Raw genomic sequence first — 57,671 nt, 5'->3', positions numbered from 1 at the left:
TGGACCGCCCGATGGCCAGGTAGGGGATGCGGAACATGGTGTAGGCGGTGGAGAACAGCAGCAGGCTGAAGCCCATGAAGACGATCATGCCCGTGCCGTGCAGCGCCTGCGGCACATTGAACAGCAGCACCAGGGACAGGGCGGACAGCAGGCCACCCGCCAGCAGGAAGGGGCGGTAGCGGCCGAAGCGGGTATGCGTGCGGCTGCTGATCACCCCCATGACCGGGTCGATGGCGGCGTCGTACACCTTGGACACCACCACCAGCATGCCGGCCAGGCCCATGGCGATGCCGAGGCTGTCGGTCATGAAGCGCAGGTGCAGCAGGCCCACCGCCCCCACCAGCGAGGCCGAGGTGAATGAGCCGATGCCCCAGCCGATCAGCGCCCGCATTTTCATGTATCTACCCCTGCCGGATGTTCGTTTTATTGGAAGGAACTATGAAGACCGAGGCGGCGCCTAGTCCCGCCAAATCTTGGAAATATCCGAACTGCCCGTGGCCGGACAGCCGGCCTTGGGCAACTGCACCGATACCATCAGCGACCCGTCGGGGCCGGAGCGGGAGATGTGGCCCTTGCCGCTGCAATCCTCGGCATAGGCCAGGTCGCCGTGGCGCAGTTCGTAGCGCGTGCCATTGTGCAGTTCGATGATCATGGTGCCGAACAGCGGGATCAGCAGGGTGGGTTGGTTGGCGACGTGGAAGTCGAACCCCGCCCCACCGGCCGTGCCACCGATGCTGACCCGCTCCGCCGTGCGGCGCAGCAACTGGGCGATCTGCGCGCCCTGGGGCGCCTCCACCGGCAGCTGCTCCGCCCGGGTCAGGCCGTCGGGGCCGGTGTACAGGTGGAAGACGCGCTGGATCCAGGGGATGGGCCCGGTGCCGGGGAAATCCAGCGGCACGCCGTTGCGGTGCGGATCGGCCGGCGGTGCCTCCGCCGCCTGCGCGCCCAGGGGCAGGGCCGTGGCGGCCCCGACGCCGGCCATCAGCAGCGCCGCCTTGGCCAGGATGTCTCTTTTGCTGAAGCCGATCTCGTCCATGGGGGCATCCATCCTCAAGCGCGCGGCTGGAAGGCGCGGGGCTCGTCGGCCGGGCGGCGCCAGATCACCGGCAGCTGGTCGCTGGCCGGCGGGTGCACGCCTTCCGGCTGGCTCAGCAGGTCCACGCCGGGGACGTTGGTCAGGCCCTCGCGCGGGCACCAATAGGCATCGTCGCCGATGACGCGCACGGCCAGGCCGGTGCGGTCCAGGTCCACGCTGTCATTGCCCTTGGAGAAGTGCGGGATATCGACGTGGAACAGCACGGCGTCGCCCGGTTCCAGATCCCAGGTGACGAAGCGGAAGGGAAAGTCGGGGTTGCCCCGCTCCTGCTCAAAATTGGGGAAGCGGAAGGTGCCGTCGCCGGCCGGCCCGAAGCGCGATCCGGTGTCGATGCAGTGGTGATGATAACCCGCCACGAACTCGATGCGGCCGTTCTCGGCCGTGACCGGCGACAGGGCGACCCACAGGTTCGGGATCATGGTGCCGGTGAAGGGCCAAAGATGGTCGGCGTGCCACTGCATGATCTGGGGGGAGCCGGCAGGCTTGTGGAACAGGTGGTCGTGGAAGATCTGGATGGTGTCGGCGCCGATGACGCGGCCGATGACCTCACCCGCCGGGGAATTCATCACGAAGTTCCGGAAGGCGCCGGACTTGCGCCACAGATAGGCGACCGAGGTCATGGAGCCGTGCGACGGCCCGGTCATGCCGAAGGCCTGGGGATCCTTCACCACCGCGGCCGCCGCCTGGCGCAGGGTGTCGATCCACTCGGCATCGAACATCTGGCGCAGGCAGACCACGCCGTCGCGGCGGTAATCCTCCACATGCTGGGTGGTGATGGGGTTGAGCGGGTGCTTGTTCATCAGGCTGCTCCACGGGATTTGGATGGCTCACAGGCGGCGGGCCAGCCAGGTGGGCAGGATGCACGGCATCGTGTTCCGGAAACGGCGCCGACATCGGCGCCCCGCCCAAAACAGCCAAATCCCCATCACGCCCGTCCCCCACCCGATGTCGGCCGGGGGCCTTTCCCTGTGGCGGCGACCGCGCCGCAAATTCATTGGGGAAAACTATGGGCAGATGAACGGGTCGGAAGAAGTACCGAATTCTATTACAGCGATAGAGGTTTTCTGTAACTGGCCGCTCACGCCCGCTTGGCCAGCTGGGACGTGCGGCGGTGGGATTGGCGCAGCAGCGATTTGAAGCGCCGTGTGGTCACGGTCTCATAGCTGCCGGTCAGCGTCACCAAGCCGACGGAAGAGGCGCTGATCTGTGATCCCGGCACCCGCCTCAGGGTGCGCGCGGCTACTTCCTCCGCCACGAACTCGTCCGCGATCATGGCCAGCAGGCCGCCTTCCTGGACCAGCAGCTTCAGCAGGCCCATGGAGGAGGAGAAGACCGTCTGCGTGGCGCTGGTGTAGCCGAAACGCGCCAGCAACTCGTCGATCTCGCTGGCGTTGCGGTCGGCGGCCACCAGGTTGGGCACGTCCACCCGCGCCCAGACATGGTCGCCGATCGGTTTCTTGGCTGACAGTTCCTCGAAGATCGGGTGGGTGGGGGCGGCGACGATGGAATATTCCTGGGTGGCCACCGGCTCGAAATCGAAGCCTTCCTTGGCCAGCGCCTTTTCGGTGAAGGCGCAATAGGCGAAGTCGATCTCCCCCCGTTGCAGGCTTTCCAACAGTTGTGAGCTGTAGCCTTCCTTGATCTTGAGGGTGACGTCCTTTTCCTGCTGGCTGAAGCGGGCCGCACAGCGCGCGAAATCGCCGTTCAGCATGATGGGGTGCACCCCCACCTCGATCACCTGCGCCCGGTTGCCGGCCGCGATCTCCGTCACCAGGCGGTGGTGTTCGGACACGATCAGCTTGGCCCGCACCATCAGGCGTTCGCACATCGGCGTGGGGCGGATGCCGCGGGGGCCGCGTTCGAACAGCCGGGTGTTCAGGCTGTCCTCCAGCTGCTTGATGCTCCACGTCAATGCCGGCTGCGACATGCCCAGGCCCTGGGATGCCTTGCGGAAGCTGCCGGCCTCGAAGACGGCGATCAGCCTTTCAAGCTTGCTGATGTTCATGCGGGGGCACCCCTTGGTCCGGCGCGTCAAAAGCGCGTTTGGGGGCATGGTTGATCAAGTTATTCTTCAGCAGGAACAAATTATTTGAATTATCCACTGTGTGGTGAGCTGGCAGGGATCCCCATTCCAACGGCCAGGACCCGGTGTCTTAACGGTTCGCCAAACGGGCGGCGAGCCTGGGGCTTGGCGTTGCGTCACATGTGGAATGGGGGATGGCATGAGCATCGAAATCCTGGGCGTCCTGGTTCACCGCAACGGGTCGGAGATCAGCCCGCCCACCGGTCCCTTGTTCGACCGCGCGATGATCGGGGAACTGGCGCGGCGCTATGACGCCAACGGTTACGACCGCGTGCTGATCCTGCAGAACTCCTTCGCGCCCGACCCCTTCGCCATCGCGGCCCACGCCGCGGCCCTGACCAGCAAGCTGGCGTTCATGGTCGCGCACCGGCCGGGTTTCATCGCCCCCACCATGGCGGCCCGCATGTTCGCCACGCTGGATCATCTGAGCGATGGCCGCGCCGGCGTGCATGTCATCACCGGCGCCAACGATGTCGAACTGCAATGCGACGGCGATTTCCTGAACAAGGAACAGCGCTATCACCGCAGCGCCGAATATGTGCGGGTGATGCGGGCGATGTGGTCGGCGACCAAGCCGGCGGACTTCGCCGGCGATTATTACCGTTTCAACAAGGCCTTGTCCGAACTGCGGCCGGTGCGGGACCAGTCCATTCCCATCTATTGGGGCGGGGCATCGCCGCTGGCCATCGAAAAGGCGGCGGAATGCGCCGATGTCTACGCCTTCGGCGGCCTGAAGCCGCTGGACGACATGCGTCGGGACGTGGCGGTGGTGCAGGATGCCGCGACCAAGACCGGCCGACCCTTGCGCCTGCAAACCTCCGTCCGCGTCATCCTGGGCGATACGGAGGCGGCGGCCTGGGCCGAGGCGCGGCGCATCGTGGATCGCCTGGGCGAGGTGGCGCTGGAACAGCAGCGGGCGCTGGAGGGTGACGGCGGTGCCGTGCGTACCGCCATGCGCCTGGACAAGGCGCTGGCCACCACCAAGGGCGGGGCGGGGCGTAGTGAGCTGGAGCGCATCGCCGACGGGCCGGAGCTGCTGGACAAGCGCCTGTGGACCGGCATCACCAAGGCGTCCATCGATTTCGCCACCCCGACCTTGCCGCCGGCCCTGGTGGGCACGGCGGAGCAGGTGGCCGACGCCATCATGGATTATCACGCCATGGGCATCACCGGTTTCCTCATCCGCGGCTTCGATCTGCTGGGCGATATCGAGGTCTTCGGCCGCGATCTGATCCCGCGCCTGCGCCGGCTGGCGGCGGGGGATTGAGGTGCCGGCCGGGTGCTAAAGATTCCTGATCACTCACAAGATTATTGAAATTGCCAAAAAAAATGCAGGCTGACATCCTTTGCCTGGGCGAATTAAGCGGAGAAAATGATGGGGCGCATTGCGGGCGGCGTTGCGATTTTCTGTCTACTCTTGGGTGGAATGCCCGCCCATGCAAAGGATAGCGATCCCGTCTCCCCCCTATCCCCCACCGGTGATGCGTTCAGAATTCTGCGCATGACGGGTGGTGATGATGGTGAATCGCATCTCGACATCACGACATTGCCGAAGACGGGCGGCGTGCCAGGTCACAGTGTCCAGTCGCGGCTTTTTGCTACGGATGTCGAGATCGGCGATAGCCTTCCCGGTGATTTTGTTGACTGGCATGGCGTATCGACGCCACGTCTACTTGTGGTCCTTTCCGGTGAACTTGAAGTCGGGCTGGGTGACGGCTCGAAACATATCCTGAGGAAAGGGGATATCGTTCTGGCGTCGGATATCACGGGGCGGGGGCACACCTCTCGGACCATTGGGTCCGAGCCCGTGCGTATCATGACGGTGCGTCTTCCCAAGGAGGACAGCCTGGCGCCGAAACTCAATCCTTGCCCGCCCGGTGTCGCCGACGCTCAGTGTGTCAGCGCGCGCCTGGACAAGGCCAAGGACAAATAATTCTAGGGCTCTGAACAGGGGCTGATCTGGGGGCGGCCGGCTTTGCCGCGCATGCCGACAGTATTGCGGTGGTTTCGGTGTGGATGGGACGGCCCATCCGCCGTCTTGCAGGTTTTTGTCAGTTCGCCGCACGCGCGCGCCTTGCGGGCCATGGGCCTCGCGGGCGTGCTGTCGCGGTTCATCCATGTCCCGGGGGCAGGGAGCGTCCCTTGGGCATACGCCCGGAATCCGTCTAAATGCGGGTTCAAGGCTGCAAATAGAAGTGAGGAGTGCTTGGTTGTCCAGCAGGTGGATAGGTCGTCGAATTCGATGGATTTTAATCCTTCTTCTGACAGCTTATGAGCGCTCCCCAAACAACAGTAATTTTTCGGCCTCCATTTATTGGAGAAAGGCTGAATTATCGATCTGTTAATCTTGATGCAGTCATGCTTCAGGAAACGGGCGGCTGTACCAAAAACACAAACAATATCATCCGATTCTCGAACAGGGGGAATGATGGCTTTGGACAGTAAAAATCTCTCGTCGGTCCTGCGAAGCGGCACTTGTCTTGCCGCCGCACTGACGCTTTTCACCGGCGTGATGGCCGCCGGCACCGCTTTCGCCCAGCAGAGCGCGCCCGCCGCGGATGCCGCCGCCCCGGCCGAGGACGGCCTGGAGGAAATCGTCGTCACGGCCCGCCGCAAGAACGAGGACATGCAGAAGACCCCGGTCGCGATCACCGCGCTGACCGGCGGCGATATCGAGGCGCGCGGCATCACCTCCACCCAGGACCTGGCGCAGTTCGTGCCGGGCGCCAACGTGGTGGGCCAGGCCAGCAACGGCGGCCGCGCCGACCGGTCGTTCCAGGCCATCGTGCTGCGCGGCATGGCGCCGTCGACCTCGCAGTTGCAGACCGCGTCGCTGTTCATCGACGGTGCGCCGGTCAGCAACCCGGCCGCCATCCAGACCATCACCGATCCTGAGCGCGTCGAAGTGCTGAAGGGCCCGCAGTCGGCCTATTTCGGCCGCCAGACCTTCGCCGGCGCCATCAACATCGTCACCAAGGACCCGACCGAGGAATACAGCGGTTCCATCGACGGCATGGTGGGCACGCGCCACAACCAGGATTTCTCGGCCGAGATCGCCGGCCCCATCATCCCCGACAAGCTGGGCTTCCGCCTGAGCGCCCGTGAGTTCGGCAAGGACGGTTCCTACGAGAATGCCGGCGTGCCTGGCCAGACCCTGGGCGACCAGGACACCAAGAACGCCTCGCTGGCCATCGTGCTGAAGCCGAACGACGATCTGAAGATCAAGCTGTTCGGCATGTTCACCGACCTGGACGACGGCCCGCCCGCGCAGGGGCTGATCGGCGCCTACGGCGTCACCAACAGCGCCGGCCAGACCCTGGTCGCCAACCAGTCGAACTGCACCCTGCCCACCGGCAACCGCTTCATCTGCGGTGTCACGCCCGGCCTGTCCGGCCTGACCCCGTCGGCCAACACCACCAACAGCGCCTATATCAAGAACTTCCTGGCCAACGGTTCCGGCCGCGTCATCAACCCCGATGACGGCACCCAGGGCTACGGCCTGGTGGCCCGTGACTACCACGCCCATTTGTCGGCCGATTGGACCATCGGCGACACCGGCATCACCCTTTCCTCGCTGAGCGCCTACAATAGCGTGTTCAGCAGCGAACTGGCCGACCTGGACAATTTCTACAGCACGTCCATCAAGTCCAGCAGCGGCGAAGGTTTCTACAACTACCCCTACCTGGTTGAGGGCCGCTCGCACGACTGGTCGCAGGAAGTGCGCGCATCCTATGAAGACGGCCCCCTGCACCTGACGGGTGGTCTCAGCTGGATGGACACCTGGTCGCAGTCCAGCAGCGGCGGCGGCACCACCACGCTGAAGTCGGCGATCAGCGGCGCCACCTCCGACACGACGTGGAGCGCCTTCTACGGCATCGGTTACGACTTCACGCCGTGGTTCACGCTGAACTTCGACGGCCGTTACCAGGTGGATGACATGGCGGCCTACGCGGCGCCGGCGGGCACGACGGCGACCAACAGCGCCTTCATTCCGGCCGGTTTCTATCCGGGTGGCACCGTGTTACTGGAGAAATACTACCATAACTTCATGCCGCGCGTGATCGCCCAGTTCAACGTGGACGACGCCACGATGATCTACACTTCGTACTCCGAAGGCGTGAACCCCGGCATCTTCAACACCTCGTTCCTGACCGCCGCGGCCTCGGCCGTGGCCGTGGCCGAGAAGAACAACCTGAAGGTCGCCGTCGATCCGGAAACGCTGAAGAATTACGAAATCGGCATGAAGGGCAAGCTGTTCGGCAACCGCCTGCGCTACGACCTGGCCGCCTACTACGCCGACTGGTCCAACCAGATCAACCAGCAGGCCTACAGCTACGTCGATCCGGTGCTGGGCGCCCAGCAGGTGCTGGCCTCCACCAACGCCGGTGAGGTCCACATCAAGGGCCTGGAGGCGGAAATCAATGCCGTCCTCACCAAGGAATGGGAACTGGACCTGAGCGGCGCCTACATCGACAGCAAGATCGTAAAGACCTCGAACTCGCAGGTCACGGCGCTGACCGGCATCACCGACTTCTCCGGCAACCAGGCGCCGTTCGTGTCGAAGTGGTCGGGCACGGCGTCGCTGTCCTACACCACGCCGCTGCCCAGCCTGCCCATCCTGGGCGATGTCGAGGGCTTCAGCCGGGTGGACTTCACCTACAAGTCGGGTGCGTATTCCGACGTGGCCAACCTGGTGCGCACGCCGGCCACCAACCAGGTCAACCTGCATATCGGCGTGAAGACCGACAGCTATTCCATCGAAGGTTTCGCGACCAACCTGTTCAACGACAAGTCCTACTACAGCGCGGTGGACGGCTACGTCATCGACCCGACGTTCGCCCATCTCTCGACCAGCTTCCGCGGTCATCGTCCAGCTGCGCGAACTGCGCACCTGGGGCATCCGCGGCAGCTATCGCTTCTAGTGCCAGTCCCGCCCGGGCCCGAGAAATCGGCCCGGGCGTTTTCTTTTGGGCGAATGGCGGCCGGTGGGGGGCCGCCATTGGCAGTGAGGGGCATTATGCCAGCGGCACGGAAATTTGTTTCGTGCCGCTGGAGGCCGGCGACGGCCGGCCCCGGAGTGAGCACCGCAGGGCGCAACGAGGAAGCCAAGCCGGTGGATACCGGCGCCCGGCGATTGAGGGGGTCTTTGATCGTTCACGATCAAAGACCACGCGCATTATAAGAGAACGGGGGACTTCATGCTCACGCGACGGACATTCGTCGCGGCGACGGCGGCTGTGGCCGCCCTGCCGAAATCAAGTTTCGCCGCCACCCCGACGGTGGACGTCATCATCCTGGGTGCCGGCCTTTCCGGCCTGAACGCGGCCCAGACCCTGACGGACAACGGCCTGCGCGTCCTGGTGCTGGACGCCGCCGACCAGGTGGGCGGCCGCGTCAAGACGGTGCGGACGGCCGAAGGGCCGATCGATGTCGGCGCCAGCCAGGTGGGGCGCAGCTACGCCCGCGTCATCAACGCCTGCCACACCCTGGGGCTTAAGCTGATCCCGGAAGACCGCGACCTGCTGACCTTCGGCGCGCACTTCATGGACAGCTGGATCGATCCCAAGACCTGGGGCGCCAACCCGCTGAACCGTTGCGTGGGCGACGAACGGGCCATCCCGCCCATGCTGATGGGCCAGGCGGTGGCCGCCAAGTACAACCCGCTGAAGGAACTGGACGACTGGCTGAACCCCAAGTTCAGTGAATTCGACATCAGCCTGCGCCAGTTGATGCAATCAAAGGGCTATAGCGAGCAAGCCATCCGGCTGGCCGCCGTATCGGCCCCCGGCATCGGCATCGATGAGACCTCGCTGCTGCGCATGTGGCAGGAGGATACGCGCACCGCCCTGGACAAATCCTTCGGCGGCCCCACCGCCCAAGGGCAAAGCCATCGCGACCATCCCTTCGGCGAAGGCAACAACCGCAATGAGATCAACGGCCTGGCCCAGATCTCCAACATCGAGGGCGGCGCCCAGCGCCTGCCGTTGGCCATGGCGGCCAAGCTGGGCGATGCCATCCGCCTGAACAAGAAGGTGGCGGGGGTCGAGATGACCGACAAGGCCGCCACCGTCACCTGCACGGACGGCAGCAGCTATAAGGCCCGCTTCGTCATCTCCGCCCTGCCGTTCTCCATGCTGCGCGGCGTGACGATCAAGGCCAAGGCCAACCCCCTGATGCGCGACGCCATCGACCACATGCCCTACGCCAACACGGCGCGCATGTATCTGACGGTGGAAAAGCCCTTCTGGAAGGAGGACGGCCTGCCGCCGTCATTCTCCACCGACGGACCCATGGGCATGTTCTGGGCCATCGACAACCACACGGGCGAGGGGGCGCACCGCGCCATGATCGTCATGGTGGGCAACGTCGCCCAGGCGGTGTCGCGCATGGACGGCCCCGCCGCCCAGGCCTTCCTGCTGGCGGAGATGGAACGGCTGCGCCCGGCCTCCAAGGGCCTGCTCAAGGTCGCCACCTACAAGGACTGGCTGGCCGATCCCTTGCAGCGTGGCTGCGGCTTCAGCCTGGCGCCCGGCCAGGTCAACGCCTTCGCCCGTGAGATGATCGCCCCCTGGCAGGTCATGCATTTCGCCGGCGAGCACACCCGCCGGACGGACTTCGGCATGGAATCCGCCTTCGAAAGCGGCGAGCGCGCGGCGATCGAAGTTCTGTCACGCGCCTGATGTCCGCTAATATATTGCTGTGAGAATAAGGGGGTACCAGTGCCAGTTCAGATCAAACATGCTCTTCGGTCCTTGGCGCTGGTTGCCACCCTGGCGGCCGGCGTTCCGGCCATGGCCCAGGAACAACCGGCGTTCGAGACGCAAGTGCCGTCGGCCGCACCCGATTACAGCCTGGCCACCTCCTGGGCCGCCGGCCCGTTCGGCCCCGGCGCCAGCGCGGCGGTGCCCAAGGGCGCCAGCGCGGCCGCCAGGAACCCGCCGGCGGATGTCTTTTTCATCCACCCCACCACGTACAAAAGCACCACGCGCTGGAACCAGGGTGTGGCGGATGGTGAGACCAACGCCTGGACGGACGTCAGCACCATCGCCCGGCAGGCCAGCGTCTTCAACGCCTGCTGCCGCGTGTTCGCGCCGCGCTACCGCCAGGCCTCATTCATGAACGACAAGCAGAATGGGCGCGAAAAGGCGCTGCTGCTGGCCTATACGGATATCGAGCGCGCCTTCGACTATTACCTGCAACATGAGAACCACGGCCGGCCCTTCATCCTGGCGGGGCACAGCCAGGGCGGCTGGCTGGTGGCGCAGCTGCTGGAAAAACGCATCGACGGCACGCCCCTGGCCCGGCAGCTGGTGGCCGCCTACAGCATCGGCATGAACGTGGCGGAGGGCGAATTCGGCTTGCGCTACAAGCACCTGTCGGTGTGCGACACGCCCACCCAGACGGGCTGCGTCCTGCAATGGAACGCCGTCCTGCCGTCCGCCGACCTGAATGCCGCCATCGCGCGGTCGGAGAAGTCCTTCACCGACAAATACGGCGATGTGCCCGGCGCCACCGGCGTCTGCGTCAACCCGCTGACCTTCGACCGCACCAGGCCCGCCGCCCCTGAAAGCGCATCCAAAGGCGCCGTTCCGGGCGAACCGGGGGCGGGCGGCCTGAACCCCATCGTGCGCGGCGCCGTGGCGGCGAAGTGTGAGCAGGGCTTCCTGGTGGTGCAGCCGCGCGCGGAGCTGGACCTGAAGCCGCTGCCCGGCACCGGCGTCATGCACTATCACGATTACGGCCTGTTCTATGAGGACGTCCGGGAGAACGCCAAGGTGCGCGTCGCCGCTTTCCTCAAGAAAGCGGCACAGCCTTGAGCGGGGATGAGGATGCCACCGTCCCGGCCGTCTGCGTCTTCGCCACGGCTGACGGCACCTCCCGCCTGGCCGACATCCGCCTGCCGACCTTGCGGGTAATCCCCAACGACAGCGGCCCCAGCACCTTCCTGGGCACCTATGCCGCCACCCTGTTCGGGGTGGTCAAGGGTGGGGCTGCAACGGCCAAGGATTGGCACATCTCCGCCACGGCCGGCCTGTCCATCGTGCTGAACGGCGCGTGGGAGATCGAGGCGGGCAGCGGCCAGCGGCGGCGGCTGGGCCCCGGCTCCATCCTGGTGATGCTGGACACGCACGGCCAGGGCCACCGCGCCCATTACGATCCGGCGGGCCCCTGCGACGTCATTGGCGTGGGCATCGGCGAGGCCGCGCGGGCCGAGTATGAGGCCCTGGTGGCCGGCCTTGTGTGAAAGGAAACGGGCCGGATGGTGATGCCGTCCGGCCCGTTCCGGATCAGCTCTTGACCCGCGTGATGGCCTGCAGGCGCATGGTGCCCTTGATGCCGTGGTCGGCGTAGTCGGTGCCCATGCCCGACTGCTTGATCATCGGGAAAGGCACCTTGGGGTCGAACGGGGCGTGGCGGTTGACGGCCGCCATGCCGACGGCGATGCGGCCAAGGATTTCCTCACCCCGGTCCAGGTCTTTGGTCCAGACCGATGCCGTCAGGCCGTAGGGGCCGGCATTGATGCGCTCGACCACCGCGTCAACGTCATCATAGATGACGACGGGGATGACAGGCCCGAACTGTTCCTCATCCACCAGGCGCGTGCCGTCCTTCAGGCCAGCCACGATGGTGGGGCGGAAGAAATATCCCGGGCCGTCCACGGGGCCGCCACCGGCGGCCATGCGCCCGCCGGCGGCCTTGGCGTCTTTGACAATCGCGCAGACCTTGTCGAACTGGGCCTTGTTCTGGATGGGCCCCATGGTCACGCCGGGTTCGAAGCCGTTGCCCAGGACATGGGCGTCGGCGATGGCCGCCAGCTTGGTCGTGACCTCTTCCGCCAGGTGGGGCGGGACATAGGCGCGCTTCACCGCGGCGCAGAACTGGCCGTTGTTGCCGAAGCCGATCATCGCCACCGCAGCCACGAAGTCGTCCACTGAACCGTCGGGCAGCAGGATGGCGGCGTCGTTGCCCCCCAGCTCCAGGATGGCCGGGCGCAGGAAGACGGCGGATTGCTTGGCGATGGCGATGCCGGTGGGGGTCGATCCGGTGAACGACACCTTGTCGAAGCCGGGATGCGACACCAGGGCCGCCCCCGTCTCCCGCCCGCCGCTGACGATGTTCAGCACCCCCTTGGGCAGGATGTCCAGGCTGATGCGGCCCAGTTCCAGCGTGCTCAGCGGCGTCAGTTCCGACGGCTTCAGCACGATGGTGTTGCCGGCGATCAGGGCGGTGACCACCTTGATCATGCCCAGCAGCAGGGGCCCGTTCCAGGGCGCGATAGCGGCGACCACCCCCAGGGGGTGCCAGCGCTCGGTCACCCGCTTGTCGTCATTGTCGATCAGCACGCGGTCCGGTACCCGGAATTCCGCCATGATGCGGATGCGCTGGGTCATGGCCTTCGCGAACATCATGGATTGGGAAAAGGGCATGCCCTGTTCCATGGTGTGCAGCGTGGCGATCCACTCGATCTCCCGGTCGATGGCATCGGCGAAGGCGACCAGCAGACGCTCGCGTTCGTCCCAACCCAGGGCGGCCCAGGCGGGCTGTGCCGCCCGCGCCGCCGCCGCCGCGCGGTCCAGTTCCTCCGCCGTGGCGACGGGATATTGCTGGAACGCCGCCCCGGTCGAGGGATCGATCACATCCTCGAACCGGGTGCCGACCTGTTCGCCGGCTATGGTCTGGTAAATGCGGACCTGCCGCGCCCGCTCAATGTGCTGCTCCACCATGATGCCCCTGTTTTTTGACTCATACACGCGGCCCTTGATCGTGACCGATCAAGGGCCCCCTCAAGCGCCGGGCGCCAGCATCCGCTGGCTTGGGCTATCCTCGTTCCGCCCTGCGGTGCTCACTCCGGGGCCGGCCGTCGCCGGCCTCCAGCGGCATGAGTCGAAATTTCGTGCCGCTGGGGTCATGTTTCGTTCAGGAACTTTCGCAGCACGGCCGCCGTGGCCGGCGGATTGTCCTGCATGACGAAGGCGCCGGCGTCGGGGATGACCTCCGTCCGGCTGCTCTTCAGCGCCTTTTCGGCATCCGTCCGGAACTTGACGTAGGCCTTGTCGAACTGGCCGTAGACCAGCAGCGTCGGCGCCTGGATGCGGGGCAGGGTGCCCATGATGTCGGCGAAGGCGACGCCGCGTTCCGACGGCTGGATCCAGCGGCCGGCCGCCTTGCGGCTTTCGATGCCGTCGGCGTTGATGGGGCCGGTGTTCACGATGCCGAAAATCTGGGTCAGCAGTTCCGGCGGGGTCGGCACGGGATAGCCGTTCCGGTCGTAAAGATCCTTCTGCTTGGCATCCACGTTGTCGCGGATTTCCTGCAGTGTGCGGTGCTTGCCCAGGGCGCAGGATACCAGCGCCAGCCGGCGCACCTTCTCCGGCCACATGGCCGCCAGCGGCACGGACAGACAGCCGCCCAACGAAGTCCCGACCAGGTCAACTTGGTCGAAGCCCATCTCGTCGAAGGCGCCGACCAGGGTGGCCGCCGTTTCACCCAGGGTTTGCAGATAGGGCGGCTCCCCCGACCAGCGCGAGCCGCCGTGGCCCGGCAGGTCGAAGGCGATGACCCGGCGGCCCTCGGCGAGCGCCGGCGCCACGAAGCGCCAGTCGGACAGCCAGCCGCCCAGCTTGTGCAGCAGGACGATGGGCGGCTTGGCCCCACCGTCATCCGGGCCCAGCACGGCGTAGTGCAGCACGCCGCCGGACCGCTGAAGCGCCCCGGTGCGCGACCAGGGGCCCTTCGGCGGGACGGGGATGGCGGGGGATGCGGCCTTGGCGGCCGCACTCGTCATGGTGACGGCGGCGACGGAAAGCCCCAGGCCCTTGGCGAAATCACGGCGGTTGACGGTCAATGGAATGCCCTTTCCCTGCTGATGCTTGGCCATTGGTTCTGATCGATCAGGCCGTCAGGCCCACATCGACGGTTCGCTGCCCAGTGATGGGTTGGCGACAAAGGCGTTTTCGGGCCGCGGCAGGCCCAGGTTCTCGCGTAGCGTGGCACCCTCATAGTCCGTCCGGAACAGACCACGCTTCTGCAAGATCGGGATGACTTGGTCCACGAAATCTTCCAGTCCGTCCGGCAGGTAGTTAGGCGACAGCGAAAAGCCGTCGGCACCGCCCTCGCGGAACCATAGCTCGCACATGTCGGCGATCTGCTCCGGCGTGCCGGCCTGGGAATAGCTGGCGCGGGAAACCACCACGCGGCGGGCCAACTGGCCGATGGTCAGATCCTCATCCCGCGCCATCTTGATGATCTGCTGCTGCACCCATTGGCCACCGTTGGTCAGCGCCAGGTCCGGCAGCTTGTCGTTGGGGCCGTAGTCCGACAGGTCGGCGCCCAGCTGCATTTGCAGGGTGCGCAGCGCCAGGGCGGTCGGCACCATGTCCAGCAGTTCCTCCGCCGCCTGCTTGGCCTCCGCCTCGGTGGAGCGGACCATCAATTGGACGGAGGGGATGACCAGCACATGGTCCGGGTTGCGGCCGAAGCCGGCGGCCCGCTGCTTCATGTCGGCGTAGAAGTCCTTGGCGGCCTTCAGGGAATTGGCGGCGGTGAAGATCATGTCGGCGGTGCGGGCCGACAGGGCGCGGCCGGCACCGGACCCGCCGGCCTGCACGATGATGGGGTGGCCCTGGGGCGGGCGGCCCACGTTCAGCGGCCCGGCCACGTCGAAATGCGTGCCCTTGTGGTTCAGCTGGTGCACGCGGTCGGGGTCGAAATAGCGGCCGGCGGCGCGGTCGCGGATGTGCGAGCCGTCTTCCCAGCTGTCCCACAGGTGCTTGACCACGTCGACGAACTCCTCCGCCCGGGCGTACCGGGCGTCGTGGTCCATCAGCGGGTTGCGGCCGAAATTGCGCGCCTCACCCTCGGCGGCGGAGGTGACGACGTTCCAGCCCGCCCGCCCGCCGGAGATGTGGTCCAGCGAGGCGTAGCGGCGGGCGATGGAATAGGGCTCGTTATAGGTGGTGGTGGCGGTGGCGATCAGGCCGATGTGTTTGGTCAGCACGGCCAGGGCCGCCAGCAGGGTGGTGGGTTCCAGCTTGCCGGCATAGTCGGTGGCGGCGAAGGCGTCCCGGCCCTTCAGGTGGGGATAACCCTGGCTATCGCCGGAGAAGTAGCAATGCATCTTGCCGCGCTCGGCCGTCTGGGCCAGGTGGGCGTAGGTGCGGAAATCATGCTGGTCGGGGGTCTTCTCCGGATAGCGCCAGCCGCCGGGATGGGCCCCGCTGTTATGAATGAAGGTGGCGAGGATCATCTTCCGGGACGGGGCGGCCATGGGTTTGACTCCGGCTTATATTGGTTGATTAGGTTCTGGCGGATTGAAGGGCGGCGCCACGGTAGGCACGCCGGGCCCGCACGAAACAAAGCGACGCCAGCAGCAGGCAGGGCAGGGCGACGATCAGGAAGGACGTCGCGATGCGGGCGGGGTCGCCCAGCACGGTCTGCGAGACGTAGGCGATCAGGAAGGGCCCACCAGCACCGGCCGGCAGGGCGGTCACCACCGTCAGCAGGGCGTGCGAGAACCCCCGCATGTCGTTGGGCACGATCTCCTGGATGGTGGCGTTCATGGCCACGTTCAGCATGGGCGTCGCCAGGCTGATGGTGGCCAGCAGGGCGATGGCGGATCCGACACCGGGGGCGTAGCCGCCGATGGCGCAGGGCAGGGCCAGGATGGGCAGGATGGCCATGATCAGCATGCGCCCGCCCCGATGCCTGGCGGCGGCACCGGAGTCCGCGGCCAGGCCGCCCAGCAGGTAACCGGCGACACCGGCCACCAGCATGCCCAGGCCCATGACGTTGGCGATCGCCGCCAGCGTGACGCCGTAGGTGCGCATCAGCAGCGGCGTGGTCCAGGCGGTGACGCCGATGAAGGCGACGTAATAGAGGGCGAAGCCGCCGAACAGCGGGACCACCACCCCCCGCATGCGCCACAGGTAGGCCAGCTTGGCCGCCACCTTGGTGGGGCCCTTCTGCGCCGCGCTGATCCCCCGCCGGGGCGGTTCCTTCACAGTGAAGAACAGCAGGCCGACGATGGGCCCGACGATGCCGCACAGCAGGAAGGCGGTGCGCCACGGCACGATGCGTCCGAAGCCGGGCACGCTGAGATGCAGGTCGGCGCCCACGATCCAGCCGGGGATGACGGACGACAGGGCGGTGCCGATGGTGGCGCCGATCAGATAGGTGCTGAGCGCCCGGCCGCGCCGGCTGGGTGGGAACATGTCGGCGATCAGCGACAGCGCCGCCGGGGCCACGGCGGCCTCGCCCAATCCCACCAGGGCGCGGAAGACGAAGAAGGTGCTGAAATCGGGGGCGAAGGCGCCGGCGGCGGTGGACAGGCTCCACAGGATGACGGCGCCGCCCAGCACGGTGCGGCGCTTGCCGCTGTCGACCAGGGTACCCAGCCACAGGCCGCACAGCCCGCTCAGCAGGGCGTAGGCCAGGCCCATCAGCAGGCCCATCTGGACATCGGTGATGCCTAAATCGGCCTTGATGGGTTCAGCCAGCACCCCGATGATGGCCTTGTCGATGCTGTAGAAGTTGGCCGCCAGGAACAGCAGCAACATGGGCCACAGGGCGCGGCGGAGGGGCGGGTACGGGGCCAGTTCGGCGGACATGGCGTCAGTCGACACGGACGGTCCGCCCGTCGATGCAGGCCAGCAGGCGGCCGTCGGCGTCGTTCATGATCTCCACCCCGTCCCCGTTCAGATAGATGATGTCCTCGAAATGGAACTTGCCGATGGCCGGCCCGATCCAGGGCAGGTCGCAGCTCAGCACCATGCCGTCCACCAGGTCGAAGCTGTGCATGCCGCCGCCGGGGTGGGGGTGGTCGGTATGCTCCAACCCCACCGAATGCAGGCCGGCGGCGCGGAATTCCGGGTTGCCGGCCGCCTGGATGCAGGCGACCACCGCCTGTTCCACATCGGTCGACAGGGCGCCGGCGCGGAAATGGGGCAGGGACTGGCGCCAGCCCAGGCGGGTGGCGTTGTAGCGCTTCAGCTGTTCGGCCGACGGCTCACCGATGATGGCGGTGCGGCCGATGTCGCTGGTGTAGTGCGCAAATTCGGTGGTGGCGTCGAAGGTCACCGTGTCGCCCGGCCTCAGGTCGGCGTTTTTCGCCAGCCGGCCGTGGTTGGCGCGGTAGGGGGTGATCAGCAGGAACACGGGCCGGCCGCCGGCCAGGGCCGCCGCCGACCAGAACACGCGCTCCGCCTCGGCGCAGGTGGCGCCGGCGGCGATGGCCTCGGCCGAGATCTGCAAGGCCAGTTCCGTCTTGCGGGCGGCGGCGCGCATGTGGGCCATTTCGGCCGGCGTCTTGACCATGCGGATGTCGCGCAGCAGGTCGCGGGCCTGTACCACGTCCAGCGTGCCGCCCAGGATGGCGTTCACGTCCTGGCCCAGGCCGCGATCCTCGAACGCCACCCGGCCCTTATGCAGGCCCAGTTCGCGCAGGTATTGGGCCACCGCCTCCTGGTGGTTCTGGGGCAGGCCCTCGGCCGTCATGACGCCCTGCACGCCGCCGGCGCCGATGCCGGGCTTGCGGGCGTAGCCGCGCACGATCTTCATCCAGGTGCCCTGGCCCTGCTGCGGCTGGCCCATGTCCACCTCCACCGTCAGCACGGCGGCGTCGCGGTCATGATCGCGCGGCAGGATGGCCAGGGCCAGGTCGCCGAAGCCCCAGCTGGCGTCGGTCGCCCAGCTGCTGAGGTAATAGGTGTTGATGGGGGTGGAGGCGACGACGGCATCGATCCCGCCCCTGTCCATCAGGGCGTCGGCCCGTTCGCGGTTGATCAGCATGGGATTGAGGCTCCGATGGGATAGGGGATCAGGCGGGCCGGCCACGGCGGCCGCGCACCAGGCGGCCGGGCAGGTCGCCGGTGGCGACGTCGTCGCGCGCGGTGACCACGCCGGAGACGACGGTGGCGCTGTAGCCCCTGGCCCCCTGGGTCAGGCGGCGGCCGCCGGCCGGCAGGTCGAAGCTGGCGCGTGGCGGATACAGATCCAGGCGGTCGTAATCGATGATGTTGAGGTCGCCCTTGTAGCGGGGGGCGATGATGCCGCGGTCGCCGAAGCCGCCGATGCCGGCGGTGTGGCCGGTCATCAGATGCACGGCCTCGGGGATGGACAGGCGCGCACCCTGGCGGTCGCGCGTCCAATAGCTCAGCATGAAGGTCTGCATGCTGCCGTCGCAGATGGCGCCGACATGGGCGCCGCCATCGCCCAGGCCCAGCACCGTGCCTTCACGCCGCAGCATGTCGTGCACGATGTCCAGGTTGTAATAGGTGAAGTTGCGGGCCGGGAAATACAGGATGCCCAGGCCATCCTCGGCGATCAGGGCATCATAGGCCACCTCCGCCACCGTGCAGCCGCGCCGCTTGGCGATGTTGTCGAAGCGGTCGGCCTCGGCGGGGGAGTACACCGCCTCCGCCCCCATGGCGTAACACAGCGAAATCTCGCGCATGAACAGCGGATACTTGCGGGTATCCAGCGGCAGCTCCATCTCCGCCAGGATGGCGGCGCGCACTTCCGGCTTCCGCATCTCGGCGGCGCGCTGTGACACCGGCAGGGGATCGATACGGTCATAGGTGGGGCAGCCGCGGAAGGGATGCAGCGTCAGTTGCAGGCCGTACAGCACGCCCACCGGCCGGCCCACCACCTGGCCGTAGATGTCGATGCCCTTGGCGCGCTCGGCGGCACAGGCGTCGGCGATCTCGCGCCAGCGGTCCGGCGCCTCATTATATTGCAGCAGGGGGAAGGTGACGGTCTGGCCCGACGCCTCCGCGATGCGTGACAGCATGCGGAATTCGGAGGAGAAGCCGTTGGCCGTGTCGAATTCCGACGCCGACATGAAGAGATTCTTGCCCAATCCCTTCATCGCCAGGGCGATGGTCAGCAACTCATCCTCGCTGGCCGTCGTCACCGGCAACTGGTCGCCGCTGGCGGTGCGATGGCCGATGACGCGGGTGGTGGAAAAGCCGAAGGCGCCGGCCTGGATGCCCTCGCGCACCAGGGCCGCCATGGCCTTCATGTCGGCGCCGGTGGCGGGTTCGCGGTCGATGGCGCGCTGGCCCATGACGAAGACGCGGACGGGGATGTGCGGCACGGCGACAGCGAAATCCGCATCCATCGGGCGCTTTTCGATGGCGTCCAGGTAATCGGGGAAGGTCTCCCAGTTCCACGGCAGGCCCTCGGCCATGACGATGCCGGGAATGTCCTCCACCCCCTCCATCACGTCGATCATCTGGGCGCGCTGTTCCGGCCGGCAGGGGGCGAACCCCACGCCGCAATTGCCCAGCAGCACGGTGGTCACGCCGTGGTTGGTGGAGGGGGAGAACTGGGTGTCCCAGGTCACCTGGGCATCGTAATGGGTGTGGATATCGACATAACCGGGGGTGACCAGCTTGCCCCGGGCGTCGATCTCTTCCTTGCCCGATCCGGTGACCTTGCCGGTGGCGACGATCTTGCCGTCGGCAATGGCGACGTCACCCTCCCACAGGCTGTCACCGGTGCCGTCCGCGACGGTGCCACCACGTACCACAAGATCGAAGTCGGCCATTTTCATATCCACTGCCTGGGGGCAGCCGACAGGACGTCATGATCCAGGGCGTTGCCGGACGCGAAGCGCGGTCCGGCGCGAAGAAAGCAGGGATCCGGCGGACCCCATGTTCCTTTTTTGAAGATGCTGCCCTGATTGGTCGCCCGAACCTCCGCCATGTCGCGGAGTGTTGTCGCCAGCCCCTGATATTTAGTTTTAAGACGTGGGCGATTATTTGGAAAAAATCCAAATTCAAATCGCTTCATCTTGCTATTTGCCGGTCGGCCTCAAATCATGCGGCCAATCAACTAATGCCACCCTAACACTGAATTATTCGATCGCGGAAATAAGTTCGCCTTATCACCCGACAGAAATTCCTCAATGGCGCCGGGCGCCAAGTCATGCTGAATGAAGGACGGGCACTGCCGGCCATTTTCGAAATCCCCCTTTGCAAGACCCTTCAGGGACCCTCCGTCAAGACGGGGCGGGGCCGGCGGCAGGGGGCACGACAGCCACAGGGACGGGAGCTTAACACGATGAAATTGCTTGCTTTCATGATGCAGACCGGCGGGCACATCGCGGGCTGGCGCCATCCGCGCGCCGCCGACAGCGCCCTGTGCGACATCGATTATTTCCGTAAATTGGGCCAGACGGCGGAACGCGGCCTGTTCGATGGCGTCTTCCTGGCCGATTACGTCGGTTACCACCCGGTGAAGGGGGAGGCGATCTTCAGCGGCCTGGAAACGCCCAAGCTGGATCCGGCCCTGGTGCTCAGCGTCATCGCCGCCTGCACTACGCACCTGGGCCTGGTCGGCACGGCATCGACCACCTACAGCCAGCCCTATGACCTGGCCCGGCGTTTCGCCAGCCTGGATCACCTCAGCCGGGGGCGGGCGGGGTGGAACATCGTCACCTCCACCATGGAGAACGAGGCGCACAATTATGGCCGCGTCGCCCATCTGGGGCATACCGAACGCTACGCCCTGGCGGAGGAGTTCGTGGCGGTGGCGCGCAAGCTGTGGGACAGCTGGCAGGATGGCGCCGTGCCGGCCGACAAGGCCAGCGGCCGCTACACCGATCCGTCACGCATCTCCGCCGTCAACCATGCCGGTGCCAACTTCCAGGTGGCGGGGCCGCTGACCGTGCCGCGTTCGCCCCAGGGGCACCCGGTGCTGGTGCAGGCGGGGGCGTCGGCCACCGGCCAGCGTTTCGCCGCCAGCTGTGCCGAGGTCATCTTCACCTCCCATCCCGGGATCGGGACGGCCCGTGCCTTCCGTACCGCCATGCACGCCCAGCTGGCGGAATTCGGCCGCACGCCGGACAGCCTGAAGATCATGCCGGCGGTGACACCGGTGATCGGCCGCACCCGGGCGGAGGCGCAGGATCTGCAACGTGAGCTGGACGGCCTGATCCCGGCCGACATCGCCATCAGCAAACTGGAAGCCCTGCTGGGCAACATCGACCTGTCGGGCCATGACCGCGACGGCCCGCTGCCGCCCCTGCCGGCCGACGCGCTGGCCGGCCAGAACTCCACCCGCGACCGGGTGTTGGAACTGGCGGCACGCGAACGCCTGCCCATCACCGAACTGGCCCGCCGCGTGGCGGCCGGCCGCACCAGCCGCACCATCGTCGGCACGGCAGAGGATGTGGCCGATGAACTGGCGGCGTGGGAGGGGCAGGGGGCGGCCGACGGCTTCGTCGTCGCGGCCCCCTTCCTGCCCGGCGGGCTGGAGGATTTCGTCGATCAGGTGGTGCCCATCCTGCAGGAGCGCGGCCATTTCCGCACGGCGTACGAGGGCCGGACCCTGCGCGAGAACTTAGGATTGCAACGGCCGCGCAACGTGTTCGACGTGGATCCCGGCATGAAGGCCAAACCGGAAATCTGGTGACGGCCTTTTGTTCAGCAGTGAAAGAAACTGTTTATCACCCGAAGAAATTACTGGAATTGCTGGGCCCCGGTCCGCCGTGACAGTCTTTCCGTCAGGAAGTGGGCCGTATGTCCGGTTCACCTGAAGGACTTGATGCCCTTGTCCCTCTTTTCCTGAAGAACTTATCGCCTTGACCGGAAGGAGCGCCGGTCAAAGCGGCGCAAGAGCAGCCGCTCCCTAAGCCCGGGCGGCTGCTCCTTTTTTTTGGGTTTCGGCGCGCGGCGCCGCGATAAAAAATGAACAGGGACTGACTGTGGCGATAAGCATCGACCCGTTTCGCGCGGTGGCGTTTTTGCATGTGGTTCTGTTCGCCTATTGGCTGGGCACGGATTTGGGCGTCCTGATCACCGGGACGGCGGCGAACAAGGCCGACCTGACCGGCAACGCGCGGGAGCGATTGCGGCGGGCCAACGGCTGGATCGACATGGGCCCGCGCACGTCCATGGTGCTGATGATCCCGGTGGGCCTGACCTTGGCCAGCAATTGGGGCCTGCCGCTGGATGGCACGGCGCTGGCGGCCATCTGGGTGGCGGCCTTGGCCTGGGTCTGGCTGGTGTGGATGATCTACCTGCGCCAGGGCACCGCCATCGGCAAACTCTACTGGAAGGTCGATCTGGGCCTGCGCGTCGTGGCCATGGTCTGTTTCATGGGTTTGGGGCTGACCAGCCTTGCCACCGGCGCCCCCTTCGACAGCCGCTGGCTGGCGACCAAGGCCGTGCTGTTCGGCGTGCTGCTGCTGCTGGGCGTGGTCATCCGCATCCTCCTGCTGCTGAAGCCGCCCGTGCGCCCCGAGCCGGGTGCGCCCTTCGTGCCCGCCCCCTTCTGGAACCCCTTGCGCATCACCGTCTTCGCCATCTGGGGCCTGGTCCTGGTCATGGCCTTCCTGGGCGTCACCAAGCCGTTCTGATCAATTCGCAAAGGCTATCGTCATGAGCGAGCGCATCCTTCCCCGCGTGACCAAGGGCCGGCGTTCCACCTTCTTCGACGACCCGGCCGTCGACCAGGTCATGACCTTCTTCCTGGAACTGATGACCGAGGTCATGGTCCTGCGCGACCGCCAGGACACCCTGGAACGCCTGCTGGAGACCAAGGGCACAGTCAGCCGCGCCGACCTGCGCGACCTGCCGGTGGCGCCGGAGGTCGAGGCCGAACGCACCGCCGAGCGCGCCGCCTTCGTCGAGCGGATCCTGCGCATCCATCTCAGCCCCAACGGTGAACAAGGAGACAGGTGATGGTGAACACGGTGCCGGACATCGACAGCCTGCTGACGCCGACGGCGGAGGAGTATTCGCGCCAGCGGGCGGTGGGCGCCATCCACACCCACGCCATGCTGAGGCTGCGCTTCGACTGCCGCACCGCCTTTGAGCAGAACGTGCTACCGGGCTATGTGGCGGAACACGGCCGGGCGCCGCAGACCGGGGCGGAGATCGCCGAGGCGATGAAGACCGACCATTTCTACCGCTTCTACAGCAGCATCCGCTACAACGCCCAGGAGATGGGACCCCTGGCCCGCCAGGCCGCGGTGGAGCGGGCCCTGCCGCAGATGATCGAGGTCGCCCGCTCCGCCGCCCAGAGCAACGCCGCCGGCGGCTCCCTGCGCCTCAACCCCGACCTTGAGATCCCCCATTACGTCAGTGAGGGCGACGTCCATCTGGCGCCGGGCGGCTACCACAGCGAGTTCGGGGCCGACGACGTGGCCCAGGGCGTGCTGCTGGGCCGGGGCCTGTCGCCCACCGCCGGCGCCGGCCGCATCACCAAAACCCGCAACTTCGCCGGCGTCGGCCAGTCCATCGCCTATTGGCTCAAGGCCACCCGCCCGGACTTCCGCCCTGCCCGCGTGCTGGACATGGCGACGCAATCGGGCGCCAACCTGACCGCCTACTCCAAGGCCTTCCCCGGCATCGAGGCCCACGGCATCGACGTGGCGGCACCCGGCCTGCGCTACGGCCACGCCAAGGCCGAGTTCGAGGACGTGGCCATCCATTTCAGCCAGCAGGACGCGGCCGCCACCGATTTCCCCGACGGCCATTTCGACCTGATCGTCTCCAGCTTTTTCCTGCATGAGGTGCCGGTGCCGGTGACCCGGCAGATCCTGAAGGAGGTTCATCGCCTGCTGGCGCCGGGCGGCATCCTGGCCTTCATGGAACTGCCGCCGCACAAGGCCTGCGACGCCTTCATGAACTTCGCCTACGACTGGGACACCGAGAACAACGCCGAGCCCTATTACGCCTCATACCGGTCCCAGGACCCCACCGAACTGGCGGTCGAGGCGGGTTTCCCCCGGGCCGACACCTTCGAGGTCACCATCCCCGACGTAACCAGCTTCGACCTGGACCAGTACCCGGCCTTCGTGGCGGGTGCGGTCGAGAGCCCGCCGCATGGCCGGGGCGGCTGGTACCTCTTCGGCGGCCGCAAGGCGGGCTGATCCTTAATGCCGTTGGATGATCCCTCATCAGGGGCGGAGACCCGTTATCCGCACCTGTTCTCCCCCCTGACCCTGGGCCGGCGCACCTTGCGCAACCGGGTGGTGCACGCCTCCACCTCCACCCGGTTCCAGGATCGGGGCCGGGTGACCGACAGGCTGATCGCCTATCACGTCAACCGGGCGCGCGGCGGGGCGGCCCTGACGGTGACCGAGCCGCTGGCGGTGCTGTCCCGCCAGTTGAACGGCACCAAGGTCGATGTGCTGACTGGCCTCAACACCGACGCGCTCGCCCGCTGGGCGGCGGCCGTCGAGCATGAGGGCTGCGGCTTGATCGGCCAGGTGCAGGACCCCGGCCGGGGGCGCCATGAGGAGGGCCGCGTCGGCCGCCTGATCAGCGCCTCGGCCCTGCCCGACGATCTGTCCGGCACGGTGGCCCATGCGCTGACCACGGCCGAGGTCGAGGGTCTGATCGAGGAGTTCGCGACATCCGCCGTCAACCTGGCCCGGGCCGGCTTCGCCGGGGTGGAGCTGTCGGCCGGCCATGGGCATCTGTTCCACCAGTTCCTGTCCCAGGCATCCAACCACCGCGACGACCGCTATGGCGGTGATCTCGCCGGCCGGGCCCGGCTGCTGACCGACCTGATCCGGGAACTGCGCCGCCGCTGTGGGCCGGACTTCCTCATCGGGGTCAAGCTGCCGGGGGAGGATGGCGTGCCCGGCGGGGTGGATCTGGTCCAGGCGGCCGCCATCACCGCCCTGGTGCACGCCACCGGCGTGGTGGATTACCTGACCTACTGCTGGGGGTCCCACGCCGATACCCTGGACTGGCATTTGCCGGACAACCACGGGCGCCGGGTGCCCTATGCCGACAGGATCGCCACCCTGGGCCGACACGCCCCCGGCACGGCCATCGGCGCCCTGGGCCTGATCACCGATCCCAACGAGGGCGAGCGCCTGGTGCGCGACGGCCTGGCCGATTTGGTGATGCTGGCCCGTCCCCTGGTGACCGACCCCGCCTGGCCCAACAAGGCCAAGTCGGGCCAGGAGGCCAGCATCCGCTACTGCGTGTCGTGCAACACCTGCTGGCACCTGATCGCCACCCATGGCGTGCTTCAGTGCGACAACAACCCCCGCGTCGGGGCGGAGGATGAGGCCGACTGGACGCCGCCGCGGACGGACAATCCCGGCACCATCGTGGTGGTGGGGGCCGGCCCCGCCGGGCTGGAGGCCGCCTGGACCGCCGCCGCCCGGGGCCATGCCGTCACCGTGCTGGGCTCAAGCGATGAGGTCGGCGGCAAGGCCCGGCTGCATGCGCCCTTGCCCGGGGGCGAGGGCATCAGCAGCGTCTATGATTACCAGAAGCTGGCGGCCGACCGGCACGGCGTGCGTTTCGTGCTGGGCAGTGCCGCCACCTTGGACGACGTGCTGGCGCTCAGGCCGAATGCCGTGGTGTTGGCCACCGGCGCCACCCCGGCCTGGCCGGCCCATCTGCCGGTGGAATACCGGGGCGAGGGCTTCTTCCCCGACATCCGGGAGGCCATGGCCCAACTGGCCCGGGTGACCGCCCGGCAAGCGGGCATGGCCCTGCTGTGGGACCAGGACGGCACCGCCTTCACCTACGCCGCCACGGAGTTCCTGGCGGCCCGGTTCGAGGCGGTGGTGCTGGTCAGTCCGCGTGAGCGCATCGCCGGGGCTGAGCCCCTGGTCAACCGCCAGGGCATCCAGCGCCGCCTGGCGGCCCTGGGCGTCGAGGTGCTGATCCAGCACACCATCGATCCGAACTCGGCCTTCGAGGACGGGGCGGTCACCCTGGTGCATGCCCTGACCGGGCGGCCCCGCACCGTCACCGACGTGGCCCTGCTGTGCCATGCCACGCCCCGGGTGCCCAACGTCGACCTGCTGGCGCCCTTGCAGGCCGCCGGCGTGTCCGTCCACCTGGCCGGCGACGCCTACGCCCCCCGTTTCCTGCTGAACGCCACGCTGGAAGGCCATGCCGCCGGCATGGCCGTGTGAATGAGGACTGCCCCATGCCCTACCTGATCGTCCTGTTCAACCTGAAGGCCGATGCCGATCCCGCTGCCTACGAGACTTGGGCGCGGACCACCGACATCCCCACCGTGCGGGCGTTGCCCTCCGCCGGCGGCTTCGACCTCTATCGCCTGAACGCCGTGAAGGGATCGGATGCCGCCCCGCCCTTCCAGTACCTGGAGGTCATCCACATCGCGGATGCCGAGGGCTTCAAGGGGGAGGTGGCCACCGACACCATGCGCCAGGTGGCGGCCCAGTTCCGCACCTTCGCCGACAACCCGATGTTCATCGCCAGCGACAAGATCGAACCATGAGCGCCAGCTATCCCGACCTCACGGGCAAGGTGGCGCTCATCACCGGCGCCGGGCGTCTACGCGGCCTGGGTGCCGCCATCGCCCAACGCCTGGCCCGCGAGGGCTGCCGCATCGTCATTCACGATGTCATCGACACCGCCAGCCAAGCCAAGGGCCTGCCGATGGCGGATGAGATGGCGCAGGTGAAGGCGGCCATCGAGGCCACGGGCGCTGAATGCACGACCTTCGCTGGCGATCTGCGGGACGAGGCCCAGGTGCGGGGCATGGTGGAGCACGCCACCGGCACTTTCGGTCAGCTGGACATCCTGGTGAACAACGCCGGCATCGGTTTCCTGGTGGGCGCCGTCACCGAGATGCCGGTGGCCGATTGGGACGCGGTCATGGGCGTGAACCTGCGCGGCGCCTTCCTGGCCATGAAGTACGCCGCATCCGCCATGGTCGAGCGCGGCCAGGGCGGGCGCATCATCTCCATCGCCTCGCAGGCCGCCAAGTCCGGCGTCGGGCTGATGTCGGCCTACAGCGCCTCCAAGCATGGCCTCATCGGCCTCACCCGGTCGGCGGCCATCGAGCTGGGGCGCCACGCCATCACCGTCAACGCGGTCTGTCCCAACCATGTGCCCACCGACCTGGGCGACTGGCAGCGCGAGACCCTGTCCCGCCGCCGGGGGGTGGACATGGACACGTATTGGCAGCGCCTGCGCGACCGCGTGCCGCTGGGCCGGCCGGGCAGTGTGGACGACACCGCCAACGCGTGCGCCTTCCTGGCCTCTTCCGGTGCCCAGTACATCACCGGCGAGGCCATGAACGTCAGCGGCGGTGAGGAATATCACTGATCCTGTATTATACCGCCGCTGAGGCTGTATCCGATCCCGGGTGCGGCATCGATGGCAGGAGGTGGCGATGGATCGCCGGGAGATGTTGAAGGTGTCGGCCGCTGCCCTGGCAAGCGGTCCGTTCCTGAACAGAACGGCCAAGGCCGCCGATGTCATCCGCATCGAATTCACCCTGTTCTCGGCCTTCTACTCCCCGCTGGTGGCGGCCATCGCCGGCGGTTTCCTGGCGGCGGAGGGCCTGACGCCGGTCTACACGGTGTCCGCACCCGGGCGGTCGGCCCTGGCCAGCCTGGACGATGGCGGCGCCCATGTGGTGCAGACGGCACCCAGCCAGGCCTTCAACGCCCTGGAGAAGGGCCAGATTCCCTCGGCCGTCCATTTCGCCCAAATCAATGAGAAGGACGGCTTCTTCCTGGCGGCCCGGGATGCCGATCCGGACTTCTCCTGGCGGAAGCTGACGGGGAAAAAGGTGCTGGTCACGCCGGGCGTACAGCCGACCACCATGTTCAAGTACGCCTGCTTCAAGGCCGGCATCGATATCGGGGACGTCCAAATCGTCGACGCCGGTCCGGCCGAGGCCATGGTGGCCGCGTTCCGGCGGGGGGAGGGCGACTACATCCATCTGCAGGGCCCCGGGCCGCAGCAGTTGGAGCATGACGGCGTCGGCCACATCGTGACGGCCCTGGCCGATGTCGTCGGCCCCTGCGCCTTTTCCAGCCTGGCCGCCAAGCGCGACTGGCTGGAGACCGACCGGGCGCGGGCGTTCATGCGCGCCTACCGCAAGGCCCGGGCGTGGCTGATCGCGACGGACGCCGCCGATGTCGCCAGGACCGAGGCGGACTTCTTCAAAGGCACCGACCCGGCGGTGCTGACCCGGACCATCGCGGCCTACCAGGGCCTGGGCACCTGGAGCCCGCATGTCGAGATCACCCGGCCGGCGTTCGAGGCCACGCTGGACATCTTCCAGCACGCCGGCCTGATCAGCCGGCGATACGCCTATGAGGACGTGGTGGCGCCGCCGCCTGCCTGAAAAAGGGTCGCGGACTAACGCACTGGCGCTTTCCCCCGGAGTTGGGTCATCATCCGCCGCCGTTCCGTTGCAAGCGGAACAAAAAACGAGGGATGGGAGCGTTCCGGCATGAAGTCCATTGTTGCGTTGTCGTTGGCGGCGGTTCTGCTGGCGGGTGTGGCGCGGGCCCAGGCCCCCTTGCAGGTCCAGCCGGTCGATGCCCTGCCCAAGGATGCCGCGACCTTGCCCATCCATGTCGGCGGCCGGGTCCTGCATCAGCAGGCGGCCCTCTGGCGGCAGTGGCCGGGCACCTATTTCGAGACCGCGTTCCGGGGGACGGAGGCGCTGTTCCGCGTCGGCACCGGCGACGTCATCCTGAAGGTCAGTGTCGATGGCGGCGCACCGGTGGCCCTGGTGAAGCCGGCGCCCGGTGTTTATCGCGTCGGTGGCTTGGCGGCAGGCGACCACCAGCTGCGCATCGACATCGCCAGCGAAAGCCAGGCCGCACCCACCGGTTTCGAAGGGTTCTACGCGCCGGACGGCACTACCGGCCGGGCATTGACGCCCCGCGCGCACCAGATCGAATTCATCGGCGATTCCCACACCGTGGGTTATGGCAACACCTCGCCCACCCGCAAGTGCACCGATGCCGAGATCTGGTCCACCACCGATACGTCCCAGGGGCTTCCGCCCCGGTTGGCCCGCCGTTTCGATGCCGACTACGCGGTCAACGCCATCTCCGGCCGGGGGATCGTGCGCAATTACAACGGCTTCGCCGCCGACACCCTGCCGCAAGGCCTATCCCTTCACCCTGTTCGACCACGCAACCCCGCACACCGATGCCGACTGGCATCCGCAGGTGATCGTCATCGCCCTGGGCACCAACGACTTTACCACCCCCCTGAACCCGGGGGAGAAGTGGAAGACCCGCGACGCCCTGCACGCGGACTATGAGGCGACCTACGCCAGCTTCATCGGCGGCCTGCGCGCCCGCAACCCGCAGGCCTATTTCCTGCTGTGGGCGACCGACATGGCCGATGGCGAGATCGAGGCCGAGGTCGCCAAGGTGGCGGAGCACCTGAAGGCCGCGGGCGAGCGCCGGGTGGCCTACCTGCCCATGAACGGCCTGGCCTTCAGCGCCTGCAACGCCCATCCCGACCTGAAGGATGACGAACAGATCGCCACCGCGCTGGGCGACTACATCCAGGCGCATCCGGAGGTGTGGGCCGGGCGCTGACGGCCCTACGTACAATGGTAGTCCGTCCACCAGTTGGACAGGAAAGCGCGCGCGGCCAACGCGGCACCCCTTAATGGATAATCCTAACAAGGGCATCAAGGGATGGGGCGACGGCAAACGGCGCCTCTGATTCAGGAACAGGGACCGGGGACCGCGACCGACGCGGCATTCCCCTGAAAGGGCATTATGGCCACGATGATTTCCGAAGAGACGCTCACGTCCGCGTCGGCCGATCCGGCGGGCTATCCCGGCTGGCGGACGGCGTGGTGGAGCGTCCTGATCCTGTTCCTGGCCGCCATCGTTTCCATCATCGACCGCGGCATCCTGAACATCGTCGTCGATCCCGTCCGCCACGACCTGGGGCTGGCCGACGTGCAGATCAGCCTGTTGCAGGGCCTGGCCTTCGGCCTGTTCTATGCCACCGTCGGCATCCCGCTGGGCCTGGTGGCCGACAGCGTGTCGCGCCGCCTGCTGGTGGCGGTCGGTGTGCTGGTGTGGAGCCTGGCCACCATGGGCGGCGGTCTGGCCGACAGTTTCGGGGAATTCTTCCTGTCCCGCCTGCTGGTGGGTTTGGGCGAGGCGGCACTGGGCCCGGCGGCCGTGTCGCTGATCGCCGATCTGTTCCCGCCCCACCGCCGGGGCAAGCCGCTGAGCCTGTTCCTCACCGGCCAGGCGGTGGCCAACGGCCTGGCCATTTCGCTGACCAGCTTCATCATCAAGGCGGCGGCCGACGGGCGCCTGCAAGGCATCCCCTTCCTGGAGAGTGCGGCCCCCTGGCGTGTCGCCTTCTTTGGCTGCGGCGCCATCGGCCTGCTGGTCAGCGCCCTGATGCTGACCACCAAGGAACCACCGCGCGGCAACGGCAAGGGTGGGTTCGCCCAAACCACGCCCCTGTCGGAAAAACTGGCCTATTTGCGCCGCAACGCCGGCATCTTCGTGCCCTTCTATGCGGGCTTCGCCGTCTGTTTCCTGGCGGTCTACGCCTCCGCCGCCTGGGCGCCCGCCATGCTGACGCGCGGGTTCCACGTCGGGCCGGTGGAAATCGGCACCTGGCTGGGGCCGTTCTCCATGGCCTTTTCGCTGCTGGGGCCGGTCACCGGCGGCATCCTGATCGACTATTTCGCGCGCCGGTCCTATCCCATGGCCAAGTTCGGCATCCTGCTGGTGGCGCCCCTGCTGGCCATGCCGTCGGCCCTGGCGGTGTTCACCACCAATTCCATCCTGGCCATGTTCCTGGTCGCGTCCAGCAGCGCCATCTACGCCGTGGTGGGTGCGACCACCTTCGCCACCTTGCAGAACATCGTGCCGCCCAGCATGCGGGGCAGCGCCATCGCCCTCTGCGGCCTGGCCAACACCATCATCGGCGCCACCCTGGGGCCGCTGATGGTGGCGACGCTGACGGAAAAGGTGTTCAAGGACCCGACCCAGGTCGGTTACTCCATCGCCGTGGTGGTGATCCCGGCGCTCGTCATTGCCGTGGCCCTGTTCGCCGTGGCCCGGCGCGCCCTGCTGCGCCAGCGCGCCAACGGGGGCGAGGCCGCCGCGCTGATGCAGGCGGCCGAGGGACAGCCGACCTTCCCCTATCGGTAAGCAGGCCCTTTTCGCAACCGCGTCCGGCGTGTCAGGATAGCGCCAGCAATCCGGCTTTCCCCCTGGGGGAGGACAGCGCGCACGATGACCGCCGCCGGCGCCCTGGCGCCCAGTTTCGAATACCAGCTTCAGCGGGCGCCCGTCGGCGTCATTCTGCTGGATGATCAGCGCCGCGTCCTGGCGGTGAACGAACAGGTGCGGCGCCTGATGGCCGTGCGGGCCAATGACGCCATTGGCCGCGACATCCTGGAATTCCACCCGGCCGCCGCGCGGACCAAGGTGCGGTGGCTGATCGACACCGCGGCGGCGGCGAACGACGGCACGGCGTCGATGATGGTCACCACGCCCATGGGCAGCCTGGTGGCCAAGGTCACGCGCTTCGTCAGCGGGCAGGGATTCTGCATGATGTTCTACATCCAGGGCGATCATGCCATGGGCACTGAACAGCCGGCCGGGCAGCCGCACCTGCTGAAATTGCCCGTCCTGCGCGGCAAGGGCACGGTCCTGATCGACATCGCCGACATCGTCTGCCTGACCGCCCAGGGGCATTATTCCCAGGCGGTGACGCCGGGGGCATCATCCCTGTGCCCCCTGCCGCTGGCGGAGCTGGAGCGCAGGGTCGACCCCGGGCTGTTTGTGCGCGTGCACCGCAAGCATCTGGTCAATTTGCGCCATGTCCTGGCCGCCGACCGGGTGGACGGACGCTGGGGCCTGCATCTGGCGGGCGATCCCGGTTTGCGCATCCCCATCGGGCGCGACAAGGTCAAGCTGGTTCGCCAGTTGCTGGCGGTTTGACGGTACGAGAGGGTGTCTCGTACCGGTACAGGCCGCGACTGCGGCCGCCGGAGCGTTTCGGGGAGCGCCAAGCGGACTGAAACGCGAGGAAGCCAAGCCCAGGGGGCGCCCGGCGATTGAGGGCACGCAGCATACCGTTCGTGCGGGGATAATGCCGTTCATGCGAGGGGAAGGCGGCTGGGGCCGGCGTTGTTGCCGGTGACGGGCGCCTTTGTCACGGTCGGGGCCATCATCCAGATCCTGAGGGCTTATCATGACCGTCAGTTCCGCCGCGGACCGCTACGTCAGCTTCATCGGCATCGATTTCGAAGGCAACATGCGGACGGTGCTGGGGCACCTTTCCCGCTATATCGACGACCCGGCCACCGGCAACGCCTTCTGGGACCGCTTCAAGGAGCGGCTGGCCAAGGCGGGCAACGATGCGACCCGCGTCCAGGACCAGTTGCTGCTGCTCCATTCCCATACCTATTACATGGTGGAGCTGTTTGAGGAGCATGGGGACGAACAGGCCCTGGCGGACCTGAAGAAGCTGGAAGAGGAATGTTTCTAGGATTGGCGGCATCCCTACTTCAGTTTGCGTACGTCCTTCATTGATAATTTCCAGGTTGTTCCCATCCTTCTTGAACGTGGAAATCCTCTGATTTTCTACTTATCAATGCCCGCAAGAGTGGCATTGCCAAGTCCGAAGCGGAGGGGTTTACATGACCGAAGGCACGGTGGGCGCGGCGCGCGATATCCACTTCGATCTTGGCTTCCTGGGCACGCCAGGCCAGGCGGATTATCGCCTGCGCGCCGGGCGTGCCTCATACCCCCTGAAGGCTCACACCGTTTCCACGTTGCGCGCCGCCGGGTTTGCCGAAGGTGCGGTGGCTGCGCCCACGCACTTCGCCGCCACCGTCGCCAACGACGCCAAGGTCGTGCGGCTGATGCGGGTCTATGGCCCACCCGACGCCAGCGGCTTTCCCACCCTGGCGGCCATCGCGGTGGCGACGCCGGGCGACAGCGGCCATTACACGGCCAAGGACGTGGCGCGGGCCGTCATCTTCCTTAACCCCAGCGTCACCATGCTGACGCCCGGCCATGCCGAAACGGTGCTGGGTCATGTCACGGCGACGGACACCCTGATCCAGCTGGAGCAGGCCATCACCTTTTGCGGGGCGTCCTGGTGCACCCCGGAAGCGGTGCTGGACGACCATGGCAAGCCGGTGCTGCGGCCCGACGGCAAGCCCTTCCACACCTACACCCTGAATCCCGGCGTGCTGAATTCCACGACGCAGGTGTCGATCGACGCCAAGACGGGAATATACAGCGACCCGGCCTTGGAAGGCGGGCGCTGGAACCTGCTGCCGGGCGTGAGCTGCCTGGACCTCAGCGCGCCCAAGCCCCGCCTGGCCGTGGCGGCGGGGGCGCCGACCGGTGGCTACAAGCTGGACCTTGAGGATGCCGGCCCCAACTTCGGGCTGTCGCTGACGCTCAACAGCTTCAAGCCCGACTTCACCATGGACCTCACGGTCACCAACAGCTTCGTCCGGCATGGATCGGCGTTCGTCACCTTTTTGAAGGCGGACGGGACGACCAAGATGATCGTCCCCGACAACATCTGGACCGAACTGGCCAAGGACGCGCTGCAGGCGGTGGTGAAGGAATGGCTGGCGCTCACCGGTGATCCCAATGCCCAGGATTTCCTGGACCTGCTGGGTGGGCCCAGCAAGAACACGCTGAAATTCTGCGGTCCCATCAGCGCTGAAAGCACCTTCCTGGGCATTCCGGTTTCGGCCGAGAACCGCCATCTGACCTTCACGCCGCCCAGCGACCAGGGGCCGGTTGGTGAAATCAGGCTGGTGATCGGCAGCCTGGGCGTCACGTCGCACAGTGAATGGGATCCGGACGCGGCCTGGCTGGGCATCGCCATGACGGTGCTGATCGACCTGGCCGTTCCCACCTATTCGCTCATCACCGGGGTGGGGGAGGAAAGCAGCACCCTGTTCGAGAACATATTCGAGAGTCCCGGCTTCCTGCTATCGACGGCCTATTCGATCTTCACGGTGGCGCGCGACCTTTTCACCGGGTCGGAAAATACCGGCAACGATATTTCCGCCGCCCTGATCAGCCTGTCTGAATCCCTGATCACCAAGGTGCTGACATCGACCGAGGTGATCGCGAAGCTGGCGGTTTATTTCGGCGCGGAAGAGGTGGAGGAGGCCATCCCCTTCGTCGGCTGGGCGGTGAAGGTGCTGGCGCTGGAGGGGGCGGTGGCCCAACTGGCGCAAACCATCGGGGAGGTCATCGGCTCCCCCCGGGTGGTGGAGTTCGCGTTCAAGGTGACGATGGACGCCCGCATCACCCTGGTGCCCGTCACCGGTGAAACCTTTCCCGCCACGGCCACCCGCTACACCGTCACGGCGCAGTACACCGGCAACACCACCCGCAGCTATTCCGGCACGATTGCCGACCCGCAGACCCCGTCGATCCGCATCGACTGGAGCGACGTGCCGGTGGGCGGGCAGGTGACCTTCGTCGTCGCCCTGTTCGACCAGAACGGATGGGGCGTGGGCAAGGGGCTGTCCGCCACCGTGGACAATCTGATCAATGCCAAGGATGAGCATGGCCAGGGCATCCTGGCCGTGACCGTCGCCGTGGAACAGAGCCTGTATCCGCTGAGCGCCGACACCCGTTACCTGCACAGCCATCTGCTGGCCTACGGTCCCAATACCGGCGGCACCGGCTATTTCTGGGAAAAGGCGGGGCAGGCGCCGGCCGCCACCCGGCGGGATCTCGGCACCGGTCCCACCGGCCACGTGCTGGAGGCGCTGAACGGCATCACCCTCAGCGACGATCTGGGAATCCTGGGGTACAGCTGGCAGGCGTCCGGCCTGGGCATCCCGCCGGTGGGCGGCGACCCGTCACAGACGGAGCTGTTCACCCTGCAGAACATCGGCTTCAAGCCGATCGCGGGCGATGGTAGCCCGTTCTGGCCGCAGGCGGGCTATATGGCGGCCCCGGCGGGCTATTCCAAGCCGCCGCTGCTGCTATATCTCCGCACGTTGAAAGTGGCCGGTGAGAAGGCGGCCGGCGGATATTTCTATCTCGACCCCTCTGGCGACTCCCAATCAGGCTTCCACCTGCGCGCGGTCAAGCCGGTCACCGACCCGGCGGTGCCGATGGGGGACGCGTCCCGCCGCTTCGATCTGACGTCGGGGCGCAGCTGGGGGCGCTTCGCCTTGCTGCCCACCGCGCTGGCCATCCACACCAACGGCTACGTCGTCGGCGTCAACCCCGAATACAATTCCATCCAGATCCTGCGGCTGCCGGCCGCGGACAGCCCGGATGCGAAGGCGCCGTGGGCGTTCAGCGCGGCCGGGCCGGGTACCGGGCCGGGCCGCGTGTCGGCGCCCACGCTGACCGCCCTGCGGCCGGACCAGACCATCCTGGTGCTGGAGGCCGGCAACCAGCGCATCCAGGCCTTCAGCCGCGGCGGCCACCCGGTGCCGGCGTTCAACGGCATCGACACGCCCTATTGGACGCCGCTGGTCGCCCGTGCGCCGGCCGACACCAACGTCGCCTATCTGTCGATAAGCGTGGACGTCGCCAACTACGCCTTCGTGCTCAGCCAGATCGGCAATGGCTACGACGCCGACGATTTCTGGCTGGATATCTACGCCCCCGGCGGCCAGCACCTGGCGGCGCAGCAGGGCCTGAACGTCGCGGCATTGGCCGTCGACCTGTGGCGCAACGCCTACGCGGTCACCTTCCAGGCGGGCCAGGGGCCAGGTGGGCGAACGGAGCCGGCGATCAGCCAGTACATCCCCTCGACGCCCAAGTCCAACTGAAGTCATCCGTTCGACGCGACAGGAGATAACGATGGATCCGATCACCAACTGGTCATTCGAACGGCAAGGTGTGGGTTACGCCAATGCGTATACGAATGAATACAACTACGCCGGCGGCTTCGCGATCATAGGCTTCGGAAGCAGCGGCCGGGGGTTTTCCGTTTTCAATCTTGGCGGCAGTTGCATCGCGATCAGGACGACACTGACCGACGATAGGGGAAACACATTTAATCATTACTGGAATTCGCACTACAGCATGCCGCAGCACACCGACAAATCCAGCATGTACATCTGGGAGGGGTTTGGCTCCCACTTCACATCAGATAAAGTCGGCCCCGAACAGACCTTCCGCCTGTCCAACCTGGGCCACGGCAATGTTGCCCTGCAAGTGACAGCCGGTCCCGACCACGGCAAGTACCTCTCCGGCTATTCCGGCGGCTGGTATCCGCAGGAATTCGGTCTGGGCGACGGCAGCGTCAACACCTCGGACAGCCCTGTCGCCTTCCATGTCGGCGGGGGCGACCTGCTTGCCATCCTGGTCATCACCAATTCCGGTTACGCGCTGGATCTGTCGAATACGGATCTGGGAGCCTTGTCCCTCAACAACGCCGACATGCGGCAGTGCAATCTCACGCGTGCCGGCCTATCGCAGGTTCCGGGCTGGGCGGGTGCCAAGTTCGAGGGGGCCACGCTGCGCCACGCCAACCTGGCGGGCCGCCATCTGGCGGGGGCGGACTGGACCAAGGCGGACTTCACCGGCACCAACCTGTCCGACATCGACGCCATCGGCGCGCACATGCCGGGGGCGATCTTTGATGGGGCCATCCTCACCGGCCGGAAATTCACCGGCGCGCACCTGGCGGGTGCCACCTTCAAGGGCGCTACGCTGGACCACGCCGATTTCACGGACGCCGACCTGACGGGGGCGGACTTCACCCACGCCACGCTGGTGGGGTGTGTTTTCACCGGCGCCATCCTGTTGGGGACACACTTCGACAATGTGAACCTCAGCGGAGTGGCGTTCAGCCCGTCACCCAACTTCACGCGCGCGGCCACCAACCGCACCACCTTCTCCGGCTCCACCGTGCCGTTCGGTGCGCTCTCCTCCAACTGGTCATGGCTGGACCTGACGGGCGCCACCATCACCGGCATCCCGGCGGCCATCCCATCCCTGGTGGCGGACGGCGCCCTGCTGCCCAGTGGCTTGGATCTGCATGGTATCGACCTGTCCGGCGCCTCCCTGGTGGGTACCAGGATGTATGAGGTGCAGTTGCAGGGGGCCAACCTTCAGGGGGCCAAGCTGCGGGGCGCCTTGATGAAAGGGGCCAAGCTGGTGGGCACCAACCTGACATCCGCCAACCTGGACAGCGCCTTCCTGATCGCGGAGGATACGGCGACGCTGGTTGGCGCCACGCCCAAGCGTGAATCCGCCGTGGCCACCGGCGCCTTCCTGGTGAACGCCAATCTGGACGGCGCGCATTGCGACGGCGTCGATTTCAGCGGCGCGCTGTTCCTCACCTCGGCCTTCCTGGGCAATCAGCCGGCCAGTGCGCAAGGCGCCTTTCTCAACCTCGCCAAGTTCCCCGGTGCCAAGCTGGCCCTGGCGAATTTCAGCAATGCCCAGCTGTCGGCGGCGGATTTCTATGAGGCGTCCCTGGTCGGTGCCACCCTGAAGGGCGTGCAACTGACGCCGTCCAGCGACCCGACCCACACGCCGGCCAGCCTGAACCAGGCCGACATCCGGGGCGCCGATTTCACCGGTGCCAACATGGATGGCCTGGACATGCGGCAGGCGACCTACTCCACCGCGAAGGGGCCGTTTGAGCAGACCTACGACGGCTACAAGGGCCAGAAGATATTGGTCGGCTTCGAATACGGCCCGACGGTGCTGGGCGACACCACCTCCGGCACGACCTGCCCCAACGGCCAGATGGGCCCCTGCCACCTGCCGGAATGACCGACTGGGCCGCCATCGCGGGGTGGCGGCCCAGGTTTTCAGTTCGCCGCCGGTTCCGGGTCGATCACCGTCACCTGGAATTCCGGGCTGCGGGCGCCCAGGGTGTAGAACCAGATGCAGGCGGCGTTGCACAGGAACAGGATGACCGGCAGGCCGGCGTAACCGGCGTACAGCGCCAGCACGGCGGAATGCGGTTGGTCCACCAGCTGGCCGTTCTTGGTCGGCACGTAGTGGGCGGCGTTCAGCATGATGCCGACCAGGGCGACGCCCAGCGCGAACGAGGTCTTCTCGATCACGGCGGTGATGCTGGACAGCAGACCCTCGCGGCGCAGGCCGGTCAGGTCGCGGTCATAGGCCAGCGTGTCCGACAGCATGGAGATGGACAGCAGGATCATGCCGCCGGCGCCGATGCCGCTGGCGATGCCCCGGGTGATCAGGCCCACGGTGCCCACGCCGTCATCGCCCACGAACAGCCAGCTGAGCGCCGCCAGCGCCATCACGCCGATCCCGACCAGATAGGCGTTGCGCTTGCCGGTGCGGCGCTCCAGCCACAGCCAGCCGGGCATGGACAGGCCGGACGCGATGTTCTGCGCGAAGGCCAACTGCATCTGGCCGGTGTAGCCGATGTGCAGCACGTTCAGCATGAACAGCAGGCTGGTGCCGGCCAGGCTGGCGAAGGCCAGGAACTGGCAGATCTTGGCGCCCATCAGCAGGCAGAAGGGCCGGTTGCGCAGGACCGACAGCAGGGCGCCGGCCGTGCCGACCGGCCGTGCCACCGTGGCCGCCGTCGCCTCCACCACCGGCGCCTTGGCGGTGCCGAAGAAGGACAGGGCCATGGCGGTGCCGATGACCAGCGCCATCACCCAGCCCATCGCCCAATAGCCGTTCGGACCCGCCGCCCCCGCGCTGGATCAGGGCGGCGGTACCGGCCATGGCCAGGATCTGGCCCAGCGACACGAACACGGTGCGGAAGGACAGCAGGCGCGACCGTTCATAACGCGACGGTGTCATTTCCGACGGCATGGCCATGTAGGGCACGTTGAACAGCGAATAGCCGGTGGAATAGATCACCAGCGCCGCCATCATGTAGACGATAAGCCCCGTGTCGCCCAGGGTGGCGGGGGCGGCGAAGATCATCAGGAACGAGCCCGCCGAAACCAGGGCGCCCAGCAGCAGATAGGGCCGGCGGCGGCCCCAGCGGCTGCGCGTCTTGTCGCTAAGCGTGCCGATGATCAGGTCGGCGATGGCGTCGTACAGCTTCGACGCCATCAGCAGGTAGCCCGCCAGCTCCGTGTTCTTGCCCAGAACGGTGGACATGAAGGCCGGGAAATAGGCGGTGACGGTGTTCAGCATGATGGACACGCCGATCGTACCGACACCGAAACCGATGCAGACCGCCGCCGGCAGCCGGGTCGTGCCTGAGGTATGGGCGGTCATGCGGCTACTCCATCCAGGAAGGCGACCATGGCCTTGGCCTTGGCTTCGGCATCCGACGCCACGGCGGCCACGGTGCCGCGCTTCAGCAGTGCCGCCGCCTCATCGATGGCGGCGTTCAGCACCGCCAGTTCCCGCTCCGCCTTCAGCATCAGCACTGGGCATTCGATGACCGGCAGGCGTTCCAGCGGGCGGTAGCGGAAGGCCGCCAGATAGGGCAGGGCGTAGGTGTCCAGGGCCTTCAGCACATCCAGGGTGGCGTCGTGCAGCACGCGGGCCGGCGGCATGAAGCCGGGCAGGCGGTGTTCCGGATCGCGCATGAAATGCGGGAAGTACAGGGCCTGGTCGCGCACGAAGTGATAGGCCCAGACCATGTGGGTGCCATGGTCGTCCGGCTCCACCTTGGGCGCGTAGTGCTTCAGGATGGCGGCCTTGGTTTCCTCGTCATATTCCTTGATGCCGTCCAGCACGGCGTGGCGCACCCGGCCGGGGGCCATGGCCGCCAATTCACACGCCGTGCGGGCCCCGGTGTGGGCGCCATAGACGTCGAACGTCTCGATGCCCATGGCGTCTGCCAGGCGCAGGATGCTGTCGGCGAAATAGGCGATGTCGGGATCGGCCACCGCCGGTGCCGGGGAATCGCCGTTGCCCAGCGTGTCTGGTGCTATCACCGTGCGGCCCGAGGGCGCCAGCGCCTGCATCAAGCCCACCTGCCAGCGGGAAGAGGCGGGTGAGGCGTGCAACAGGAAAAGGGGCGGCTTGGCCGCCCCTGGTGTCACGATCTGGCGCAGGTGCACCTGGCCTTCGGCCACACGCACGAAGGCCCGTTCGACGGAATGGGCTGTCATGCCTGACCTCCCAGACCCAGATGGTCGCGCAGGGTCGGGCCCTGGTACTCATTGCGCAGCAGGCCGCGCTGCTGCAACAGGGGGGCGACCTCTTTGCAGAACAGTTCCAGTTCCTGCGGCATGAAGCCCGGCTGCAGGGTGAAGCCGTCGCAGGCGCCGGCGTCGATCCAGGTTTCCATGCGCTGCGCCAGTTGGTCGGGGGTGCCGACGAAGATGGCGTGGCCGCGCGGCTTGCGGGCGTAGTCGCGGCAATAGTCGGCGATGGACTGATTGGCTTCTACCGCCGGTGTCAGCATGCGGCGCACATCCTCGGCCGGGAACTCGCAACGAGCCACGATCTCTTCGATGGGGAAGGGCGCGTTCACCGGGTGCTGCGTCAGGTCGTAACCGATGGATTCGCTGAGGTATTCGACGCACAGCAGGTCGTCGGCCAGGTCCAGCACGTGTTTGTGCTTGGCCTGCGCCTCCTCCTCCGTGCTGCCCAGCACGAAGGCCAGGCCGGGCATGATCAGGATCTCTTCCGGCTTGCGGCCGAAGCGGCGGGCCCGCTCATGGATGTCGTCGCGATAGCTGCGGCCGGCATCGATGGTGGGCGCGGGGCAGAAGATGGCCTCCGCCGTTTGCGCCGCGAAGTCGCGGCCGTCGGGCGACTGTCCCGCCTGCACCAGCACCGGGCGGTACTGGGGGGAGGTCGGGAAGTCCAGCGTGCCGCTGAAGTTGAACCAGTCGTTGGCCATGGCGGCGGCGCGGTCGCCGGCCGGCTTGCCACCGGCGTCCTTCCAGAACACCTCGGCCGCGTCGACGAAGGCCTTGGCGCGGGCGTAGCGCTGCGACTTTTCCAGCAGTTCCGTCTCACCGAAGTTCCAGGGCGAATTCGGATGCGCGGTGGTGACGATGTTCCAGCCGGCGCGGCCCTGGCTGACGAAGTTCAGGGCGGCGAACTTGGCCGCCACTTCCGCCGGCTCGTTATAGGTGGTGGAGACGGTGGAAACCAGGCCGACACGGCTGGTGGCCCCGGCCATCACCGACAGCAGGGTGAAGGGATCCAGCGTGGGGATGGCCAGGCGTGAGGGCGTGCGCCCGGCGGCGTCGCGGCCCTGAAGCTGGTCGCCGAAGACGATGGCGTCGAAGCGCGCCTCTTCCACCAGGCGGCCCAGCCGCTCGTAATAGCCGCGGTCGAACACGGCGCGGGGGGTGGCCCCCTCATCACGCCAGCCGCCGGGGAAAAAGCCGATGCCCTGGAGGAAGGCCCACAGGTGCAGTCTACCGTTCTTGTTCGACATCAGGCCTGGGCCCTTTCCGAATAGGGGTTGGCGGGCTTGGTCAGCCCCAGGCGCGCGCGGGCGGTGGCCCCGGCCTTTTCGGCCACGGGGTGCTTGGCGCGCAGCGCTTCCAGCAATTCAAGGGCGCTTTCGCCCACCAGGTGCAGGCCATCGGCCGCACCTTCCCGGACGGCGCCCACGGCCTGGTCGACCGTGGCGGCTGTCGCCTTCACCAGGCGCACCGCGCCGGCGCCGGCCGCCGCCAGCTGGGACAGGCTGCCCAGGACGACATCGGCGGGCACGGCACTTTCGGCCACGTCGTCCAGGTCGCGCACCAGCACGGGATAACCCTGCGGCGGGCGGGCGGCGTTCAGCGGACCCATGCTGGAGAAGAAGGGCCCGCGATAATCGACCCGGCGCACCTTGGCGCTGTCGAGATAGACGCCGGCGGCCTTGTCGATGATCAGGGCGTCGTCATCCCAGCTGTCCCACAGGGCCTGGGTGGCACGGATGAAATCCTCATACTTGGCGCGGGTCTGGTCGTCGGCCAGGCGGTAGCCGTCGCCATAGGCGGCGTCATACCGCGCACCGCCGGCGGTCATGGGCATCCAGCCGCAGCGGCCGGCGGACAGGAAATCCGCCGCCGACAGGGCGCGGGCGATGTGGAAGGGCACGGCGTGCAGCGCCGGCAGGGCGGCCACCACCACCGGGGTGCTCAGCCGGCCGGTGATCCAGGGCAGTGTCACCACCGCCTCCACCCGGCTGGGCTGCAACCCGCCGCCGTCGGTCTCCCGCGCCAGCAGGACGAAGTCGGCCTTGGCCGCCTCGATCCGGTCGGCGCGGTGGTCGATTGGCGCCCTGTCCGCGTCCTGCGGCGAAACGTCGATATGGATTGATAGATACATGGGGCGCCTCAAATCATGATGACGTGGTTGCCGAGGTGGTGGATAGGCTCCGCCCCGTCGCGGGTGATCACCACCAGATCCTCGATATGGACCGATCCGCCGATGCCGGTGTCCAGCGAGGGACAATCGACGCTCAGGACCATGTTCTCTTCCAGCACAAGGTCGTTCTTGCCGTAGAAGCCGCCGCGCACCTCGCCCGGCTCATCCGTGTGCATCAGGCCGACGCTGTGGGGGCCGAAGGTGACGATGTCGCCGACACCGGATTTCTTCAGCGTGTCCAGGCCGATGCGGCTGACTTCGGAGAAACGCATGCCGGGGCGCAACTGCTCCCGGATGGCCTTCCAGCCGGCCACGGCGGCATCAGCGGCGCGGCGGGCGGCGGCCACCGGCTCGCCCACGAAGACGGTGCGGGCATAGTCGCCGTGATAGTTCTGGAAATGGCCGACGCCGTCGAAGAACAGCGACTGGCCCTCGCGCACCCGGTCCTGCGTCGGCAGTTCGGAGGAGACGCGGTCGATGGTCATGAACACGGCGCGGTTGGCCCGCCGGGCGCTTTCCAGGGCGAACAGCTGGCGCATCTCACGGTAATTCACGCCGGCGCGGACCTGGGCGATGACGGCATCCACCGCCGCCGCGTTGGCCTCCGCCCCCCGGCGCATCAGCGCCAGTTCCAGCGGCGACTTCACGATGCGGATCCAGCGCAGGAAATTGTCGGCCGGGACCAGTTCGCCCGGCCGTTCGTGCCGCTCGCACACCATGCGGGTGACTTCGTGGTCATAGGCGATGCGGCCCTGCCACAGGCCCAGGTCGCGCAGCGCCCGGCTCAGTGCGCCGCCGGCATCGGCGAAGACGGGGCGGCCGGCCACGGCGGCGTCGGTGCGCGACCGGCGCCGTTCCTCCACCGTCGTCAGCGGGGCGGCACCCCGGCTGGCGAAGAATCCCGGGAAGACGGGGGCAAAATCCTCCGCCCCCTGGTCGCCCGCGTCCTGGAACAGGTAGGCGGCCACCTGGTCACGCGGGCCACCGTCCACGAAGGTATAGTAATAAATGAAGTGCGAGGTGACGATGGCCGGCGGCCGCGTCGCGTCGCGGGTCAAAATGGCGAACGTCGTGGGCGGCTGGCCTTGCCGGGTGGTCCCGATCTGCGGCCAGTAACCCAACACGTGGAACACGTTCAACGGATCGCCCAGGACCAGCCCGTCGATGCCGAACCGGTCCATGATTTCATAAGCCCTGGGTAGGTTGATGGGCCCGTTCTTTTGCAGGCCCGTCAGTAATTCTTCGTCGTTCGCCATGAGGGCGGCGAGATCATCCATGGGATACCTCGGCGGTTTACGGCCTTGCCGGATGTCCGGTCACCGCCACCGAAAGGCAGGGTAGGGGGAGCGCCCCTGCCTTTCAGCGGTGTCAGATCACAGCAGGCCGAGCGGACGGGCGCGCGACTTGATGTAGTCGCCCAACCAATCCAGGTTGCGGAACCGCAGCGTGCCGCGGCCCACGGCGGCGGAGGATTCCGCCATGCCGGAGACCAGGCGGAACGCCTTGGCCAGCAGGAACAGTTCGCCATGCCGCTTTTCGTCGGCGGTGAAGGGGCGGACACTTTCGTACCCGCGCTCGAACGCCTCGCCGTAGCTGTCGGAGAAGCCGTAGAAGACGTTGCCCCAGACGAAGTTCTTCACGTCCTGCATGAGATAGTCTTCACCGGTACCATCGAAATCCAGCAGCATGATCTGGCCGTCATCCGCCACGTGGACGTTGCTGGAATGGAAGTCGCAGTGGCAGATGCCCATGGGCACGTCGTCGGACCGGATGTCGATCAGGCGCTGGGCCAGGCGCTCATTGATGATGGCATAGTCGCGCAGGTCGTCGGGCCGGTCGTAGACGAAGTTCAGCAGGGCCGGGACCGTCACCTGGAACCGCACGGAATTGTCGGTGCTGAAGGGCTTGGCGCCCTGGTAGGTGATGCCGTGCAGGTGCATCTGGGCGAAGGCGGCGCCGATGCGTTCGGCCGTGCCGATGTCCAGGCGCTCGCCGAACTTCTTGCCGGGCGCCCAGTCGTACAGGGCGATGGCGCGCGGGCCTTCGGGCGACTCAAGCTTGAAGTACAGCTCACCCTCGCGGGTGCGGACGGCGGCCGACGCCGGGAACTTCTGCTGGCGCAGGTAATCCAGGAAGTTCAGTTCGATCGCCACCTCATCGACGTCGCGGTAGGTCTTGCGCCAGACGCGCAGGGCGTAGCGCTCATTGGCGCCCTGCACCAGGTAGACGTCGTTCATGCCGCGATACAGCAGGAAGGCGGTGACCGGACCGGCGATGTCGTACCGCTTGGCCACTTCGTCGGCCAGGAAATCGGACGCCATGACCGAATGGGAAATCTTGGCCATGGGGAGGCCGCCGGGGGCGGTGGTGGGGGCGGTCATCAGCAAAACTCCTAAGGCTTCAATGTGATTGGTCGAGGAAGCGGCGCAACTCTTCACCGATGCGGGTGACCGCTTCCGGGATATCGAAAATGTCGCGGCTCCACTCCGGCATCTCCACGACGCGGTGGTCGGGGCAGAGGGCGACGGCGGCGATCGATTGCCGCAAGATCTCTTCATGGGGCTGAAGCAGCAGCACGGGCTGTTTCAGCAGGGGCATCCGCGCCTCGAAATTGAAGCTCCACACCCCGACATAGGCCCAGGTGATGCGGTCCAGGGTGCGCAGCTTGTCGATCCAGTTTTCCGCGGCGCGGGCCAGCGTGACGCCCTTGCTCCGGTTGACGACGACGAAATCCCACAGGCGCCGGGCCAGGCCCATCGCCGTCTCACCCGCCTCATCCAGGGGCGTGGGGTTGCGGGCGGCGGCCAGCCGTTCCGCCCGTTCCTCCGGGCTGCGCATGGGCAGGCCGGTCAGGGCCACGGCGCGGACCAGGTCGGGCCGGGCCAGCGCCACCTCCACCGCGATCAGCGCGCCGGTGTGGAAGCCGTAGACGTCGCAGCCCAGGGCACTGTCGATACCGACGGCGGGCAGGGCGTCCGCCAGGATGCCGGCGTAACCCGCCATGCTCAGCGGTTCCGACGGGCCGTCGGACATGCCGTAGCCCGGCGTGTCGAAGGCCAGGACCCGGCGGTCCCGCGCCAGTTCCGCCATCAGCACCTCGAACTCGAAAGAGGAGGACGGGTTCTGGTGGAACAGGACCAGCGGGCGACCGGCAACGGCACCCTGCGGACCGGCCTGGCGGTAATGGAGTTGGCCGTGGGGGCCGGGCACATAGCCGCGCGAAATGGCCTGCGTCATGCGGCGATGTCCTTCTGCGCTGTGGGCGGCAACGACCGATCCTGGTCGAAAGCGATGTTCGACACGGGGGCGGGCGCGGCTCCTGATGTCCGGATGGGGCGATGCGGGTTCGCCGCATGCCCAGATTTTCTACATGACGGATTTTTGGCGCACACGCGCGCTTGTCAAATGACAACCACCAGGTGGTCACCACCTGGTGGACAGGCGCCTTTCACCCATAAAGAAATGGCGAAGGGCATGCCTTCGCCATTCCGGATAAGCCCTTAAGGATTAGTCGCTTACTGGAAAAGCTTGGGCGCGAAGAGGACCAGGTAATCGCGCCAGTTCTGCCAGGTGTGGCCGCCCTCGCTCTCATGGAATTCGTATTTGATGCCGTACTGGTCGAACATCTTTTCGGTCGGTTCCACCAGCTTGCGGAAGGGATCGGCCTTGCCGATGGCGTAATAGACCAGGCCGTGGGCTTCCCCGCGTTTCTTCAGGCCGTCGCCGTGCGCGGCACCATAGGCGGGCAGGGGATCGTCGCCCAGCAGGCCGACGCTGAAGACGCCGATGGCGCCGAACACCTCCGGGTGGGGCAGGCCGAACTGCAGCGTGTGGGCGCCGCCCATCGACAGGCCGGCCATGGCCCGTTTCGCCGGCTTGGGGGCGGTGCGGAAGTGGGCATCGACATAGGGGACCAGATCACCCAGCAGGTCGGCCCCGAAATCGGTGTTGTTCATGCGCTCCACGCCCTCGCGTGCCGGGGTGTGGCCGAAGGGCATGACGATGATCATGGGCTTGGCCTTGCCTGCCGCGATCAGGTTATCGAGGATGTATTGCGCATGCCCGATGGACGTCCAGCTGTCGTCGCTGTCGCCGGCGCCGTGCACCAGGTACAGCACCGGCAGGTGGGCGCCCTTGCCGGCCTCATAGCCCGGCGGGGTGTAGATGTGGGCGCGGCGCTGCATGCCCAGGGATTTCGACCAATAGTCCAGGGTGGACACCAGGCCGTGCGGCACGTCGGCATGGAAGGATTCGAACGCCGCCGACGTGCCCGGAATGTCGATGGTGGAGATCACGCCCCGGAAGAATTGCGAATAGTGGGTGACCTGCGGGTCGGCCACCCGGATGCCATCGACCTTGAAACCGTAGCGGTAGGGGCCCGGCGCCACGGGCGTGGGCGTCGTGACGCTCCAGTACCCCAACTCATCCTTGGCCATGGGCAGGCCCTCGGGCTTGCCGTCATAGCCGGCGGGCACGGCCTCTATCTCGCTGCTGACCAGCTTGGCGGCCGTCGCCTGTGGTGCGCACAGGCGGAAGGTCACCCGCCCATCCGGCAGGATGTCGGTGGAATCGTACTCGATGGGCCGTTGCAGCGGCGTCGTTTCCACGCAAGCCGGTACGGCCGCCCTGGCCACGCCTGGGGCCATGCCGACGGCGATTACCCCTGTCACCGCACCCAGAAGGGCGGTGCGCAGTAGATTTGTGCTCATCCCTGCTCCTTATTTTTTCGATATATCCTTAAGGGCGGACACGGGCTAAAAAGCCCAATGAAAGCCGCGCTTTCCTTGTCCCACCCCATAAAATTCCGTGGTTAACCCTGCGAGGGTTCTGTCCATCACGTGGATAGAAATTTCCGGCCGGCATTGTCATTCGCGGCAAAATCGCCCAAATCACCACCCATCAAAAGCGCGGATAAGACTCAAATAAATCCGCTGATGTTTACTGGTTCTCCCCAGTTTACAAGACAAAAGCCTGGACTCTGTCCGGTGCTAAAAAAGAACATCTGCCTAAAACACTACAGAATACAGGGGCTTCAATATGGCTGTTTTTCATGCACGTGGACGAATCCGCCCGGCGACGTCCATTCTGGCTATCGTGGTGGCCTGCGCCGCGTCATCCGCGAATGCCCAAACCGCCATTCCCGACGGCAAGATCGCTGCTCCCGCGGCTGCCGACCAGGGTGCCGCCGACCAGGCGGGTGGCGATGAACTGACGGAAATCGTGGTCACCGCCCGTAAGGTCGGCGAAGACATCCTGAAGACGCCGGTCGCCGTCTCCGCGCTGACGTCTGAGGATATCGCCGCCCGCGGTATCGTTTCCGTCCAGGACATCTCGGCCTTCACGCCGGGCATGAAGGTCGTCAACAACGGCGCCGGCCGTAACGACCGCTCGTTCCAGCAGATCATCATCCGCGGCTTCACCCCGGCCAACGCCACCTCGCAGACCACGTCGATCTTCCTGGACGGCGTGCCGGTGTCCTCCGCCACCGCCATCAGCAACGTCACCGATCCGGAACGGGTCGAGGTGCTGAAGGGCCCGCAGAGCGCCTATTTCGGCCGCCAGACCTTCGCCGGCGCCGTCAACGTCATCACCAAGGATCCGACCGACGATTGGAGCGGTTCGGTCAGCGGCATGCTGGGCACCCGCAACAACCGCGACTTCCAGGCCGAACTCAGCGGCCCCATCGTCGCTGACAAGCTGGGCATCCGGGTCGAGGCGCGTGAGTTCGCCAAGGACGGCTCCTACACCAACGCCGGCGTGCCGGGCCAGACCCTGGGCGACCAGGAAACCAAGTCGGGCAGCGTCTCGCTGAAGTTCACGCCCAGCGAGCACTTCACCGCCAAGCTGTACGGCATGATCACCGCCGACGATGACGGTCCGTCCGCCCAGGGCCTGATCGGGGCCTACCAGGTCACCGGCGCCAACGGCAATGTCGTGGTCGCCGACCAGTCCAACTGCACCCTGAACGGTGTCAGCGCGCTGGGTGTGGCCGTCAGCAACCGCTACATCTGCGGCACGGCGCCCAAGCTGATCGGCTCGCCGTCGGCCAACACCACCAACGACGCCTATATCAAGAGCTTCCTGGCCAACCCCAAGGGCCGCCTGATCGACCCCAGCGACGGGACGCAGGGCTATGGCCTGGTCAGCCAGTACTACCATGTGCACCTGGCGATGGATTATGAGGTGCCGGACACCGACCTGACCATCAGCTCGCTGACCGGCTACAACCATGAATATTATAGCCAGCTGACCGACCTGGATAACTACTTCGACACGTCGCAGACCAACCCCTTCGGCGGCACCGGTTCGCGCAGCTACTTCGACTATCCCTATCTGGTGGAACGCAAGAACGAGGACGTGTCGCAGGAACTGCGCGCGACCTACAACCAGGGCCCGTTCAAGGGCACGCTGGGTGTCAGCTATCTGGACGCCAAGAGCCAGAACGGCCTGGGCGGCGGCAACGGCGCCCTGGGCACGACGGTGTTCTCCACCGTCAACGGCATGACCCGCAGCAAGACGGCCGGTGTGTTCTACGGCCTCAGCTACCAGGTCACCGACAAGCTGACGGTCAGCGTCGATGGCCGTTACCAGGTCGATCACCTGTACGCCTACGCCCCGCCGAGCGGCCTGACGGTCACCTCCAACACCTTCCTGCCGGCCGGCACCTATGCTGGCGGCAGCCAGATCGCCAGCCACGAGTACCAGAGCTTCCTGCCGCGCGCGATCGTCCAGTACGACGTCACGCCCGACACCATGGTCTACGCCTCTTATTCCGAGGGCGTGAACCCCGGCGCCTTCAACACCGCCTTCCTGTCCGGCACCGCGCTGGTGCAGCAGACGGCGGCCGCCGACGGCTACAAGATCGAAGTGCAGCCCGAGCAGATCGACAATTATGAGATCGGCATCAAGGGCAAGCTGTTCGACAACAAGCTGCGCTACACCCTGGATGCCTACCGCGCGGTCTGGAAAAACCAGATCAACACCGCCTCGCTGGTGGTGTTCGACCCCAGCACCGGTTCCACCCAGACGGTGTCGGCCAACCTGAACGCCGGCCGGGTGAAGATGACCGGCGTGGAAGGCGAAATCACCGCCGTCCTGATGCATGGGCTGGAACTGAACGCCAGCGGCTCCATCAACGACAGCTATATCGAAAGCCTGAGCTCGCCCTCGGTGACGCAGTTGACCGGCGTCACCAACTTCACCGGCAAGGAAAACCCGCTGACGTCGAAGTACTCCGCCGCCATCGGCCTGCAGTACACCCATGATCTGGATCTGATCGAAGGCTCCACCGCCTACATCCGTGGCGACTTCACCTACAAGTCCGGCGTCTGGTCGGATGCCGCCAACATCCTGAAGTCCCCGGACCTGACCAACGTCAACCTGCGGGTCGGCCTGAACACCGGCAACATCAATGCCGAAGTGTTCGTGACCAACCTGTTCGACAACCACAACTACACCAGCGTGGCCGACGGCACCTTGTTCAACAACACCTTCAGCCACGCCACCTACAACTCCGCCGCCATCGCGGCCTTGCCCGACCTGCGGACCTTCGGCGTGAAGGTCAAGTACTCCTTCTAAGGGGCCGGACCGGCGACAGCGGGTCTGCATCAACGATTGGGGCGGTGGTCTTTTCAGGCCGCCGCCCCAATTGCATGTGAAGAGGGCGCCGCCCCCTGGTCCCGTGCCCGTGGGCCGTGCTTTTTTCCCGGCATCCAGCCCATGCAGGAAGAACACGGGTCCCGCCGCGTGATTCCCGATATATCCCAAAGTATGGCGCTGGCGAAAAGCCCAATGAAAGCCATGCTTTCCTTGTCCCACCCCATAAATTTAATGATTACCCCTGAGAGTCATCTGTCCATCACGTGGATAGAGATTTCGGCTCCGCATTGTCATTCGGCAACAAAACCGATCAAATCATGATCACCGAGGGTTGCGGCGAGATTTTAAAATAAATCCGCCGCCATTTCTTGGCGGGCAAACGTTACAAAAATAAAGTCCTGGATTCTGTCCAGCGATAACTAAAAACACCTATTAAAAAACACAAAGACAGGGGCTTCATCATGGCTGTTTTTCGTGCTCGGGGACGAATCCGTCCAGCGACATCCATTCTGGCTATCATGGTGGCTTGCGCCGCGTCGTCCGCGCATGCCCAAACCTCCGCTCCCGCCAAGGCGGCCGACCAGGCCGCTGCCGATCAGGCGGGCGGCGATGAACTGATGGAAATCGTGGTCACCGCCCGTAAGGTCGGCGAAGACATCCTGAAGACCCCGGTCGCCGTCTCCGCGCTGACCAGCGCAGACATCGAGGCGCGCGGCATCGTGTCGGTGCAGGATATCTCCGCCTACACGCCGGGCATGAAGGTCGTCGACAACGGCGCCGGCCGTAACGACCGGTCGTTCCAGCAGGTCATCATCCGCGGCTTCACGCCTCCCAACGCCATCGCGCAGACCACCTCGGTCTTCCTGGACGGCGTGCCGGTGTCGTCCGCCACCGCCATCAGCAACGTCACCGATCCGGAACGGGTCGAGGTGCTGAAGGGCCCGCAGAGCGCCTATTTCGGCCGCCAGACCTTCGCCGGCGCCATCAACGTCATCACCAAGGACCCCAGCACGGATGAGTGGGGCGGTTCGGTCAGCGGCATGCTGGGCACCCGCAACAACCGCGACTTCCAGGCGGAACTCAGCGGCCCCATCGTTCCCGACAAGCTGGGCATCCGCATGGAGGCGCGGGAATTCGCCAAGGACGGTTCCTACACCAACGCCGGCGTGCCGGGCCAGACCCTGGGCGACCAGGAAACCAAGTCGGGCAGCGTCTCGCTGAAGTTCACCCCCAGCGAACACTTCACCGCCAAGTTCTACGGCATGATCACCGCCAATGATGACGGCCCGTCGGCCCAGGGCCTGATCGGCGCCTACCAGGTCACCGGCGCCAACGGCAATGTCGTGGTCGCCAACCAGTCCAACTGTACCCTGAACGGCGTCAGCACCACGGGTGTGGCCGTCAGCAACGCCTATATCTGCGGCACGGCCCCCAGCCTGCTCCACTCCCCCTCGGCCAACACGGCCAACGACGCCTACATCAAGGCCTTCCTGGCCAACCCCAAGGGCCGCCTGATCGATCCCGATGATGGCGCCCAGGGCTACGGCCTGGTCAGCCAGTACTACCATGTGCACCTGGCGATGGACTACGAGGTGCCGGACACCGACCTGACCATCAGTTCGCTGACCGGTTACAACCACGAGTACTTCAGCGAACTGGCCGACCTGGACAACTACTACGACACCAGCCAGACCAACCCCTATGGCGGCACCGGTTCGCGCAGCTATTTCGATTTCCCCTTCCTGGTGGAACAGCAGACCGAGGACGTGTCCCAAGAACTGCGCGCCAGCTATAACCATGGCCCGTTCAAGGGCACGCTGGGCGCCAGCTACCTGGACGCCAAGTACCAGAACGGCCTGGGCGGCGGCAACGGCGCCCTGGGTACCACCACCCTGTCTTCCGTCAACGGCATGACCCGCAGCAAGACGGCCGGCGTGTTCTACGGCCTCAGCTACCAGGTCACCGACAAGTTCACCGTCAGCTTCGACGGCCGCTATCAGGTCGACCATCTGTACGCCTACGCCCCGCCGGCCGGCCTGACGGTTACGTCCAACGCCTTCCTGCCGGCCGGCACCTACGCCGGCGGCAGCCAGATCGCCAGCCACGAGTACCAGAGCTTCCTCCCCCGTGCGATCGTCCAATACGATGTCGCGCCCGACACCATGGTCTATGCGTCATACTCCGAGGGCGTGAACCCCGGCTCGTTCAACACCGCCTTCCTGTCGGGCACCGCCCTGGTGCAGCAGACGGCGGCCGCCGACGGCTACAAGATCGAAGTGCAGCCCGAGCAGATCGACAATTATGAGATCGGCATCAAGGGCAAGCTGTTCGACAACAAGCTGCGCTACACCCTGGATGCCTACCGTGCGGTCTGGAAGAACCAGATCAACACCGCGTCGATCGTGATTTTTGACCCGGTTGCCAATACAACCCAGACGGTGTCGGCCAACCTGAACGCCGGCCGGGTGAAGATGACCGGCGTGGAAGGCGATGTCACCGCCGTGCTGATGCATGGCCTGGAACTGAACGTCAGCGGTGCGTACAACGACAGCTACATCGAAAGCCTGATCTCGCCCTCGGTGACGCAACTGACCGGCATCACCAACTTCACGGGCAAGGAAAACCCGCTGACATCGAAGTACTCCGCCGCCATCGGCCTGCAATACACCCACGATCTGGACCTGATTGAGGGCTCCAGCGCCTACATCCGCGGCGACTTCACCTACAAGTCCGGCGTCTGGTCGGACGCGGCCAACATCCTGAAATCGCCCGACCTGACCAACGTCAACCTGCGCGTCGGCCTGAACACCAAGTCGATCAATGCCGAGGTGTTCGTCACCAACCTGTTCGACAACCACAACTACACCAGCGTGACCGACGGCTCGCTGTTCAACAACACCTTCGCCCACACCACCTACAACGCCGCCGCGGTCGTCGCCCTGCCGGAGCTGCGCACCTTCGGTGTCAGGGTTAAGTACTCCTTCTAATGGACTGGGGTGGCATGTTTTTTATCCCGCCACCCCATCTTCTTCGCAAAGCCAAACCGTTCTTCCGGCGTATCAAATTGACCACTGTGTGGACGCTTTTTCCACGTGGTGCTTATCGGCGGGCCGCCCTGCGCTTAAATGTTGGGACTGGGGTTTCCTTGGGACCAAAGGGAAACCCGGCAATCGGGCGGCAAGGGACAGGCGAACGGCGAATACGGATTTCCGTTTGACGCCAATTGGTTGCGACAACAATCTATTGCCGGGAATGAAATTTCCGGCGATGCCCATGACCGGTCGCTCCAGTCGCCCCCACCGCCATTCGACGTGAGGTTCATGTGACAAGTCGCCGGCTTCCCCGCACCCCCAATCGGCTCGACCCTATTCCGGGCAGCCGCACGTATGATGAGCAGACGCTGGCGATGATCGTGTCGCTGGCGTCGGAGGCCACGATCCTGCGGGCCCGCCTGGATGCCTGCGAGCGGCTGCTGGTGGCCTCCGGTGTCCTGGCGCCGGGTGCCGTCGACGAGTTCTCGCCCGACGCGGCCGCCCAGGTCGAGCGCGATCGCATGCGCCAGCACATCCTGGCCAAGGTGTTCCGGCCCTTGCAGGAGGCGGCCCAGGCCGACCTCGCGTCCGTATCCAACCCGAGCACTGGGGAGAAGTGAGCATGAGCAACGGCATTGTCGAGGCGCGCGCCGCCCAGGCCCATCCCATGATCGCCCTGCCGACGCATGACGAGCTGGTGGAACAGCTGTTCGTGCGCGACCTGAAGCTTTTCGTCATGCAGAACCTGGAAACCGCCCAGCGCGACATCGCCGGCAAGATGGTGGCGGCCATGGACGGCCGCGCCACCAACAGCCCGGTGGACGATCTGCGCGAGCGCATGCAGGATTTCGGCAGCTTCAAGACCTGGCTCAGCCTCAAGCGTGAATCCCAGCGCCAGCTGTGGGCGGCGGTCGAGGACAGCGTGGAACGCCAGGCGGGTGAGCTTGAGGCCCTGGCCGCCGTCGAAGCGCCCAAGGGCAGCGTCACCCTGGACCCCGACTTCAAAGCGCCAGACTACATCCTGCGCGGCGACATCCACCTGATGCCGGGCGGCAACGCCCTGGATGACGGCTCCGTGTTGCAGGGCGCCGTGATGGATCGCGGCGGTGCCGTCTACATGCTGGGCCGCAACGGCGGCATGCTGAACGATTTGCGCGGCCACACCGCCATGGCCCATCTGCTGACCATCGCCCCCGACATCCAGCCCAAGCGCATCCTGGACATGGGCTGCGGCATCGGCACCAGCACGGTGCCGGCGGCCGTCTGCTTCCCCGATGCGGAGGTGCACGGCATCGATGTGGGCAAGTCCATGCTGCGCTACGCCCATGGCCGTGCGGAGCACCTGGGGGCCGCCGTCCACTTCTCCGAACAGAGTGCGGAGCGCACCAACTTCCCCGACGCCTCCTTCGACGTGGTGTACAGCTGCGTCGTGCTGCATGAGACGTCGGAGGCGGCAGCCGTCAACATCCTGGCGGAAAGCCGCCGCCTGCTGCGCCCGGGTGGCATCGCCATCCACCTGGAGGTGCCGTTGCTGCACACCCTGGGTGATCTGTGGCAGGAGCTGTCGTCGGAACTGGAGGCCCAGTTCAATAATGAGCCCAACTGGCGCGGCGCCCTGTCGGCCGACTACGGCCAGCTGATGAAGGCGGCCGGTTTCACCGACATCCGTGTCGGTTACCAGTCCACGGCCTTCCATGCCCGTACGGCACCAAAGAAGTTCACCGACACGTCGGAAGGCGTGTTCCGTTCCTGGTTCGTCACGTCGGGCCGGGCCTGATCCATCACAATAAACAGGGGGTAGTCTATGGGGGGTGCAATGATAGGCCGTATCGCGGGTCTGGTTGTGGCGGGCGTCCTGATGATGGCGTCCGCGCCGCATGCGGCGGAAAGCACCCCACCTGAGGCCGCCCCACCGGCGGTGCAGCGCCCGAGCCTGGCGGAAATCCGCCAGCGCTTCGGGGCACCCGGCGACAAGTACGCGGATCTCGGCGGGGTCGAGGTCCGCTACCGGGATGAGGGCAAGGGGCCGGTGCTGCTGCTGCTGCACGGTTCCACCAGCAGCCTGAATTCCTGGGACGGGGTCGTCAACCGGCTGAAGGGCCGCTACCGCATCATCCGCTACGACCAGCCGCCGGCCAGCCTGTCCGGTCCGGTGAGCGATGAGGCGGCGAAGACCATCGGCGCGCCGGAGGCCCTGGTGGCCCGCCTGCTGGACAAGCTGGGCGTAGACAAGGCGGCGGTGTTCGGCACCAGCAGCGGCGGCACCCTGGCCTATTATTTCGCGGCCACGTATCCGGACCGCGTGACGCAGCTGATCCTGGCCAACACGCCGGCCAACTCGGTGGCCGACGCCAAGATCAAGACCACGCCCGAGTTGGATGTGGAGATCGCGCGGGCCCGGAAGATCGGCTACCAGGACCGCGAATACTGGCGGGTCTATCTCTCATATCTGTACGGCGAGCCCAAGCGCCTGACGCCCGCGACCATTGATTATTACTACGGTGTCAACATGCGGGCGCCGGAGAAGAACTATCTGGCCCTGATGGCGCTGACCGCCAACAAGCAGGCGACGGCCGAGCATCTGGCCGCCGTCAAGGCGCCGGTCCTGATCATCTGGGGCATGCGCGACCCGGTGCTGACCCCGCCGTCCGAGGTGGCGCTGTATGACTACCTGACCGGTGCCGCCAGCCGCTCGCTGGTGCGCATGGACACGGTGGGCCATTTCCCGGCGCTGGAATCGCCGGAACGCGTGGCCGACCTGGTCGATGCCTATCTGAACCGGGACAAGTAAGCGGCCCGTTGCGGTGCTCAAGTCCAAAATGATTTCCCAAGTTGAAGCAACGGCATGGGCTCTTTGCTCATGCCGTTGTAGGCCCCGACTGGGGCCGCCGGAGCTTTCCGGGGAGCCGTAGGCGGACTGGAAAGCGAGGATGAGGCAAGCCGGCGGATGCCGGCGCCCGCCGATTGAGGGGGCATTTGAGCGGTTACGATCAAATGCCACGCGTATGAGACAACCGCCAAGGAGGCGTGGGTGAGGGTGCGAACGATCGCGGGGGGGCTGCTTGGCCTCATCCTGCTGCTGGCGGTGGTGTTCCTGGTGTGGTTCGTGCCGGCCAAGCTGGGTTGGCTGGCGTCCGACCGGGCCCTGATGGCGGAACGCTACGCCCAGGCGCCATCGCGCTTCATCACCGTGGACGGCGTGCCCATGCACGTGCGGGTGGAGGGCAAGGGGCCGGCGGTGCTGATGCTGCACGGCACCGGCGTCAACATGCGCGAATGGGATCCGGCGGTGGAGCGCCTGCGCGACCACTACACCATCGTGCGGGTGGATTGGCCGCCCTATGGCCTCAGCGGTCCCGACGCCAAGGGCTACACCACGGCGGAGGCCGCCCGCCTGGTGGGCCTGGTGCTGGATGAGTTGAAGTACGACAGGATCATCGTGGTGGCCACGTCCAACGGCTGCAACGTCGCTTTGCAGATGAACATCGATAATCCGGACCGTTTCCGGGCCATGACCTTCTCCATGCTGCCGCTGGAACGGCCCAGCCAGACCCGCAAGGTCGACTGGCGCATCCGCTGGATGCTGAACTTCCACAACGCCGTGCTGCCCGATTACCATCCCAAGTTCTATTACCGCTGGGTGTTCGAGGACACCTCGCACCCCGGCTGGGTGGTTCCGGATTACTTGCCGCAGATGATGTACGACATGGGCAATCTGGCCGGCGCCATCACCAACCAGCAGTCCTTCCTCAAGTCCAACGCCCGGCTGTTCCAGACCACCGACATGGGCGCTGTGGCCGAACAGGTGCGGGTGCCGGTGCTGCTGCAATGGTCGGATGAGGACACGGTGATCTCGCAAGGTGCCGACGCCTCGGTGAAGCGCTTCACCCAGACGCAGGTCAAGCTGATCCACTATCCCGGTGTGGGCCACTGGCCCATGTGGGAAATTCCCGACCAGTTCGCCGCCGACCTCAAGGCTTTCCTGGACGCTTTGCCGCCGGCCGACGCCGCGCCGGCCCCCTGATAGGGAGAACATCCATGTCGTTCCTGATCACCCGCCGCGCCATCCTGGCCAGCGCGCCCATGGCCGCCCTGATCGCCAAGGCCGGCCTGGCCGCCGGCTTCGATCCGGAGAAGTCCACCCTGACGGCGGCGGATGGCCACACCATCCCGCTGTCGACCTGGCGGGCGCGGGGGCGCCGCATCGGCATCATCAGCTTTTCCCACGGGGCGGCGTCGGCGCCGTGGAAGTATCCGGACATGATCGGCGCCTGGGTCGGCGCCGGTTATGATGTGGTGGCGCCGCTGCACGTGGATTCCACCGACCATCCGCAGCATGACAAGTATCCCGGCCTCGCCACCTGGAAGGCGCGGATCGAGGACATGCGCGCCGTGTCGGCCCATATCGGCGGTCCGCACATCGCCGCCGGTCACAGCTATGGCGGCCTGACCGCCCTGGTGCAGGGTGGTGCGCAGGCCGTCGTGCCGGAGGGCGTCACCGGGTCCCTGCGCGATGCCACCGCCACTTGCGTCGTGGCCTTCTCCCCGCCGCCGCCCATTCCCGGGCTGATCACGGCCGAGGGCTACGCCACGTTGGAAACGCCGGCGCTGGTGGAAACCGGCACCATCGATATCATGCCCGGCGGCACGCCCGACAGCTGGCACGGCCATTTGGCCGGCTACGACAACGCCGCCCCCGGCGGGCACCGTTATGGCCTGGTGCTGGACGGCGCCAACCATTATTTCGGCGGCTTGATCTGCGACGCCACCCAGCCTGGTCCCATCCAGGCGGCGCAGCTCAAGACCGCTATCCGCCTGTCCCTGGCCTTCATGGCGGAATGGGGAACCGGCAGCCAAGTGAAGGGGACGCTGGACCAGGAAGTGGGCACGAAGGACGGCTTC

45 protein-coding genes and 1 pseudogene (2 of these 46 running past the window's edge) are annotated in these 57,671 nt (G+C 66.4%); 28 read left to right on the top strand and 18 right to left on the bottom strand.

Annotated elements, in window-relative coordinates; translation table 11 throughout:
- From PW843_30280 to PW843_30265, 4 genes are all read right to left on the bottom strand, one after another.
- A protein-coding gene (locus tag PW843_30280) for an MFS transporter (GenBank protein MDE1150859.1) crosses the window boundary here: on the bottom strand, nt 1–397 show its 5' portion. The gene continues 986 nt to the left of window position 1, outside the view; the window shows 397 of its 1,383 coding nt (coding positions 1–397); the start codon lies at nt 395–397; its stop codon lies beyond the left edge, outside the window.
- A gap of 60 nt (nt 398–457) precedes the next feature.
- Nucleotides 458–1,036 carry a hypothetical protein gene (locus PW843_30275; protein ID MDE1150858.1) on the bottom strand — a complete coding sequence of 193 codons (579 nt, stop codon included), beginning with the start codon at nt 1,034–1,036 and terminating at the stop codon, nt 458–460.
- Between the two features lie 14 nt (nt 1,037–1,050).
- Nucleotides 1,051–1,896 (bottom strand): phytanoyl-CoA dioxygenase family protein, encoded by an 846-nt coding sequence (locus PW843_30270; GenBank protein MDE1150857.1) that lies wholly within the window; start codon nt 1,894–1,896, stop codon nt 1,051–1,053.
- A 278-nt stretch (nt 1,897–2,174) separates the two neighbouring features.
- Nucleotides 2,175–3,101 carry a LysR family transcriptional regulator gene (locus PW843_30265; protein ID MDE1150856.1) on the bottom strand — a complete coding sequence of 309 codons (927 nt, stop codon included), beginning with the start codon at nt 3,099–3,101 and terminating at the stop codon, nt 2,175–2,177.
- Nucleotides 3,102–3,318: 217 nt separating this feature from the next.
- On the opposite strand from PW843_30265, the gene PW843_30260 reads away from it, so the two are divergent.
- The 6 genes from PW843_30260 to PW843_30235 all read left to right on the top strand — a co-directional run bounded on the left by PW843_30260 (nt 3,319) and on the right by PW843_30235 (nt 11,424).
- Nucleotides 3,319–4,446 carry an LLM class flavin-dependent oxidoreductase gene (locus tag PW843_30260; protein ID MDE1150855.1) on the top strand — a complete coding sequence of 376 codons (1,128 nt, stop codon included), beginning with the start codon at nt 3,319–3,321 and terminating at the stop codon, nt 4,444–4,446.
- A gap of 105 nt (nt 4,447–4,551) precedes the next feature.
- The gene (locus tag PW843_30255) at nt 4,552–5,112 is read left to right on the top strand and encodes a hypothetical protein (GenBank protein ID MDE1150854.1); all 561 of its coding nucleotides are present in this window, start codon (nt 4,552–4,554) and stop codon (nt 5,110–5,112) included.
- A gap of 501 nt (nt 5,113–5,613) precedes the next feature.
- The gene (locus PW843_30250; protein MDE1150853.1) at nt 5,614–8,361 is read left to right on the top strand and encodes a TonB-dependent receptor; all 2,748 of its coding nucleotides are present in this window, start codon (nt 5,614–5,616) and stop codon (nt 8,359–8,361) included.
- A 16-nt stretch (nt 8,362–8,377) separates the two neighbouring features.
- A complete protein-coding gene (locus PW843_30245) occupies nt 8,378–9,859 on the top strand; it encodes an NAD(P)/FAD-dependent oxidoreductase (GenBank protein ID MDE1150852.1) in 1,482 nt (493 codons plus the stop codon).
- A 72-nt stretch (nt 9,860–9,931) separates the two neighbouring features.
- The gene (locus PW843_30240) at nt 9,932–10,996 is read left to right on the top strand and encodes a DUF3089 domain-containing protein (GenBank protein ID MDE1150851.1); all 1,065 of its coding nucleotides are present in this window, start codon (nt 9,932–9,934) and stop codon (nt 10,994–10,996) included.
- Nucleotides 10,993–11,424 (top strand): hypothetical protein, encoded by a 432-nt coding sequence (locus tag PW843_30235; GenBank protein ID MDE1150850.1) that lies wholly within the window; start codon nt 10,993–10,995, stop codon nt 11,422–11,424. The genes PW843_30240 and PW843_30235 overlap by 4 nt, the downstream gene beginning before the upstream one ends.
- Before the next feature lie 43 nt (nt 11,425–11,467).
- Here PW843_30235 and PW843_30230 read toward each other — a convergent pair whose 3' ends face one another.
- The 6 genes from PW843_30230 to PW843_30205 form a co-directional block, all read right to left on the bottom strand.
- Entirely contained in the window at nt 11,468–12,904 is a 1,437-nt protein-coding gene (locus tag PW843_30230; GenBank protein ID MDE1150849.1) for an aldehyde dehydrogenase family protein, read from the bottom strand.
- A gap of 182 nt (nt 12,905–13,086) precedes the next feature.
- Nucleotides 13,087–14,025 carry an alpha/beta fold hydrolase gene (locus PW843_30225; GenBank protein ID MDE1150848.1) on the bottom strand — a complete coding sequence of 313 codons (939 nt, stop codon included), beginning with the start codon at nt 14,023–14,025 and terminating at the stop codon, nt 13,087–13,089.
- A gap of 54 nt (nt 14,026–14,079) precedes the next feature.
- The gene (locus PW843_30220; GenBank protein ID MDE1150847.1) at nt 14,080–15,447 is read right to left on the bottom strand and encodes an LLM class flavin-dependent oxidoreductase; all 1,368 of its coding nucleotides are present in this window, start codon (nt 15,445–15,447) and stop codon (nt 14,080–14,082) included.
- Between the two features lie 28 nt (nt 15,448–15,475).
- On the bottom strand, nt 15,476–16,801 hold the full coding sequence (locus PW843_30215; GenBank protein ID MDE1150846.1) for an MFS transporter: 1,326 nt from the start codon (nt 16,799–16,801) through the stop codon (nt 15,476–15,478).
- Nucleotides 16,791–17,966, bottom strand: coding sequence for a M24 family metallopeptidase (locus PW843_30210; GenBank protein MDE1150845.1), 1,176 nt, complete (start codon nt 17,964–17,966; stop codon nt 16,791–16,793). Before PW843_30210 ends, PW843_30215 begins: the two co-directional genes overlap by 11 nt.
- A 28-nt stretch (nt 17,967–17,994) precedes the next feature.
- Nucleotides 17,995–19,725 carry an amidohydrolase family protein gene (locus PW843_30205; protein MDE1150844.1) on the bottom strand — a complete coding sequence of 577 codons (1,731 nt, stop codon included), beginning with the start codon at nt 19,723–19,725 and terminating at the stop codon, nt 17,995–17,997.
- Between the two features lie 515 nt (nt 19,726–20,240).
- On the opposite strand from PW843_30205, the gene PW843_30200 reads away from it, so the two are divergent.
- The 15 genes from PW843_30200 (at nt 20,241) to PW843_30130 (ending at nt 37,650) form a co-directional block, all read left to right on the top strand.
- Nucleotides 20,241–21,593 carry an LLM class flavin-dependent oxidoreductase gene (locus PW843_30200; protein MDE1150843.1) on the top strand — a complete coding sequence of 451 codons (1,353 nt, stop codon included), beginning with the start codon at nt 20,241–20,243 and terminating at the stop codon, nt 21,591–21,593.
- Nucleotides 21,594–21,924: 331 nt separating this feature from the next.
- Complete coding sequence (locus PW843_30195) at nt 21,925–22,539, top strand: hypothetical protein (protein ID MDE1150842.1); 615 nt, start codon at nt 21,925–21,927, stop codon at nt 22,537–22,539.
- A 22-nt stretch (nt 22,540–22,561) separates the two neighbouring features.
- On the top strand, nt 22,562–22,864 hold the full coding sequence (locus tag PW843_30190; protein ID MDE1150841.1) for a hypothetical protein: 303 nt from the start codon (nt 22,562–22,564) through the stop codon (nt 22,862–22,864).
- Nucleotides 22,864–24,057 (top strand): class I SAM-dependent methyltransferase, encoded by a 1,194-nt coding sequence (locus tag PW843_30185; protein ID MDE1150840.1) that lies wholly within the window; start codon nt 22,864–22,866, stop codon nt 24,055–24,057. The genes PW843_30190 and PW843_30185 overlap by 1 nt, the downstream gene beginning before the upstream one ends.
- Before the next feature lie 6 nt (nt 24,058–24,063).
- Entirely contained in the window at nt 24,064–26,070 is a 2,007-nt protein-coding gene (locus PW843_30180) for an FAD-dependent oxidoreductase (GenBank protein MDE1150839.1), read from the top strand.
- Between the two features lie 14 nt (nt 26,071–26,084).
- Nucleotides 26,085–26,399, top strand: a complete 315-nt coding sequence (locus PW843_30175) for a hypothetical protein (GenBank protein MDE1150838.1) — start codon at nt 26,085–26,087, stop codon at nt 26,397–26,399.
- The gene (locus tag PW843_30170) at nt 26,396–27,232 is read left to right on the top strand and encodes an SDR family NAD(P)-dependent oxidoreductase (GenBank protein MDE1150837.1); all 837 of its coding nucleotides are present in this window, start codon (nt 26,396–26,398) and stop codon (nt 27,230–27,232) included. Before PW843_30175 ends, PW843_30170 begins: the two co-directional genes overlap by 4 nt.
- Nucleotides 27,233–27,299: 67 nt before the next feature.
- Nucleotides 27,300–28,262, top strand: a complete 963-nt coding sequence (locus PW843_30165; GenBank protein ID MDE1150836.1) for an ABC transporter substrate-binding protein — start codon at nt 27,300–27,302, stop codon at nt 28,260–28,262.
- 108 nt (nt 28,263–28,370) lie between these two features.
- Complete coding sequence (locus tag PW843_30160; GenBank protein MDE1150835.1) at nt 28,371–29,195, top strand: hypothetical protein; 825 nt, start codon at nt 28,371–28,373, stop codon at nt 29,193–29,195.
- Nucleotides 29,101–29,478, top strand: coding sequence for a hypothetical protein (locus PW843_30155; protein MDE1150834.1), 378 nt, complete (start codon nt 29,101–29,103; stop codon nt 29,476–29,478). The genes PW843_30160 and PW843_30155 overlap by 95 nt, the downstream gene beginning before the upstream one ends.
- A 186-nt stretch (nt 29,479–29,664) precedes the next feature.
- Nucleotides 29,665–31,068, top strand: a complete 1,404-nt coding sequence (locus PW843_30150; GenBank protein MDE1150833.1) for an MFS transporter — start codon at nt 29,665–29,667, stop codon at nt 31,066–31,068.
- An 84-nt stretch (nt 31,069–31,152) separates the two neighbouring features.
- Nucleotides 31,153–31,863 carry a PAS domain-containing transcriptional regulator gene (locus PW843_30145; GenBank protein MDE1150832.1) on the top strand — a complete coding sequence of 237 codons (711 nt, stop codon included), beginning with the start codon at nt 31,153–31,155 and terminating at the stop codon, nt 31,861–31,863.
- A 253-nt stretch (nt 31,864–32,116) separates the two neighbouring features.
- Nucleotides 32,117–32,413, top strand: coding sequence for a N(2)-fixation sustaining protein CowN (cowN, locus tag PW843_30140; protein ID MDE1150831.1), 297 nt, complete (start codon nt 32,117–32,119; stop codon nt 32,411–32,413).
- Between the two features lie 151 nt (nt 32,414–32,564).
- Complete coding sequence (locus tag PW843_30135; protein ID MDE1150830.1) at nt 32,565–35,693, top strand: hypothetical protein; 3,129 nt, start codon at nt 32,565–32,567, stop codon at nt 35,691–35,693.
- A gap of 256 nt (nt 35,694–35,949) precedes the next feature.
- Entirely contained in the window at nt 35,950–37,650 is a 1,701-nt protein-coding gene (locus PW843_30130; protein MDE1150829.1) for a pentapeptide repeat-containing protein, read from the top strand.
- 38 nt (nt 37,651–37,688) lie between these two features.
- On the opposite strand, the pseudogene PW843_30125 reads toward PW843_30130, so the two are convergent.
- The 8 genes and pseudogenes from PW843_30125 to PW843_30090 form a co-directional block, all read right to left on the bottom strand.
- Nucleotides 37,689–38,528: pseudogene (locus tag PW843_30125) on the bottom strand (MFS transporter).
- A gap of 555 nt (nt 38,529–39,083) precedes the next feature.
- A complete protein-coding gene (locus tag PW843_30120; protein ID MDE1150828.1) occupies nt 39,084–39,932 on the bottom strand; it encodes an alpha/beta fold hydrolase in 849 nt (282 codons plus the stop codon).
- Nucleotides 39,929–41,215, bottom strand: a complete 1,287-nt coding sequence (locus PW843_30115) for an NtaA/DmoA family FMN-dependent monooxygenase (protein MDE1150827.1) — start codon at nt 41,213–41,215, stop codon at nt 39,929–39,931. The genes PW843_30120 and PW843_30115 overlap by 4 nt, the downstream gene beginning before the upstream one ends.
- Entirely contained in the window at nt 41,215–42,099 is an 885-nt protein-coding gene (locus PW843_30110; GenBank protein ID MDE1150826.1) for an LLM class flavin-dependent oxidoreductase, read from the bottom strand. The genes PW843_30115 and PW843_30110 overlap by 1 nt, the downstream gene beginning before the upstream one ends.
- A gap of 8 nt (nt 42,100–42,107) precedes the next feature.
- Complete coding sequence (locus tag PW843_30105) at nt 42,108–43,415, bottom strand: M24 family metallopeptidase (protein MDE1150825.1); 1,308 nt, start codon at nt 43,413–43,415, stop codon at nt 42,108–42,110.
- A 96-nt stretch (nt 43,416–43,511) separates the two neighbouring features.
- Nucleotides 43,512–44,519, bottom strand: a complete 1,008-nt coding sequence (locus PW843_30100; protein MDE1150824.1) for a phosphotransferase — start codon at nt 44,517–44,519, stop codon at nt 43,512–43,514.
- Nucleotides 44,520–44,538: 19 nt separating this feature from the next.
- Nucleotides 44,539–45,375: an alpha/beta fold hydrolase gene (locus PW843_30095; protein ID MDE1150823.1), complete on the bottom strand. Its 837-nt coding sequence runs from the start codon at nt 45,373–45,375 to the stop codon at nt 44,539–44,541.
- Nucleotides 45,376–45,653: 278 nt separating this feature from the next.
- A complete protein-coding gene (locus tag PW843_30090) occupies nt 45,654–46,847 on the bottom strand; it encodes an alpha/beta hydrolase-fold protein (protein ID MDE1150822.1) in 1,194 nt (397 codons plus the stop codon).
- A 328-nt stretch (nt 46,848–47,175) separates the two neighbouring features.
- Here PW843_30090 and PW843_30085 point away from each other — a divergent pair, with 328 nt between their 5' ends.
- The 7 genes from PW843_30085 to PW843_30055 all read left to right on the top strand — a co-directional run.
- Complete coding sequence (locus PW843_30085) at nt 47,176–49,716, top strand: TonB-dependent receptor (protein ID MDE1150821.1); 2,541 nt, start codon at nt 47,176–47,178, stop codon at nt 49,714–49,716.
- Nucleotides 49,717–50,255: 539 nt separating this feature from the next.
- A complete protein-coding gene (locus PW843_30080) occupies nt 50,256–52,724 on the top strand; it encodes a TonB-dependent receptor (GenBank protein ID MDE1150820.1) in 2,469 nt (822 codons plus the stop codon).
- A 419-nt stretch (nt 52,725–53,143) separates the two neighbouring features.
- A complete protein-coding gene (locus tag PW843_30075; GenBank protein ID MDE1150819.1) occupies nt 53,144–53,389 on the top strand; it encodes a hypothetical protein in 246 nt (81 codons plus the stop codon).
- Nucleotides 53,390–53,391: 2 nt separating this feature from the next.
- Nucleotides 53,392–54,546: a class I SAM-dependent methyltransferase gene (locus tag PW843_30070; GenBank protein ID MDE1150818.1), complete on the top strand. Its 1,155-nt coding sequence runs from the start codon at nt 53,392–53,394 to the stop codon at nt 54,544–54,546.
- Between the two features lie 81 nt (nt 54,547–54,627).
- A complete protein-coding gene (locus tag PW843_30065; GenBank protein ID MDE1150817.1) occupies nt 54,628–55,560 on the top strand; it encodes an alpha/beta hydrolase in 933 nt (310 codons plus the stop codon).
- Nucleotides 55,561–55,800: 240 nt separating this feature from the next.
- On the top strand, nt 55,801–56,793 hold the full coding sequence (locus PW843_30060; protein MDE1150816.1) for an alpha/beta hydrolase: 993 nt from the start codon (nt 55,801–55,803) through the stop codon (nt 56,791–56,793).
- Between the two features lie 14 nt (nt 56,794–56,807).
- Nucleotides 56,808–57,671, top strand: partial view of a hypothetical protein gene (locus PW843_30055; protein ID MDE1150815.1) — the 5' portion only. Its footprint extends 18 nt past the window's final position; the window shows 864 of its 882 coding nt (coding positions 1–864); the start codon lies at nt 56,808–56,810; its stop codon lies off the right edge, out of view.

The organism is Azospirillaceae bacterium, from assembly GCA_028283825.1.
Lineage (GTDB): Bacteria > Pseudomonadota > Alphaproteobacteria > Azospirillales > Azospirillaceae > Nitrospirillum.
The sequence above is the reverse complement of the archived record's forward strand: the minus strand, read 5'-3'. Positions and strand labels throughout refer to the sequence as shown.

Excerpts from the sequence above, each read along its gene's own strand:
- PW843_30275 (MDE1150858.1), bottom strand. The coding sequence starts at position 1,036 with ATGGACGAGATCGGCTTCAGCAAAAGAGACATCCTGGCCAAGGCGGCG.
- PW843_30270 (MDE1150857.1), bottom strand. The coding sequence starts at position 1,896 with ATGAACAAGCACCCGCTCAACCCCATCACCACCCAGCATGTGGAGGAT.
- PW843_30265 (MDE1150856.1), bottom strand. The coding sequence starts at position 3,101 with ATGAACATCAGCAAGCTTGAAAGGCTGATCGCCGTCTTCGAGGCCGGC.
- PW843_30260 (MDE1150855.1), top strand. The coding sequence starts at position 3,319 with ATGAGCATCGAAATCCTGGGCGTCCTGGTTCACCGCAACGGGTCGGAG.
- PW843_30255 (MDE1150854.1), top strand. The coding sequence starts at position 4,552 with ATGATGGGGCGCATTGCGGGCGGCGTTGCGATTTTCTGTCTACTCTTG.
- PW843_30245 (MDE1150852.1), top strand. The coding sequence starts at position 8,378 with ATGCTCACGCGACGGACATTCGTCGCGGCGACGGCGGCTGTGGCCGCC.
- PW843_30230 (MDE1150849.1), bottom strand. The coding sequence starts at position 12,904 with ATGGTGGAGCAGCACATTGAGCGGGCGCGGCAGGTCCGCATTTACCAG.
- PW843_30220 (MDE1150847.1), bottom strand. The coding sequence starts at position 15,447 with ATGGCCGCCCCGTCCCGGAAGATGATCCTCGCCACCTTCATTCATAAC.
- PW843_30210 (MDE1150845.1), bottom strand. The coding sequence starts at position 17,966 with ATGCTGATCAACCGCGAACGGGCCGACGCCCTGATGGACAGGGGCGGG.
- PW843_30205 (MDE1150844.1), bottom strand. The coding sequence starts at position 19,725 with ATGGCCGACTTCGATCTTGTGGTACGTGGTGGCACCGTCGCGGACGGC.
- PW843_30200 (MDE1150843.1), top strand. The coding sequence starts at position 20,241 with ATGAAATTGCTTGCTTTCATGATGCAGACCGGCGGGCACATCGCGGGC.
- PW843_30190 (MDE1150841.1), top strand. The coding sequence starts at position 22,562 with ATGAGCGAGCGCATCCTTCCCCGCGTGACCAAGGGCCGGCGTTCCACC.
- PW843_30185 (MDE1150840.1), top strand. The coding sequence starts at position 22,864 with ATGGTGAACACGGTGCCGGACATCGACAGCCTGCTGACGCCGACGGCG.
- PW843_30180 (MDE1150839.1), top strand. The coding sequence starts at position 24,064 with ATGCCGTTGGATGATCCCTCATCAGGGGCGGAGACCCGTTATCCGCAC.
- PW843_30175 (MDE1150838.1), top strand. The coding sequence starts at position 26,085 with ATGCCCTACCTGATCGTCCTGTTCAACCTGAAGGCCGATGCCGATCCC.
- PW843_30170 (MDE1150837.1), top strand. The coding sequence starts at position 26,396 with ATGAGCGCCAGCTATCCCGACCTCACGGGCAAGGTGGCGCTCATCACC.
- PW843_30165 (MDE1150836.1), top strand. The coding sequence starts at position 27,300 with ATGGATCGCCGGGAGATGTTGAAGGTGTCGGCCGCTGCCCTGGCAAGC.
- PW843_30160 (MDE1150835.1), top strand. The coding sequence starts at position 28,371 with ATGAAGTCCATTGTTGCGTTGTCGTTGGCGGCGGTTCTGCTGGCGGGT.
- PW843_30150 (MDE1150833.1), top strand. The coding sequence starts at position 29,665 with ATGGCCACGATGATTTCCGAAGAGACGCTCACGTCCGCGTCGGCCGAT.
- PW843_30145 (MDE1150832.1), top strand. The coding sequence starts at position 31,153 with ATGACCGCCGCCGGCGCCCTGGCGCCCAGTTTCGAATACCAGCTTCAG.
- cowN (MDE1150831.1), top strand. The coding sequence starts at position 32,117 with ATGACCGTCAGTTCCGCCGCGGACCGCTACGTCAGCTTCATCGGCATC.
- PW843_30135 (MDE1150830.1), top strand. The coding sequence starts at position 32,565 with ATGACCGAAGGCACGGTGGGCGCGGCGCGCGATATCCACTTCGATCTT.
- PW843_30130 (MDE1150829.1), top strand. The coding sequence starts at position 35,950 with ATGCCGCAGCACACCGACAAATCCAGCATGTACATCTGGGAGGGGTTT.
- PW843_30120 (MDE1150828.1), bottom strand. The coding sequence starts at position 39,932 with ATGACAGCCCATTCCGTCGAACGGGCCTTCGTGCGTGTGGCCGAAGGC.
- PW843_30115 (MDE1150827.1), bottom strand. The coding sequence starts at position 41,215 with ATGTCGAACAAGAACGGTAGACTGCACCTGTGGGCCTTCCTCCAGGGC.
- PW843_30110 (MDE1150826.1), bottom strand. The coding sequence starts at position 42,099 with ATGTATCTATCAATCCATATCGACGTTTCGCCGCAGGACGCGGACAGG.
- PW843_30105 (MDE1150825.1), bottom strand. The coding sequence starts at position 43,415 with ATGGATGATCTCGCCGCCCTCATGGCGAACGACGAAGAATTACTGACG.
- PW843_30100 (MDE1150824.1), bottom strand. The coding sequence starts at position 44,519 with ATGACCGCCCCCACCACCGCCCCCGGCGGCCTCCCCATGGCCAAGATT.
- PW843_30095 (MDE1150823.1), bottom strand. The coding sequence starts at position 45,375 with ATGACGCAGGCCATTTCGCGCGGCTATGTGCCCGGCCCCCACGGCCAA.
- PW843_30090 (MDE1150822.1), bottom strand. The coding sequence starts at position 46,847 with ATGAGCACAAATCTACTGCGCACCGCCCTTCTGGGTGCGGTGACAGGG.
- PW843_30085 (MDE1150821.1), top strand. The coding sequence starts at position 47,176 with ATGGCTGTTTTTCATGCACGTGGACGAATCCGCCCGGCGACGTCCATT.
- PW843_30080 (MDE1150820.1), top strand. The coding sequence starts at position 50,256 with ATGGTGGCTTGCGCCGCGTCGTCCGCGCATGCCCAAACCTCCGCTCCC.
- PW843_30075 (MDE1150819.1), top strand. The coding sequence starts at position 53,144 with ATGATCGTGTCGCTGGCGTCGGAGGCCACGATCCTGCGGGCCCGCCTG.
- PW843_30070 (MDE1150818.1), top strand. The coding sequence starts at position 53,392 with ATGAGCAACGGCATTGTCGAGGCGCGCGCCGCCCAGGCCCATCCCATG.
- PW843_30065 (MDE1150817.1), top strand. The coding sequence starts at position 54,628 with ATGATGGCGTCCGCGCCGCATGCGGCGGAAAGCACCCCACCTGAGGCC.